Source organism: Streptomyces sp. RLA123 (genome assembly GCF_056270165.1).
On the sequence record NZ_JBWDOR010000003.1, the window covers coordinates 7,833,403 to 7,890,794 of the forward strand.

49 protein-coding genes, 2 tRNA genes and 2 pseudogenes (2 of these 53 only partly in view) are annotated in these 57,392 nt (G+C 70.3%); 27 read left to right on the forward strand and 26 right to left on the reverse strand.

Going from position 1 to position 57,392, the window contains the following annotated elements; genetic code table 11:
• A protein-coding gene (locus RV983_RS35835; protein WP_475989881.1) for an alpha/beta fold hydrolase crosses the window boundary here: on the forward strand, positions 1-765 show its 3' portion. Its footprint begins 123 nt before the window's first position; 765 of the gene's 888 nt are visible here — the last part of the coding sequence; its start codon lies beyond the left edge, outside the window; it ends in the stop codon at positions 763-765.
• 324 nt (positions 766-1,089) lie between these two features.
• Here the strand turns inward: RV983_RS35835 and RV983_RS35840 are convergent, their stop codons facing one another.
• The 7 genes from RV983_RS35840 to RV983_RS35870 form a co-directional block, all read right to left on the reverse strand.
• Positions 1,090-1,524 (reverse strand): YdeI/OmpD-associated family protein, encoded by a 435-nt coding sequence (locus tag RV983_RS35840; RefSeq protein ID WP_475989882.1) that lies wholly within the window; start codon positions 1,522-1,524, stop codon positions 1,090-1,092.
• Between the two features lie 128 nt (positions 1,525-1,652).
• Entirely contained in the window at positions 1,653-2,066 is a 414-nt protein-coding gene (locus RV983_RS35845; RefSeq protein ID WP_475989883.1) for a VOC family protein, read from the reverse strand.
• Positions 2,067-2,197: 131 nt separating this feature from the next.
• Positions 2,198-2,863, reverse strand: coding sequence for a glyoxalase (locus RV983_RS35850; RefSeq protein WP_475989884.1), 666 nt, complete (start codon positions 2,861-2,863; stop codon positions 2,198-2,200).
• Positions 2,863-3,384: a helix-turn-helix transcriptional regulator gene (locus RV983_RS35855; RefSeq protein ID WP_475989885.1), complete on the reverse strand. Its 522-nt coding sequence runs from the start codon at positions 3,382-3,384 to the stop codon at positions 2,863-2,865. Before RV983_RS35855 ends, RV983_RS35850 begins: the two co-directional genes overlap by 1 nt.
• A 310-nt stretch (positions 3,385-3,694) precedes the next feature.
• Positions 3,695-4,105 (reverse strand): VOC family protein, encoded by a 411-nt coding sequence (locus RV983_RS35860; RefSeq protein WP_475989886.1) that lies wholly within the window; start codon positions 4,103-4,105, stop codon positions 3,695-3,697.
• Positions 4,106-4,456: 351 nt separating this feature from the next.
• Complete coding sequence (locus tag RV983_RS35865) at positions 4,457-6,745, reverse strand: hypothetical protein (RefSeq protein ID WP_475989887.1); 2,289 nt, start codon at positions 6,743-6,745, stop codon at positions 4,457-4,459.
• A gap of 3 nt (positions 6,746-6,748) precedes the next feature.
• Positions 6,749-6,820, reverse strand: a tRNA-Pro gene (locus tag RV983_RS35870).
• Positions 6,821-7,062: 242 nt separating this feature from the next.
• Here RV983_RS35870 and RV983_RS35875 point away from each other — a divergent pair.
• A complete protein-coding gene (locus RV983_RS35875) occupies positions 7,063-9,273 on the forward strand; it encodes a HelD family protein (protein WP_475989888.1) in 2,211 nt (736 codons plus the stop codon).
• 13 nt (positions 9,274-9,286) lie between these two features.
• On the opposite strand, the gene RV983_RS35880 is transcribed toward RV983_RS35875, so the two are convergent.
• The 4 genes from RV983_RS35880 to ribB form a co-directional block, all read right to left on the reverse strand.
• Complete coding sequence (locus RV983_RS35880; protein ID WP_475989889.1) at positions 9,287-9,607, reverse strand: hypothetical protein; 321 nt, start codon at positions 9,605-9,607, stop codon at positions 9,287-9,289.
• 107 nt (positions 9,608-9,714) lie between these two features.
• Positions 9,715-9,789: transfer RNA gene (locus RV983_RS35885), tRNA-Met, on the reverse strand.
• Positions 9,790-9,801: 12 nt separating this feature from the next.
• Positions 9,802-10,170, reverse strand: coding sequence for an HAD family hydrolase (locus RV983_RS35890; RefSeq protein ID WP_475989890.1), 369 nt, complete (start codon positions 10,168-10,170; stop codon positions 9,802-9,804).
• 364 nt (positions 10,171-10,534) lie between these two features.
• Positions 10,535-11,191 carry a 3,4-dihydroxy-2-butanone-4-phosphate synthase gene (gene ribB, locus RV983_RS35895; RefSeq protein WP_475990554.1) on the reverse strand — a complete coding sequence of 219 codons (657 nt, stop codon included), beginning with the start codon at positions 11,189-11,191 and terminating at the stop codon, positions 10,535-10,537.
• 166 nt (positions 11,192-11,357) lie between these two features.
• Between ribB and RV983_RS35900 the strand changes: the two genes are divergently transcribed.
• The gene (locus RV983_RS35900) at positions 11,358-11,735 is read left to right on the forward strand and encodes a nuclear transport factor 2 family protein (protein WP_475989891.1); all 378 of its coding nucleotides are present in this window, start codon (positions 11,358-11,360) and stop codon (positions 11,733-11,735) included.
• Between the two features lie 199 nt (positions 11,736-11,934).
• On the opposite strand, the gene RV983_RS35905 is transcribed toward RV983_RS35900, so the two are convergent.
• On the reverse strand, positions 11,935-12,444 hold the full coding sequence (locus tag RV983_RS35905) for an SMI1/KNR4 family protein (protein WP_475989892.1): 510 nt from the start codon (positions 12,442-12,444) through the stop codon (positions 11,935-11,937).
• 342 nt (positions 12,445-12,786) lie between these two features.
• On the opposite strand from RV983_RS35905, the gene RV983_RS35910 reads away from it, so the two are divergent.
• Positions 12,787-13,317 carry a GNAT family N-acetyltransferase gene (locus RV983_RS35910; protein ID WP_475989893.1) on the forward strand — a complete coding sequence of 177 codons (531 nt, stop codon included), beginning with the start codon at positions 12,787-12,789 and terminating at the stop codon, positions 13,315-13,317.
• Positions 13,318-13,339: 22 nt separating this feature from the next.
• On the opposite strand, the gene RV983_RS35915 is transcribed toward RV983_RS35910, so the two are convergent.
• The gene (locus RV983_RS35915) at positions 13,340-13,774 is read right to left on the reverse strand and encodes a MerR family transcriptional regulator (protein ID WP_475990555.1); all 435 of its coding nucleotides are present in this window, start codon (positions 13,772-13,774) and stop codon (positions 13,340-13,342) included.
• Positions 13,775-14,170: 396 nt separating this feature from the next.
• Between RV983_RS35915 and RV983_RS35920 the strand changes: the two genes are divergently transcribed.
• From RV983_RS35920 to RV983_RS35930, 3 genes are all read left to right on the forward strand, one after another.
• The gene (locus RV983_RS35920) at positions 14,171-15,679 is read left to right on the forward strand and encodes a SulP family inorganic anion transporter (protein ID WP_475989894.1); all 1,509 of its coding nucleotides are present in this window, start codon (positions 14,171-14,173) and stop codon (positions 15,677-15,679) included.
• A gap of 705 nt (positions 15,680-16,384) precedes the next feature.
• Positions 16,385-17,869 (forward strand): MFS transporter, encoded by a 1,485-nt coding sequence (locus RV983_RS35925; RefSeq protein ID WP_475989895.1) that lies wholly within the window; start codon positions 16,385-16,387, stop codon positions 17,867-17,869.
• Positions 17,866-18,429, forward strand: a complete 564-nt coding sequence (locus RV983_RS35930) for a TetR/AcrR family transcriptional regulator (RefSeq protein WP_475989896.1) — start codon at positions 17,866-17,868, stop codon at positions 18,427-18,429. The genes RV983_RS35925 and RV983_RS35930 overlap by 4 nt, the downstream gene beginning before the upstream one ends.
• 43 nt (positions 18,430-18,472) lie before the next feature.
• Here the strand turns inward: RV983_RS35930 and RV983_RS35935 are convergent, their stop codons facing one another.
• Complete coding sequence (locus RV983_RS35935) at positions 18,473-18,979, reverse strand: signal peptidase II (protein ID WP_475989897.1); 507 nt, start codon at positions 18,977-18,979, stop codon at positions 18,473-18,475.
• 96 nt (positions 18,980-19,075) lie between these two features.
• Positions 19,076-19,564 carry a PIN domain-containing protein gene (locus RV983_RS35940; RefSeq protein WP_475989898.1) on the reverse strand — a complete coding sequence of 163 codons (489 nt, stop codon included), beginning with the start codon at positions 19,562-19,564 and terminating at the stop codon, positions 19,076-19,078.
• A 599-nt stretch (positions 19,565-20,163) separates the two neighbouring features.
• Between RV983_RS35940 and RV983_RS35945 the strand changes: the two genes are divergently transcribed.
• Positions 20,164-21,228, forward strand: a complete 1,065-nt coding sequence (locus tag RV983_RS35945) for a PP2C family protein-serine/threonine phosphatase (protein WP_475989899.1) — start codon at positions 20,164-20,166, stop codon at positions 21,226-21,228.
• A gap of 156 nt (positions 21,229-21,384) precedes the next feature.
• Positions 21,385-21,576, forward strand: a complete 192-nt coding sequence (locus RV983_RS35950) for a hypothetical protein (RefSeq protein ID WP_475989900.1) — start codon at positions 21,385-21,387, stop codon at positions 21,574-21,576.
• A 160-nt stretch (positions 21,577-21,736) separates the two neighbouring features.
• Here the strand turns inward: RV983_RS35950 and RV983_RS35955 are convergent, their stop codons facing one another.
• Positions 21,737-24,901, reverse strand: coding sequence for a carbohydrate-binding protein (locus tag RV983_RS35955; protein WP_475989901.1), 3,165 nt, complete (start codon positions 24,899-24,901; stop codon positions 21,737-21,739).
• A 307-nt stretch (positions 24,902-25,208) separates the two neighbouring features.
• Here RV983_RS35955 and RV983_RS35960 point away from each other — a divergent pair, with 307 nt between their 5' ends.
• A complete protein-coding gene (locus RV983_RS35960) occupies positions 25,209-25,910 on the forward strand; it encodes a DUF6082 family protein (protein WP_475989902.1) in 702 nt (233 codons plus the stop codon).
• 33 nt (positions 25,911-25,943) lie between these two features.
• Here RV983_RS35960 and RV983_RS35965 read toward each other — a convergent pair whose 3' ends face one another.
• Together RV983_RS35965 and RV983_RS35970 are read right to left on the reverse strand one after the other, a co-directional pair.
• Entirely contained in the window at positions 25,944-26,279 is a 336-nt protein-coding gene (locus RV983_RS35965; RefSeq protein WP_475989903.1) for a nuclear transport factor 2 family protein, read from the reverse strand.
• Between the two features lie 181 nt (positions 26,280-26,460).
• On the reverse strand, positions 26,461-28,551 hold the full coding sequence (locus RV983_RS35970) for an outer membrane protein assembly factor BamB family protein (RefSeq protein ID WP_475989904.1): 2,091 nt from the start codon (positions 28,549-28,551) through the stop codon (positions 26,461-26,463).
• A 360-nt stretch (positions 28,552-28,911) separates the two neighbouring features.
• Here RV983_RS35970 and RV983_RS35975 point away from each other — a divergent pair, with 360 nt between their 5' ends.
• Entirely contained in the window at positions 28,912-29,115 is a 204-nt protein-coding gene (locus RV983_RS35975) for a cold-shock protein (protein WP_475989905.1), read from the forward strand.
• A 180-nt stretch (positions 29,116-29,295) separates the two neighbouring features.
• On the opposite strand, the gene RV983_RS35980 is transcribed toward RV983_RS35975, so the two are convergent.
• The 5 genes from RV983_RS35980 to RV983_RS36000 all read right to left on the reverse strand — a co-directional run bounded on the left by RV983_RS35980 (position 29,296) and on the right by RV983_RS36000 (position 32,651).
• The gene (locus RV983_RS35980) at positions 29,296-30,330 is read right to left on the reverse strand and encodes an iron-containing redox enzyme family protein (RefSeq protein ID WP_475989906.1); all 1,035 of its coding nucleotides are present in this window, start codon (positions 30,328-30,330) and stop codon (positions 29,296-29,298) included.
• Positions 30,327-30,575: a CDGSH iron-sulfur domain-containing protein gene (locus RV983_RS35985; RefSeq protein WP_475989907.1), complete on the reverse strand. Its 249-nt coding sequence runs from the start codon at positions 30,573-30,575 to the stop codon at positions 30,327-30,329. Before RV983_RS35985 ends, RV983_RS35980 begins: the two co-directional genes overlap by 4 nt.
• Entirely contained in the window at positions 30,559-31,236 is a 678-nt protein-coding gene (locus RV983_RS35990) for a HemK2/MTQ2 family protein methyltransferase (RefSeq protein ID WP_475989908.1), read from the reverse strand. The genes RV983_RS35985 and RV983_RS35990 overlap by 17 nt, the downstream gene beginning before the upstream one ends.
• A 554-nt stretch (positions 31,237-31,790) precedes the next feature.
• Entirely contained in the window at positions 31,791-32,351 is a 561-nt protein-coding gene (locus RV983_RS35995; RefSeq protein ID WP_475989909.1) for a hemerythrin domain-containing protein, read from the reverse strand.
• Positions 32,352-32,426: 75 nt separating this feature from the next.
• Positions 32,427-32,651 (reverse strand): hypothetical protein, encoded by a 225-nt coding sequence (locus tag RV983_RS36000; protein WP_475989910.1) that lies wholly within the window; start codon positions 32,649-32,651, stop codon positions 32,427-32,429.
• 512 nt (positions 32,652-33,163) lie between these two features.
• Here RV983_RS36000 and RV983_RS36005 point away from each other — a divergent pair.
• Entirely contained in the window at positions 33,164-33,820 is a 657-nt protein-coding gene (locus RV983_RS36005; RefSeq protein ID WP_475989911.1) for an MSMEG_1061 family FMN-dependent PPOX-type flavoprotein, read from the forward strand.
• Between the two features lie 81 nt (positions 33,821-33,901).
• Here the strand turns inward: RV983_RS36005 and RV983_RS36010 are convergent.
• A pseudogene (locus RV983_RS36010) lies at positions 33,902-34,505 on the reverse strand (endonuclease).
• Positions 34,506-35,300: 795 nt separating this feature from the next.
• Between RV983_RS36010 and RV983_RS36015 the strand changes: the two are divergent.
• The 3 genes from RV983_RS36015 (at position 35,301) to RV983_RS36025 (ending at position 38,872) form a co-directional block, all read left to right on the forward strand.
• A complete protein-coding gene (locus tag RV983_RS36015; RefSeq protein WP_475990556.1) occupies positions 35,301-36,050 on the forward strand; it encodes a polyprenol monophosphomannose synthase in 750 nt (249 codons plus the stop codon).
• Between the two features lie 86 nt (positions 36,051-36,136).
• Entirely contained in the window at positions 36,137-37,600 is a 1,464-nt protein-coding gene (locus RV983_RS36020; RefSeq protein WP_475989912.1) for a hypothetical protein, read from the forward strand.
• Positions 37,601-37,975: 375 nt separating this feature from the next.
• Complete coding sequence (locus RV983_RS36025) at positions 37,976-38,872, forward strand: aminoglycoside phosphotransferase family protein (RefSeq protein ID WP_475989913.1); 897 nt, start codon at positions 37,976-37,978, stop codon at positions 38,870-38,872.
• A gap of 947 nt (positions 38,873-39,819) precedes the next feature.
• Here RV983_RS36025 and RV983_RS36030 read toward each other — a convergent pair.
• Positions 39,820-41,385 carry a YncE family protein gene (locus tag RV983_RS36030; RefSeq protein ID WP_475989914.1) on the reverse strand — a complete coding sequence of 522 codons (1,566 nt, stop codon included), beginning with the start codon at positions 41,383-41,385 and terminating at the stop codon, positions 39,820-39,822.
• A gap of 881 nt (positions 41,386-42,266) precedes the next feature.
• On the opposite strand from RV983_RS36030, the gene RV983_RS36035 reads away from it, so the two are divergent.
• Positions 42,267-43,364 carry a MerR family transcriptional regulator gene (locus RV983_RS36035; protein WP_475990557.1) on the forward strand — a complete coding sequence of 366 codons (1,098 nt, stop codon included), beginning with the start codon at positions 42,267-42,269 and terminating at the stop codon, positions 43,362-43,364.
• A gap of 132 nt (positions 43,365-43,496) precedes the next feature.
• Here RV983_RS36035 and RV983_RS36040 read toward each other — a convergent pair whose 3' ends face one another.
• Positions 43,497-45,056, reverse strand: coding sequence for a PucR family transcriptional regulator (locus RV983_RS36040; RefSeq protein WP_475989915.1), 1,560 nt, complete (start codon positions 45,054-45,056; stop codon positions 43,497-43,499).
• 571 nt (positions 45,057-45,627) lie between these two features.
• Between RV983_RS36040 and RV983_RS36045 the strand changes: the two are divergent.
• The 11 genes and pseudogenes from RV983_RS36045 to RV983_RS36095 form a co-directional block, all read left to right on the forward strand.
• Positions 45,628-45,792 (forward strand): annotated as a pseudogene (locus RV983_RS36045) (hypothetical protein); the annotation flags it as partial.
• A gap of 109 nt (positions 45,793-45,901) precedes the next feature.
• Complete coding sequence (dnaK, locus tag RV983_RS36050; protein WP_475989916.1) at positions 45,902-47,794, forward strand: molecular chaperone DnaK; 1,893 nt, start codon at positions 45,902-45,904, stop codon at positions 47,792-47,794.
• Between the two features lie 8 nt (positions 47,795-47,802).
• A complete protein-coding gene (locus RV983_RS36055; RefSeq protein ID WP_475989917.1) occupies positions 47,803-48,414 on the forward strand; it encodes a nucleotide exchange factor GrpE in 612 nt (203 codons plus the stop codon).
• Positions 48,415-48,420: 6 nt separating this feature from the next.
• Entirely contained in the window at positions 48,421-49,374 is a 954-nt protein-coding gene (locus RV983_RS36060; protein ID WP_475989918.1) for a DnaJ C-terminal domain-containing protein, read from the forward strand.
• The gene (locus tag RV983_RS36065) at positions 49,371-49,778 is read left to right on the forward strand and encodes a chaperone modulator CbpM (protein ID WP_475989919.1); all 408 of its coding nucleotides are present in this window, start codon (positions 49,371-49,373) and stop codon (positions 49,776-49,778) included. The genes RV983_RS36060 and RV983_RS36065 overlap by 4 nt, the downstream gene beginning before the upstream one ends.
• Positions 49,769-52,408, forward strand: coding sequence for an ATP-dependent chaperone ClpB (gene clpB / locus RV983_RS36070; protein ID WP_475989920.1), 2,640 nt, complete (start codon positions 49,769-49,771; stop codon positions 52,406-52,408). The genes RV983_RS36065 and clpB overlap by 10 nt, the downstream gene beginning before the upstream one ends.
• Positions 52,405-52,863 (forward strand): thioredoxin, encoded by a 459-nt coding sequence (gene trxA / locus RV983_RS36075; protein ID WP_475989921.1) that lies wholly within the window; start codon positions 52,405-52,407, stop codon positions 52,861-52,863. Before clpB ends, trxA begins: the two co-directional genes overlap by 4 nt.
• Before the next feature lie 384 nt (positions 52,864-53,247).
• The gene (locus tag RV983_RS36080) at positions 53,248-53,661 is read left to right on the forward strand and encodes a DUF1931 family protein (RefSeq protein WP_475989922.1); all 414 of its coding nucleotides are present in this window, start codon (positions 53,248-53,250) and stop codon (positions 53,659-53,661) included.
• A gap of 512 nt (positions 53,662-54,173) precedes the next feature.
• Positions 54,174-54,437, forward strand: coding sequence for a UBP-type zinc finger domain-containing protein (locus RV983_RS36085; RefSeq protein WP_475989923.1), 264 nt, complete (start codon positions 54,174-54,176; stop codon positions 54,435-54,437).
• Positions 54,437-56,149: an FAD-dependent oxidoreductase gene (locus tag RV983_RS36090; RefSeq protein ID WP_475989924.1), complete on the forward strand. Its 1,713-nt coding sequence runs from the start codon at positions 54,437-54,439 to the stop codon at positions 56,147-56,149. Before RV983_RS36085 ends, RV983_RS36090 begins: the two co-directional genes overlap by 1 nt.
• A gap of 431 nt (positions 56,150-56,580) precedes the next feature.
• Positions 56,581-57,392: the 5' portion of a hypothetical protein gene (locus RV983_RS36095; protein ID WP_475989925.1), read on the forward strand. It continues 310 nt past the right edge of the window; 812 of the gene's 1,122 nt are visible here — the first part of the coding sequence; the start codon lies at positions 56,581-56,583; the stop codon falls past the right edge of the window.

Below are 57,392 nucleotides of genomic sequence, written 5' to 3' on the forward strand. Positions count from 1 at the left end.
ACCTGGGTACACGTCCGGGAGCCGCTGGCCGCCACCCGCCGGCTGGTGATCGTCGACGGCCCGGCCCACGGCAGAAGTGCCGCTCCGGAGAACCCGTTCACGCTCGACGACTGCGCCGGAGCCGCGCTCGACGTACTCGAACACCTCGGCATCGACGAGCCGGTGGACTGGGTCGGCAACGCATGGGGCGGACACGTCGGCATCACCTTCGCCGCCACAAGCCCTGGCCGCGTTCGCAGCCTGGCCACCATCGGCACGCCCGTCCACGCGCTGACCGCCCCTGAGCGACGGCAGATCAACCTGCTCGTCCCGGTCTACCGTGCCGTCGGCCCGATCGGCCCCGTGCTCGGCCCCCTCACCACAGCGCTGCTGGGCGAGGGCGCCGATCCCGAGGCGATCGCCCTCGTCGCCGAGGCCTTCTCCGGGCCCGAGAGGCGGGGGATGGCCCGTGCCATCCGGTCGGCGAGCCTCGACCGGCAGGATCTGACCTCGACCCTGACCTCCGTCCCCGCACCGGCGCTGTTCGCCGCCGGCGCGGACGACGCGACCTGGACGCCCGACGACGCGGCGGCCGCCGCCGACCGACTGCCCTGCGGCGGCTGGGCGGCTGTGCCCGGCGCGGGGCACGTCGCACCGCTGCTCGAAGCCGCACCGGCCGTCGTTGATCTGCTCAAGGCCTTCTGGCACGACCCGGGCGCGGTGCGCGCCCTCCACCGGGAGACCGGCGCCCGATCCGGCCCGCACCAGTCCCGGTCCACGGCCTGAGCCGGCCGTGCGGGCCACGATGAGCGTCCGGTTCGCGGGGGCCGGAGCGCACGCTGATGGGGATGGTGGCCCGCACCGCGTACGGGGTGGAGCGGTGGCGACGCTTCGGTCCGCCCTCGGACAACGGCCCGAAGCTGAAGGACCCGTTCGGCCGGACGTGCTCGTGCTGACCACGTTCGTCCAGGGTAAGAACACGGCCCGTACGAGGCGGCGGACGGAGCACATCCCCGGGGTGTCCGGGCATGAGGTGTCGTGCGTGGCCGACCGGCGCTTCTCCATCGCGCCGCTGATGAGGCGTGCCGCCGGAGTCCTTGCTTTCGGGGGTCAGCCCCGCAGGGTGGCGATGGCCTTCTCGATACGCCGTCGGCGCGTCTCGGGCCTCTTCGCGCTCTCGATGGCGCGCACATGCTCGTGCTTGCGGCCATGGGCAAGGTTGTCGTACGCGGCGCGCGCGACGGGGTCGTCGTCCAGGGCTCGGGCGAAGTCCGGGGGCTCGATGACGACGCGCGGCTCGGTGTCGAGCTCGACCTCGACCTCGACCTCCTCGCCGATCGCGACACCCGCGGCCTGCCGGTTGGCGTTGCTGAGGCCGAGCAGGTGGCGGCCTCGCATGATGGCGACCCGGCTCTTCCAGGAATGCCCGTTGACCGTGATCGTCACCGGCGGCCGCGCGCCCCCGCCGAGCGCTGCTACCGCCTCGGGCGGAACTTCCAGGCCCCGCATGGGCTCGGGTGGCTCGACGAGGGTGCGAAACTTCATGATCGTTCTCCTGTTGTTGTTCTGCCGGCTCGCCGCGGATCCGGCCCGCCCGGCTCCGACAGCCGCTGCCACTTCCCGCACCGGGACCATCGCCGTGTCCTGGACGGCTGTGGGGCAAGCGATCGCGGCTACTCGGCGTAGGGCTGGTCGGCTCCCGGGGCGCTGTAGCCGAGACTCCAGATATAGCCGTCCGGGTCGGCGAAGGTGCCGCCGTACCCGCCCCACGGGAGAGCACCGGCGGGCTTGAGGATCGTGGCACCGGCCTTCTGGGCCTCTGCCATGATCTCCTCGACCCGTGCCTCACTGCGGACGACGTAGGTCAGAACCAGCCCGCTGAAGCCGCTGCCTTCCGAGGCCGTGCCCACCTGGTCGGCCAGACCCTCGCGACCGTAGAAACCGACCGGCGAGGCGCCGTCCGAGTCGAAGAACACCGAGATGCCGTAGTCGTTCTTGATCTTCCAACCGAGCCCCTCGGTGTAGAACTGCTTGGCCCGGTCCATGTCCTGGACACCGAGGAGGATCGAGCTGACGTGGGCTTTCATGTCTTACTCCTTGCACTGTGGAGGTATGCGGTGCCGGACATCCGGGCCAGGGCCGGATGTCACATCGGCGCATGTTCGCCGGTCGATCGGCATGACAGGAGCGTCAAGCGGGGCGGAAATGGGGCCGCGAGTCAGGACGGCGTGGGGGCGAGCGACGCGGCGGCCTCCCAGGCGAACCCGTCCGCGTCGGTGAAGGCGTCGGCGGTGCTGCCGAGGACGATGCGGTGCGAGCCGGTGCCGTCGACGGGGACGCCGAGGTCCTTGGCGAGGGCACGGCGCTTGTACAGCGCCAGCTTGATGGGGCTGGACTGACCGGGGGCGAACTCGGCGTACTTGCCGCCGACGCTCTTGGCCACGGTCATGCCCCGGCCGGCGTAGAACTGCTTGGTGGCCTTCACGTCCTCGACGCCGATCAGCAGGACGACCTCGTCGATCTCGCGGGTGGCGGGGCCGGTGTCCTTCTTCGCCGAGGTCGCGATCTTCCAGATCGTCCCGTCCGGGGCCTGGACGACGCCGCTGTAGCCCCACAGCGATTTCGCGGCGGGCTTGAGGACCGTGGCGCCGGCGTCCACGGCGGCGCCTACGAAGCCGTCGACGGTGGCCGGCCCGGACACCGTGAGCGCCAGGGTGAAGCCGCGGAATCCGGTGGAGTGCGCCTCGGACGCCCGCAGGCGTACGTGCGTGTCCACGCCGAAGGCGCTGTAGAAGCGGCGGGCGGCCTCGGGGTCGGCCACCTCAAGGGTGACGGACGCGAGGGACGTGCTGGCCGAGGTGGAAGCGGTGGTTGCCATGACCATCACGCTAGGGGCTGCGCGGCGGCGGTGGCTTCTCGATTCCTGACCGGTCTTGAGACTTGCTTCGCCACGCACGCCGGCATCCCCTCCACCGCGATCGCCGACCCCTCATCGCGGGCCGTACCCGCAGCATCGGCATGGTCGGCCGCCGCATCCGCCGCCTGGCGCCGGAAGGCCCCGGGCGGCATGCCGACCAGCTCGGTGAAGCGGGTGGTGAACGTTCCCAGCGACGCGCAGCCGACCGCGAAGCAGACCTCGGTGACGCTGAGGTCGCCCCGCCGCAGCAGCGCCGTCGCCCGCTCGATGCGACGCGTCATCAGGTACGCGTACGGCGACTCACCGTAGGCGGCCCGGAACTGCCGACTCAGGTGTCCGGCGGACATGTTCGCATCACGGGCGAGCGCCTCCACGTTCAGCGGCTGCGCGTATTCCCTGTCGATCCGGTCGCGGACGCGGCGCAGCCGCGCGAGATCAGCCAGACGCTGCGCCTGCACGCGTGCACGCCGCCATTCGGGGTCACACACGAGAACCCTCCCCTTCGTCTTTCATCTTCCTTTTCCCTTGACGTGTTCGAGCGCCCGGGGGTGCCCGCCTCGGCAGGCACCCCGGACGCTCGGTGGTGTCGACCGGCCCGCCGGACTCGACCGGCCGCCGGTCGGGCAACTGCCGGACAGCAGTGGGACGGAGCCCGGGCTCATGGCCGACTCAACGAGGACCCGGACGCGGCCCCGGCGGGCGCCCGGCAGGGCAGGCACTTGCGCACCGGTGCGCCGCCGTGTTGCTCATGAGTGGCCGCGACTCCGGCCCGCACGGACGCATCGATACCGGCACGGCTCAGCGCAGTTCCTGGATGCGGACCAGGTTGCCCGCGGGGTCGCGGAACGCGCAGTCGCGGACGCCGTACGGCTGCTCGGTCGGCTCCTGGACGACCTCGGTATCACCTGCCTGCACCTTCTCGAACGTGGCGTTGAGGTCCGGGGTGGCCAGCAGGATCCAGCCGTAGGTGCCCTTGGCCATCATCTCGGTGATCGTGCGGCGCTCGTCCCCGGTGATGCCGGGATCGGCGGCAGGCGGCGTCAGAAGGATCGAGGTGCCCGGCTGACCGGCCGGGCCGACCGTGATCCAGCGCATCCTGCCCTGCCCGACATCGCTGCGGACCTCGAAGCCGAGGACGTCGCGGTAGAAGGCGAGCGACGCGTCCGGGTCGTCGTGTGGAAGAGAAGTCGTGTGAATGGTGATGTCCATGGCGAGCAGGCTAGAGGCGGCTCCATGATCCGCGCTTCTCTATTCCTGATCGATCCGGACACGTGCGGACGTTCCCGGGCATGTCGTGCGGAGCGCACTCGCTTCCCGCGACGGTGAACCCGTCGCCCTCCAGGGGTCGCACGTCGGCAGCGCCGGCCCGGGTGGCGGCAACTCGCCTCCGGAGGACGGCAGTTACGTCCTCGTGGAGTGCCACCTCGACGTCCTGATCCGCGATGACCTCACCCGCGGCGCCGCGGTCATCCCCCTGCATCCGCCGACTGACGAGGTGCACCACGATCCCGCCGGCGCCGGAGTACGACGCGTGGTCGAGGCGGGTGCCGCGCTCCCGACTCATCGCATCCAGTGGTCGGCGGTGGTCCAGCCCAGGAGGCGCCGCCCGGTGCCGCTGCCCGCGGTGCCGCCGGCGGCGACCTGCCGCAGGCCGGTCAGGGCGGGGGCGAGGCGGGCGGCGACGTGGGCGGGGTGACGGGCCGCCTCTTCGTCCAGCTGGGCGATGACGCGGGACTGCGCGGCGGGGCGGCACAGCGACAGGTGGAACAGCATCTGCCGCCATGCGTACGCGGCGTCCTTGATGGCGGCAAGTGGCCGCGGATTGTTGTGGACCCGGGCGGTGGTCCGGCACACGGTGGTGAAGCAGCGGCGGGCCAGGTCGTCCCAGCCGGGTTCGGGCGTGATGCCGACGCGGGCGACCAGGGTGGCCAGATTGTGCGTGGTGAGGATCTGGGCCTGCTCGATGACCGTGCCGTTGCCCGCCACCGACCAGCCCTCCGTGCCGGCCCGGCCCGCCCGCTGGGCGCAGAGCTCGGCGAATGCGGCCGACCCGGTGGCCCGCCGGGTACCGGTACGGGTCAGGGCCTTGCCCGTCTCCGCGATCGCGAGGTTGCGGACGGCCGCGTAGTCGATGGCGTAGTACCGCTCGTACAGTGTGCCGCCGAGGAGTTCCGCGGCGACCCGCGCCGCCGCGAGGAACTTCGGGGTGAAGGTGCCCTCGAAGATGTCCGCGGCGAGCTCCTCGACGAACGGCGCGCCGGACTCGGCCTGCCGGGCCAGCACGCTCAGCTCGCGGACCAGGGGGTTGGGCAGGAGCGTGCCGGGAAACGCCTGTACGGCCAGTTCGCCCAGCTCACGCAGGACGATGTGGGCCGGCTCCCGGCCCTCCTCCGCGACGCGGTACCCGGCCACCGCCCCCACCCAGGGCAGTTCCTCGGCCCGCACCTGATGGGCGAGGTCGCGCAGGAGCAACGACCGGCGGTTCCGGAATGCCCGGTAGTTCGCGGCGGCGAGGGTGCGCAGCGCCGGGTCGGCGTAGGCCTGCGCGCCTGCCGCGGCGACGAGTTGCGGCACCAGTTCGGCCAGGACCTCGGCGGAGGGCACCACTTTGCGTGCCACGAGTGTGCCGACCGGCGCGCTCGACGCCGCCTCCACGACGCGCCGGATCGCCGGCGGAATCGCCGTGCCCGCGGGCAGGCCGGTTTCGTGTGCCTCGTGCTGCGTGACCTCCGCGATCAGCCGTGCCGTGTCGGCCGCGCCGGTGTCCTGGGGGAGCAGGGAGAGCCTGCGTGCCGCGAGTTGGGCCAGGGCGTGGTGGGACGGCAGGGCCGCCTGAACCGCCTGCCGGGTGCGCAGTCGCGTGTGGTGCTCGGAGCCGGGCCGGCCGCGCCGGCGCACCATGGACTCCACCGCGTGCCGCAGCAGGCCGAGTCGGCGCGGGTCCAGTGACCGTCCTGCGACGGTTTCCTCCAGTGCGCCGCGCAGGATCCCCAGATTCTCCGTGGGATCACGGTGCTTGGTGCAGCGGGTGTGGACCACGGCGAGATCCTGGTAGCGGCGCAGGAGCACCGCGCCGCGTTCCCGCCAGGTGTCGTCGGGGACGTGGTCCAGTACGCGGCCGGCGCCGGCGGTCTCCAGCCAGTGGGTGAGGAGTTCGTCGCCGAACGGCTGCCAGATCGTGAGCGCCTCGCGCTGGGTCTCGACGGCGGCGTGGGGCCGGCGCCGTGCCAGGTCCGCGCCGGCGTCGCCGACCGTGCGCCGGTGCACCGCGCGGGGGTCCGGCGGGAGCAGGGGCGACGGCCGCGGTGTGAAGCGCAGCTGTCCGGCGAACGGTTCGAGGACGCGGACCAGGTCGACCGCGGCGGTCACGTCGCCGGCCCGCACCAGCCAGGCCACCGTGAGCAAGGCGGCCTCCTCGGGCACGGCGACTTCGTAGCGGCCGCTGTCGAGGAGCGCGGACAACTGGTCCAGTCCCCGGTCGGTGAGCCAGTGCGCGAACAGCGCCGACCGGTCGGCGGGCACCCCGGCCGAGCGGGCGGCCTCACGTTCGTACGGCAGCAGCGGGCCCCCCGCGCTCGCGTCCGGTGTGGCGAACCCACCGCGCAGGACCTGGGGGGTCACCCAGGCGGGCAGTCCGGCGACGGGGGTGCGCGAGCCGATGGTCAGGCGCCCGTCGGCCATCCCGTCGAGCACCGCCCGCCAGCGCTGGACGCGGGTTCCGGCACGGCGCCGGGTCTCGGGGTCATGGTGGGTCAGCGCGGTCAGGAAAGCCTGGGCCAGTCTGCCCTGCGGGTAGTTCGCGGATGCGCCTGATCCGGCGGGAAGCTGCTGCTCAGCGTCATTGTCCATACGCCGACGTGGCAGGTTCCGCCCCTGCGCCCTCCGGGTCCCGAGCCCGGTGCTCTGCTGCTGAGCTACACGCCGATGCAGGCGAGGCTAGAGCCCGCCCGGGACCCGGGCCAAGCGATTTCCGCGCGCGGAGTCCATCGGGGGAGGGGCGTACGGCCCACGAGTACGGCACATCCCCGGCACGCAATTGCCGACCGGGGATTTCGTCACGTATATTGGGGAGTTCTGTGCATCAACAGAAAAAGCCCCTCAATGGGGGCTACATGGAACACTGTATCGGGCAGGGAGCCGCTTTGTCAACTCGCGGGGACGCTGAATTGCAGAGGGAACAGGAATTCATCGACCGGGTCTACGACCGTGTCGACACGCTGCGCGGCGTCGCGGCGCACGGTGTCGAGGACGCGTTGACGCCGGTGGGGAACGGTCTGCAGGCGCGCCTCGAACGCGATGTGCGGGTCGCGGAGCGTTCGGGTCTGCTGGCGGCCCTCAACGCCGTGGACGGTTCGCTGTGTTTCGGCCGCATCGATCTGCGCGACGGTGCCGTGCACCATATCGGCCGTATCGGAATGCGTGAGGACGACTCCGAACACACGCCTTTGCTGATCGACTGGCGGGCACCGGTCGCCCGGCCGTTCTATCTCGCCACCGGGCACACGCCGATGGATCTGCGCCGGCGCAGGCACATCACCACCGAGGGCCGCACGGTGACCGAGCTGCACGACGAGATCCTGGATCTCCGCGACGCCGAACGCAGCGGCTTCGAGGACCCCAGCGGTGACGCCGTGCTGCTGGCCGCGCTCGGTTCCGCCCGCACCGGCCGCATGGGCGACATCGTGCGGACCATCCAGGCCGAACAGGACCGCATCATCCGCGCACCGCACCGCGGTGTCCTCGTCGTCGAGGGCGGCCCCGGTACGGGCAAGACGGCGGTCGCGCTGCACCGTGCGGCCTACCTGCTGTACGAGCACCGTGAGCTCCTTGCCAAGCGCGCGGTGCTGGTCGTGGGCCCCAACGCGGCCTTCCTCGGCTACATCGGCGAAGTGCTGCCCGCGCTCGGCGAGACCGGGGTCATGCTGGCCACGCAGGCCGAGCTCTTCCCCGGTGTCCACGCCCGCGGCACCGACACCCCCCGTGCGGCCACGGTCAAGGGCGGGGCGGGGATGGCCGAGGTCCTCGCGCTGGCCGTACGCGACCGGCAGCAACTGCCCGAGCCCGGCGCGCCGGTGGTCGTCGCGCACGACGACGGGGAGCTCGTCCTGGACTGGGAGATCGCCTACCAGGCCAGAGAAGCGGCCCGCGAGACCCTGCTGCCCCACAACCTCGCCCGTCCGTACTTCGCGTTCCACGTGATCGACGCCCTGACCGCGCAGCTCGCCGAACGTATCGGCGCGGACCCTCACGGCGGTCCGAACTTCCTGGGCGCCGACGACATCGCGCAGCTCGGCAAGGGCGTCGCCGCGAGCCGTCAGGTGCGCGCCGCCATCGCGGAGCTGTGGCCGGTGTTCACGCCCGAGGAGTTCCTCGCCGGCTATCTCGCCGAGCCGGTGTACCTGCCGCAGGAGGACGCCGAGGCCATCCGGCGCGGTCCGGAAGAGGGGGAGTGGACGCCGGCCGATGTGCCCCTCCTGGACGAGGCGGCCGAACTGCTCGGGGCGGACGACAGTGCCGCCCGTGCCGCGGCCGAAGCCGAGCGCCAGGAGCGGGTCGCCTACGCGCAGGGCGTCCTGGAACTGTCCCGGGGCTCGGAGACGTACGAGTTCGAGGACGAGGAGTCCGAGCGTCTGGCCGCCCACGACATCATCGACGCCGAGCGGATGGCCGACCGGCAGGAGGAGGCCGATCACCGGAGCGCGGCCGAGCGGGCCGCCGCCGACCGGACCTGGGCGTTCGGGCACATCATCGTCGACGAGGCTCAGGAACTCTCGCCGATGGCCTGGCGGTTGCTGATGCGCCGCTCACCGACCCGCTCGCTGACCCTGGTCGGTGACCCGGCGCAGACCTCGGAGGAGGCAGGTGTCGGCTCGTGGGAGAAGATCCTGGAGCCGTACGTCGGCGACCGCTTCGAGCACGTCAGGCTGGGGGTCAACTACCGTACGCCCGCGGAGATCATGGAGCTCGCCGCCAGGGTCGTGCAGGCGAAGGACCCCTCGTTCGAGCCGCCCGGGTCGGTGCGCTCCACCGGTGAGAAGCCGTGGACGCGGGATGCCGGTGCGGACCTGGCGGGCGCCGTGGCACAGGCCGTCGCGGAACTGACACCCGAGCAGGGGCGCCTCGCGGTGATCGCACCGCGGGCGTTGCACGAGGAGATCGCGGCCCCGCTCGACGGCGTGACGGCCGGCGCCGAACCCGACCTGACCCGTCCGGTGGTGCTGCTGGGCCCGCGCGAGGCCAAGGGTCTGGAGTTCGACCATGTCCTGGTCGTGGAGCCGGGGCGGTTCGGAACCAGTGACCTCTACGTGGCACTGACCCGCGCGACGCAGCGCCTGGGCATCGTCCACCGGGAGGAACTGCCCGAGTCGCTCCGCTGATTGCCGCGCTCCGTCAGCCCTCGCCGTCCGCGGCGGGGGAGAGGGCGGGTGCCTGCGGTCCGTGTCCGGGCAGGAAGAGCCTCAGGGCGCAGTGGTCCTCGGCCTCGACGCGGACCTCGCAGCCCCAATGGGCGCTCAGACGCTGGGCGACGGCGACCAGCCGTCGCCGCTCCTCGCGCGAGTAAGCGGGGAAGCGCACCCAGCCGCGATCGGCGATCACGCGGCCGAGGTCGTGGAACAGCGTGGAGCGCGCACGCTGCTCCTCCTCGTCCGTCAGCGGTGTGGGCTCACCCTCCGCCGGCACCGGACGGACGTTGTACAGCTCGCGGGTCACGGATGCCTCACCGTTCTTCTCGATCGCACGGTCGCCGGTTCACCGAAGCACGGTGACGTACGTCGACGGCCCCCTCCGACATCACGTCGGAGGGGGCCGGATATTCGTAGCGGGGGCGGGATTTGAACCACGCGACCTCTGGGTTATGAGCCCAGCGAGCTACCGAGCTGCTCCACCCCGCGTCGGTAACTCGACTATACCGCACGGAAGGAGGAGTCGCGGGGATATACCGCAGGGGCGCCGTGTTCACGGGGCCAGGGGCCGGCTTCGTGGATCAGGGAACCGGGGCGGGGTGTGAGAAGCCGGGTCAGGAGGGGCAGTGCCGCCGCCGCGTTGGGGGCCTGTGCCGCGGGCAGGTGGGCGACGGCGGCCGGCAGTGCGGCGCCGCCGCGAGGGATGGCGAGGACGGGCATGCCGGCCGCGGTTGCCGGCCGGATGCCGTTGGGGGAGTCCTCGACGGCCAGGCAGTCGGACGGTGGGACGCCGATCTCGGCAGCGGCGAGCAGATACGCGTCCGGTGCGGGCTTGCCCCCGGGCCACCTCCTCGCCGCACACGGCGGCACGCAACCGTCCCGCCAGGCCCAGCTTGTCGAGGACCGCCACGACGTAGCGGCGCGGGCTGGCGGTGGCCAGCCCGACGGGCCCGTGACGTTCGGCATCGAGGACCAGGTCCACCGCCCCGGGCAGTGCCTGGACACGGCCGGCCGCGAGTTCGCCGGTCATCGCGGTGGTGCAGGTCTCGACGACCTCCGCGGGGCTTACCGCTCCGCCGCACAGGCCCGCGACGAACGTCGCCCAGCCGCCGTTGCCGTGCAGGGCCGCGTCGTCCCCCGGCCGCCAGCGAACGCGGCGCACACACGTGCCCAGGCGTCCCCGCTGTCGATCAGCGTGTCGTCCAGGTCGAAGATCGTCGCTCGGCGCATCCGGTCACGCCGTCGTGGTACGGGCGAGCCGCAGGTGGCTCGACAACTGCTCGATCGAGACGATCGTCAGGCCGTGCTCGTCGGCGAAGGCACGCAGCCGGTCCGGTGCGGCGACCGAGCCGTCGTCCGCGCATACCTCGCTGATCATTCCGACCGGTGACAACCCGGCCAGACGCAGCAGGTCGACGGTGGCCTCGGTGTGGCCGCGCCGTTCGGCGATGCCCCGGGGCCGGGCGCGCAGCGGGAACACATGCCCGGGCCGGATCAGCTGGTCGGGGTGGGTCGTGGGCGCGGCCAGCGTCCGCGCGGTGAGCGCCCGGTCCGCGGCCGGGATCCCGGACCCGACACCGGCCGCGTCCACGGACACCGTGAAGGCCGGGGTGCCGGCGCCGCTGCCGGATCCGGGCGGGACCATCAGCGGCAGTTTCAGGGCGTCGGCGATCTCCGGCGCCATCGGCGCGCAGATCAGGCCGCCGGTGAATCGGACGAAGAACCCCATGGTCTCCGCGGTCGCGAACTGCGCCGCCATGACCAGATCGCCCTCGTTCTCGCGGTCCGCGTCATCGACCACGATGACGGGCCGGCCCGCCTGCAGGATGACGTCAAAGGAACCAACCTTCCTCGAATCCCCCCTTGCTACGGGCTGTATCGGTAACCGAATAGGAAAGCTTGAGACCTCTGTACGTCGAACGTGTTTTCACCCCGTCCGTTGCCCTGTATGCCGGGAAATCGCCTGGTCCGGGCCGTACCCGGCGGGAGCAGCGCACCCCGAGGTCGTGTCGGTGACGGACCGGCGCCTGTCAGTGAGGGCTGCGAGGATGAGGCCCATGGACGCTTCGAAGATCGTGCATGCGCTCTGGGAGCGCATGCAGGCCCGGGACTGGGCCGGGCTGGGTGAGCTGCTGGCCGAGGACCTGATGGTGGAGTGGCCGGTCAGCGGCGAGCGGATCGTCGGGCGGGCGCGGTATGTGCGCATCAACGCGGAGTATCCGGAGGGGTGGTCGATCCGGGTGCTGCGGGTCGTCGCCGACGGTGACCAGGTGGTCTCCGAGGTGGAGGTTCCGCACGAAACGATGGGCGTGCACCGGGTGGCGTCGTTCTGGACGGTCCGGGACGGAAGGATCGTGGCCGGCCGCGAGTACTGGAGCGAATTGGGCTCGGATCCGTCGCCGGAGTGGCGGGCCGGCCTGGTGGAGCCGTTGTGACGGGGCCGGCGGGCCGGCCATCCGCCCACGGCTCCCGACCAGTGGGGTCGGCGTCCGGCGGACCTGGTCACCCCTGACCGGTCACCATTCGTGGTGCGGGAATCGCGGTCGTGGGGATCGGTGCGACTGCCGACGAGGCCGCGGTGGCTGGAGTCGGTGCGGCCGACAAGACCGGAGACGACGCCCAGTGGGCGGCGCGTCAGTCCTCCTCGGCAAACTCGGCGGCATCAGGAAAGACGCTGGTGCTGATGTGTCCCGACAGCCAACCGGCCAGGAACTCGACCGCACCCGCACGATGCGCGTCGTAGTACCAGCCCCGCGGATTCCAGCAGACGACCGTCCACTCGTCCGGTTTCCCGTCGGTGAGCCGGCACACGCGGTCCCCATTGTCGGTTCCTGCCCAGGGCAGGAGCCCGCCCGGCTCCGGGTAGAAGGGGTAAGGGCAGTCCTCGGGATGACTGTCCCGGAAGTCGCGTTCCTGGTCCAGCAACCGCTTCGCGGGGCCGACCAGCAGGTCCCGCCCGCCGAAGGGCGTCAGGGGCGTCAAGAACTCGGCGAAGTGGTGGGCCCCGTAGGCTCCGACCAACTGCTTGAAGTCCGAGGGGAGTTCCACGCCGAGTGCTCCCTCCGCCTCGTTCCATTCTCCGTTCGCCCACAGTGGTCGCGACGGTGGAGGGACGAGGCGAACAAGGTCGTCGAACGCTGTCATGGGGTGACCCTACGGGTGGCCGTCGTGACGGAAGCTGCTTCGCCCAGGTGCCGGGGCATGCACGCGGCGGCGACCGGCTCCGACACCGTTGCGCACCACCGGCGGAACTCGCTGTTCGCAGGTGCGGCAGTACCGTTCGGTGTCCCCGGCCACCTTGCCGGCCGTGCCCCACCTGCAGCGCGTTCCCGTCGCACGGATGGTGTCTGCGCCCATCGAGGCGGTCAATGCGAACGCCCGACGACCACGACGGCGCCGCCGATGCCCATCTGCGGGCAGTCGTGGGTCCGAACCGGCCCGGGACAGACGCGATCAGGCGGGACGGACGAGTGCTAGCGTCCGCGTATGCCTGAACTGATCACCCCCACAAGCACGTTGCAGTCCTCATGGCTCGACGCGCGCGACGAGTGGTCTCCCGGTGCCCACCAGGACGGGTCCGGTCTGCGTCTCGCGCCTGAGGGCGACCTCGGCAGCCCCGGGGTCTTCTCGGTGTGGGTCGAACGGCTGCGGCAGCAGGCGGACACATCGGTTCCCGTCGGGGAAGAGCGCGTCCATGCCACCCATTGGTGGATCGTCGAGGGCGACACCTACCTGGGCGCCGTTGATCTGCGGCACTACCTGAACGACTTCCTGCTCGACGTCGGCGGGCACATCGGCTACAGCATCCGGCCCTCCGCCCGGCGGCGCGGCCTGGCGACGTGGGCTCTCGGGGCGGTTCTCCCCGAGGCCCGTGCGCTCGGCCTGGACCGGGTCCTCGTCACCTGCGACGACGACAACATCGGGTCGGCGCGCAGCATCGAGCGCAATGGCGGGGTCCTGGAGGATGTCCGCACCACCGGCGCGGGCCTCAAGCGCCGCTACTGGATCGCCCTGTAGGCACCGCTCGGCGGATGCCCTCCTATCGGGAGCGGTCCTCGCTTCCCGGCTCCGCTGACGCCGGCGCGGCAGGTCGCTGCCCTGCGCTGTCCAGACGCGCGCGCAGGGTGGCGGCGAAGTCCTCGGCGCGGGCCAGTTGGACGCGCAGGTCCTCGATCTTCTCGGCGGCAGCCTGTTCGTAGGCACGCATGCGCTCGATGAGCGCTTCGCGCTCGCCGTCGTCAAGGTCCGCGGCGTCCAAGCGGTCGGCGGCCTCCAGCAGGTCACGCATCTGCTCGAGGGTGAAGCCGAGCGGCTTCATGCGGCGGATGACCATGAGACGGGCGACGTCGGCCTCGGTGTAGAGCCGGAAACCACCTTGCGAGCGGGCGGACGGCGTGACCAGGCCGGTCTCCTCGTAGTGCCGGATGGTGCGCAGGGACAGTTCGGTTCGCGCAGCGACCTCGCCGATCTGCATGTGCTGGTCCACGCCTGCGGCCCCGGCCCTTCTTCCGTGGGTGTCATCGCGCCGTCCCGTCGGCCCCACCCATCCCTACTCTAACGTTAGGGTAGAGTTGCCGCGGTACGGGCTGTGCGGCCCGCCGCCGTGTCGGGGCCGATGGCGCCCCCGGCGAAGATCCGAATCCGCGGGAGATATGCGTGCGCGTGTCCACGGAGCCAGGCTCCGCCGCCTGCCCGCCCTGATGCCTCGCCACTGACGCGAACGCGGCCGCTGGTGCGTGCCGCCCGCTGTCCTCAGATCTCCGGCCCGCCGCGCGGGTCGACCACGGGGTGCCGGCCCGGCCTCCCGCGTTCTTCCCGCACTCCGGCCCGCCGCCGGGACTGTGCCCGAGCACGACAGGTTCTCCCCCTCTTGTCTTCTTCCGCCGCCTCCCTGTCCCCTGCCGCGCGACTGCGCGGCCTGCGTCCCGACTGGCTGTCCGATCCGAAGGTGTGGCGGACCGAGGTGCTGGCCGGCCTGGTGGTCGCGCTCGCGCTCATTCCCGAGGCGATCTCGTTCTCGATCATCGCCGGGGTCGATCCGGTGATCGGCCTGTGCGCTTCGTTCACCATGGCCGTCACCATCTCCGTGGTCGGCGGGCGCCGGGCGATGATCTCGGCGGCCACCGGCGCCGTCGCGCTGGTCATCGGCCCTCTCAACCGGGAGCACGGACTGCCCTACCTGATCGCCGCCGTCATCCTGGCCGGGTGCATCCAGATCGTTCTCGGCGCGCTCGGGGTGGCGAAGCTGATGCGGTTCGTACCGCGCTCCGTGATGGTGGGCTTCGTCAACGCCCTCGCCATCCTGATCTTCATCGCCCAGGTGCCCGAGATGCACGACGTGCCTTGGCCGGTCTACCCGCTCATCGCGGCCGGCCTGGCGTTGATGGTGTTCTTCCCGAAGGTCACCACGGTGGTCCCGGCACCCCTGGTCTCCATCGTGATCCTCACCGTGATCACCGTCGCCGCCGGGATCGCGGTGCCGACGGTCGGGGACAAGGGCGCGCTGCCGTCCTCGCTGCCCGTCCCCGGACTGCCGGACGTGCCGTTCACGCTGGACACCCTGACCGTCATCGGCCCCTACGCGCTCGCGATGGCGCTGGTCGGCCTGATGGAGTCGCTGATGACCGCCACGCTGGTCGACGACATCACCGACACCCGTTCCTCCAAGACGCGCGAGTCCATCGGCCAGGGCATCGCCAACATCGTCACCGGCTTCTTCGGGGGCATGGGCGGCTGCGCCATGATCGGCCAGACGATGATCAACGTGAAGGTCTCGGGCGCCCGCACCCGCCTGTCCACCTTCCTCGCGGGCGCGTTCCTGATGCTGCTGTGCATCCTCTTCGGCCCCGTCGTCTCCGACATCCCCATGGCCGCCCTGGTCGCGGTGATGGTGATGGTCTCCTTCGCCACGTTCGACTGGCACTCCATCGCGCCGAGGACGCTCCGGCGGATGCCCGTCGGGGAGATCGCCGTCATGGCCGTCACCGTCGCGGTCGTGGTCGCCACCTCCAACCTGGCCATAGGCGTCGTGGTCGGCTCCGTCACCGCGATGGTGATCTTCGCGCGGCGCGTCGCCCACGTCGCCGACGTCACTGCCGTCGTCGATCCGGACGGCACCGGCGTCGTCTACTCGGTGACCGGAGAGCTGTTCTTCGCCTCCTCCAACGATCTGGCCACCCGGTTCCAGTACGCCACCGACCCCGACAAGGTCGTCATCGACCTGTCCGCGGCCCACATCTGGGACGCCTCGTCCGTCGCCGCGCTGGACGCCGTCGAGGCCAAGTACGCGCAGCGCGGCAAGACCGTCGAGATCACCGGCCTCGACCGGGACAGCGCCGCACTCCACGGCAGGCTCAGCGGCGAACTCACCAGCCACTGACCCGACGTCTCCTGACCGGGCCGGGGCGGACGCCTCTGGCCGCCCTGCGCGTCTCGGGATCCGGCTCAGTGGTGCGCGTGCCGCTCCGCGGGCGCGTCCGTGCCGCGTGCGGCGCCCGCCGGCGGTACGCCAGGGCTGCAACGGCCTCCGGGTTCACAGCACGCCCCCACGGGGGCACCCACCGTTGGTGGAGACCGCCCGCGCGGTGTCCACCCCGGTTGCTCACTCATGTGCCGCCGAGTGTGCTCCTCTACGTGATGTGGCCGGCATTCGCCAAGCTCCGTGGCTCGGCCTGCCGATCGCTGGTGCCGCCACGATGCTCTTCACGATCGTGTCGGCCGACGCGGGCGAACGTGCGAAGCGGGCGGCGACATGCCCGACGTGCCCGCTCGGATTCGACCACGAAGCAGCCTCGTCGATCCACCTCGCACTGGGCCACGCCCGAAGCGCCAAGGCTGTACCCCCGGGCCCAGTCTCCGTACGCCAAGGGGCGGGAAGGCCATGTGGCGCGCCCGGCCGTCGTGGATCAGCGCCACCTCGGACGGCAGCGGCACCACCGGATACGACGCCACGACGCCTTCCCGCGCGACCGGTTCGCCAGCAGCCCTTCGAGCCGGTGTGCAGCGGTTGTGAGGGGGCAGGGAATAAATGTCATCATGCGATGACTTCAGTTGATGACTTCGACTGATGACATCGAGGAGAGTCGTGGACAGTCCCGCAATAGCGGAGGCGCGGACCGGGCGGCAGCGAGCGCTGGTGCCGGTCCTGGTCTCGCTCGGCATGCTGGTGGCCGTGGTGAGCAGCCTCGGCGCCCCGCTGGTGCCGACGATCGCCGCCGAGGAGCACGTCTCCCTCAACGACGCGCAGTGGTCGCTGACCGTCACGCTGCTCGTCGGAGCGGTCTTCACACCCGTGATGGGCCGGCTGGGCGACGGTCCGCGCCGCCGGCCGGTGATCCTCGGTGCCCTGATCGCGGTGCTGACCGGCTGCGTGCTCGCGGCACTGCCGCTGGGCATCAGCTGCCTGGTGACCGGGCGAGCGCTCCAGGGACTCGGGCTGGGCCTCATCCCGCTGGCCATCGCCACCGCCCGGGACGCCCTGCCCCCGGAGCGGTCGCGGCCCGCGGTGGCCCTGCTGTCGATCACCACCGTGGCCGGGGTCGGGCTGGGCTACCCGGTCACCGGATTGATCGCGCAGTCCTTCGGGCTGTACGCCGGCTTCTGGTTCGGGGCGGCGGTGAGCGTCGCCGCGCTGGTGGCCGCCGTCGTGGTCCTGCCGCCGTCGCCGCCGCGTGAGGCGCCACCGCTGGACGTTCCCGGTGCGGTGCTGCTCGGTGCCGCACTCGCCGGGCTGCTGCTCGCCCTGAGCGAGGCCGAGTTCTGGGGCTGGAACTCGGTGCGGCTGCTCGGCCTGGTCGGGATCTGCGTGCTGCTGCTCGGGGTCTGGGTCGTGCACGAGTTGCGGACCCCGCAGCCGCTGGTCGACCTGCGGCTGACCAAGGACCGCACCGTGCTGACCGCCAATGTGACCGCGCTGGTGGCCGGTCTCGGGATGTACCTGCTGGTGTCGCTGGTCACCCGGTTCGTGCAGACGCCGCGCGTAGCCGGCTACGGATTCGGGGCCTCGGTGGCCCTCACCGGGCTGGTGCTGCTGCCGTTCTCCCTCGCCAGCATGGCCGCCGGCCGGGTGGTGCCGCTGGTGGCCCGGCGCGCGGGCACCGCCCTGGTGCTGCCGGTCGGGTGCGCGGTCTCCCTGACCGCCGTACTGGCCTTCGTCCTCGTTCGCGGACAGCTGTGGGAGCTGTTCGCCATCATGGCGGTGGCCGGCTTCGGGATCGGCTGGATGTTCGCCGTGATGCCGGGAATGATCGTGGGTTCCGTGCCCGCGCACGAGACCGGCAGCGCGATGAGCTTCAACCAGGTGCTGCGCTACGTCGGCTACTCCACCGGAAGCGTGCTGAGCGCCACCGTCCTGCAGGCCCACACCACTGCCGGCCACACGCTGCCCACGGGCGACGGCTACGGAGTGGCCGCGCTGCTGGCCTGCGGGGTGTGGGCGGCCATGATCCTGGTGACCGCCGTCCTGCCGCCGCGGCTCCGGCATGGTGCGGTCGCCGCTGCCGCGCCCGGGGCGGCTTCCGTGCCCCGCACGGCGGGCGAGGACGCGACCCGGCAGGAGGCGTCGCGATGACCGAAAGTACGGCGTCGCGCCGGCGGGACTCCGCGCGCAGCCGCGAACTGCTGCTCCACGCGGCGAGCGAGCTCTTCAGCGAGCGGGGCTTCGACCGCACCACGATCCGCGACATCGGGGAGCGCGCGGGTGTCGACCCGGCACTGATCGCCCGGTACTTCAACAACAAGAGCGGCCTGTACACCGCGGTGCTGAGCGCGGAGCTGGGCGACGCGGCCCCGCCGGACCTGCTCGGTTCCGATCGGCTCCGCGTCCTGCTCGAGCGCGCGGACCGGCGCGGCGCCGGCCCTGTCTTCCGTTCGGCCGTCCACGCCGAGGGCGCCCCCGTCGTACAGGACGCCGCCCGCGCCCAGCTGTATCTGCGCCTGGTCGACCCGCTGCGGGAGCGGTTCGCCGCCAGTGGGCTGGACCGGCCGCGCCTGCGGGCCGAGGTGGCGGTCGCCGCGTTCCTGGGGGTGCTGCTGGCCCGGGGCACGGGGACGCTCGACGAGCTCGCGACGGCAGATCTGGAGGACCTGCTGCCCCTGGTCCGTGCGACCATCGAGGGCCTCGACACCTGACCGGAGGCGGGGGCCGCCTGGGCGGCAGAGCTGTGCCGCGTGCTCATTGCTCCAGCGGACGACTCCCCGGGGAACGCGTCGCGACGGTACGCAGGGGAACGCCGCGGAACGTCTGGATGAGGACGATCGCCGCACCGGCGGTCACGCACTGGTCGGCGAGGTTGAAGATCCCTGATGAGCCGAACTGGATGAAGTCCAGCACGGCGCCACGACCGAATCCGGGCGTGCGGAACAAGCGGTCGGCCAGGTTGCCGCCGGCGCCCGCGAAGATCAGCCCCAGACCGACCGCCCAGCCCGCGGACCGGACGGAGGAGGCGACCCGGGCGATGAGGACGAGTACGACGATCGCCAGAAGCGTGAACACCAGGGTTGCGCGAGGTGCGAAGGAGCCGGCCGCTCCGGGGTTCCGGAAAGCGGTGAAGGTCATCGCGCCGCCCAGGGCGTGACGCGGTTCATGGCCCTCCACGACAACCGCGGCGATCGCCTTCGTGACCTGGTCCACGGCGAATCCGGCCGCCGCAATCACCCACAGCAGATACGTCCGCCGCACCGCCCACCTCCTGATCGCCGACAGCCGTCCACCGAGCGTACGCGCAGCTCGCGACGATGAGGGAGGCGCCCGGAAAGAGGCGCGGGGCAGGACGCCTCACCACGTCAGGGTGAGCGAACCCCCGACCGGCAGCGCGTGCCAGCGACCGGCGTATTCATCGAACCGGGACACGATCCGCTCGACCTCCGCGGGGATGTCGCCCGCCGGCATATATGCGGGCAGCTTCTGCGCATGGCCGTGCCGGACCTCCCACACGGGTACGGCGATGGCCGCCAACTGCTCGGACCGGGCCATGTCCGCCTGTGCCCGGGCGGACGGCTTCACCGGTGTTGACTTGCGGCGCCGTGCGGCTTTGGCGCGCTCCGCGGGGTCGGCGGGCCAGAACAGGCCGTTGTCGCCGGCGGCCAGCCGCCCGTAGACCCCGAGACCGATGCCTGCCTCCGCCTCTACGAGGAAGTGCACCAGGTCGTGCGGCAGATACCGGTGCCCGCCGGGCCCGTTGCGCGGGGCGAGTTCGGCCCCGTTCTCACGGTGCACCGCGATGTCGTAGCTCGTTCCTGGGCCTTTGGTGAAAACGACGCGCATACCGGGAACGGTAGGAGACGGCCGCAGCCGGATGCACCTGGTTTTCCCGCGCCCGGGGTCGCCGTTCCGGGCGACGCGTCAAGTTCCGTGCGCCAAAGGCCCGTTGACATGGGCAAGGACCGGGCTCACCCCTGCGGCAGGCCAGAGCGCTCCGTGCCCTCCAGCATGACGCCGAGTCGCCGTACGACCGTGATCGACAGTGCCGCGGCGGTGACGAAGAGGTCGTCGACCTGCGGCGTCGGCGATTCTCCTTCGCCTGGAAGCGCACACCGGGGGCGGGGGAGGCGGCAGGAGATGCGCTCCTCGCCGGGGAGCCGGAGGCGCTCTGCGTCGCGGGCGGTGTGCCCGCGGAGCCCGGGGATGCGGCGGAGCCGCTGCAGGCGGCGAGAGCGGCGGTGAACAGGAGCGTTCGATGACGTGGCTGCCGGGGACTGCGCAGGCGGGCAATGGACCGTGCGCAACGGGGCAAGGAGCCCATGCCTGCTCAGACCTACGGTCGAGGTGTCCCACCACGAATGGGACCCGATGCGCAGGGCCGTGACCGCTCGCGGATCCCCCGGCTCTTGTAGCTGCGCAGCAACTGTGAGGGAGTGAGTTCGATGGCGGATATCCAACAGTTCGAGGAGGCGCGGGAGGAGGGGCAGTCGCTTCATCGCCTGGCCGTCGCGGGTCTTCTGGCGTGTGTCCTCGTGGCCTGCGTGGCGTGCGCGGTGTGCGCCATCCTGCCGCTGGGCCATACGAGCCTCGCATGCGGCATCGCGCCGCTGGTCACCGCAGGAGCCGTGGCCCTCGTGCTCGGCCGGCTGAAGGACCGTTATCGCCACAGGGCGGCGCGGGCGTACGCCGTGTCCGACACAGTGCAGCGGGTCTTGTTGCGGCCGCTTCCGAGGCGTATCGGTGCTCTGGGCATCGCGTCCGTCTACCGTGCGTGCGGTGGCCGCGGACAGGTCGGTGGCGACCTGTACGCGGTCGCCCGGACGGCCGGTGCGACTCGGCTGATCATCGGTGACGTGTGCGGCAAGGGCCTGCCCACGTTCGAGGACGTCGCCGCCGTGCTCGGGGCGTTCCGCGAATGGGCCCCGCGCGCCGGTACGTTGACCGAGCTGTCAGGGCGCCTGGAGGAGAGCTTCCTGCGCCATTTGGCGGAGACCGACGACGGCCCCCGCGAGAAGGACGAGCGCTTTGTGACGGCGCTGCTCCTGGAGGTCCCGGACGGTGAACGGCTCGCCCGCATGGTCAATCACGGTCATCCGCCGCCCGTACGGGCCAGCCGGGGTCACGTCGACCTCGTGCCGGGCCTCCCGTCACCGCCACTGGGCCTGCACGGTCTGCGCGGTTTGGGCGCGATCGAGGAGTGCTTCGAACTGGCCTCAGGGGACACGCTGTTGCTCTACACGGACGGCCTGATCGAGGCCCGCGACGCCGCCGGGCACTGCTATCCGCTGCTGGAGCGCGCAGGGGACTGGGGGTGGATCCAGCAGGGCCAGGCCGGCCACGAATGTCTGCCCGACGTGCTCGGGGAGATCCTCACCGACCTCGTGGCGCACGCCGGCAGGCTTCCGGAGGACGACCTCGCGATGGTCGCGCTGACCCGTGTGGAAGGGACCGGTGCCGCCGTGCAGCTCCAGCCCGCCGGCGAGGCTTCACGCGGGGCCACGGGGTAGTGCGCAGGGCTCGCGTCAGCCCAGCGGTGCGCGGTGGGTGCGCGGTGGCTTGGCGGAGCCGCCGCAGCACGCGGACTTCCCCCTTGCAGGTCGGTTGCAGGTCGGTGCCGGTGCCCGCGCCACCGGTCGCGCGGGCACCGGCCGGGGCCGGGTCAGATGACGATGAGGGTCCTGCCGGGCAGGGTGCCCCGGTCGGCCCGGGCGTGGACGGCGGGCAGTTCCGCCAGGGGCGACCAGCAGCTCCGTGCCGACGGCGATCTCAGCTACGTGCAGTTCCAGCTCCTGGCCCGGCTGTCCGAGGCCGAGGGCAGCCTCACGATGACCGAGCTCGCCGACGGCGTCGTCTGAGCTTGTTCCGCTTTGACGGACACCATCGGTGTGGTGGTCAGGCTGCGAGCGCGCCCCTGCCCCCGGACGCGTGAGGCGTCCGGGGGCAGGAGGGGGCCGGCCGGGGGTCCCGCGGAACGATCAGGTAGTCCAGATCAGGTGGTCGGTTCAGGTGGTCGGTTCAGGTGGTCCAGATCTGGAACTCCGAGAGCTGACCGGCCGGCCAGCCGGTGTTCGCGCCGATGTTCAGGCGGAAGTAGCGCTGGGTGGTGGCGGGGAAGGTGATCGTGACGGTGTTGTCGGCCGCCGGGTCGAAGGTGTAGGACGCCGAGGACTTGACGGTGGTCAGGCTGGAGGCATCGGTACTGGTACCGCCCAGCACGGACAGGGTCTGGGTCCGCGCGCCCCAGCCTGCGGGCAGTTGCAGCACGATCCTGGACGCGCTGCGCGCCGACCCGAGGTCGACCTGGACCCACTGCGGGAACGCGTTGTTGGCGCTCTCCCAGTAGGTGGACCGGGAGCCGTCGGTCACGTTCGACGAGGGATAGACATCGGTGTGGCTCGACTCGCTCGTCGGGCGTCCCGCGGCGAGGTTGCCGCCCGTGCTGCCGGTTCCCGTGCCCGACAGAGGGATGGCGTTCGGGCTGTTGGCGGCGCTGCCGGTGACGGTGACCGTACCGGTGCGGGTGCCGGAGGCCGTCGGGGTGAAGGTGACGCTGATCGTGCAGGAGGCTCCGGCGGCGATCGACGAGCCGCAGGAGTTGGCCTGTGCGAAGTCACCGCCGGCGGTGACCGAGGTGACCGAGGCCGCGGCGCCGCCGGAGTTGGTGACGGTGACGGACTGCGCGGCGCTGGTGGTGTTCAGCGCCTGGCTGCCGAAGGTGAGGGACGTGGGGGACACCGAGAGCCGGGCCGGCTGGGAGCCGCCCGCCGCCGTGAAGGTGAGGGAGTTGGCGTTCCAGCCGCCGTTGTCCTGGTTGAGCGTGAGGACCTGGCGGCCCGCCGGCAGCGTGACCCTGGTGGTGACGGTGGCCCAGGTCTGCCAGTCGCCGGTGGCGGGTACGTCGACGGCACCGCTGAGGTTGGCGCCGGACGCGTTGGACAGGTGCAGCGCACCGGACACTGCCGCGGGGGCCGCAAGACGCAGGCCGACCGTGTACGTTCCCGCGGTGGCGACGTCGACGGTGTAGCGGAACCACTGCCCGCTCCCGGTCCAGCCGAGGTTGTAGCCGCCGCCGGTGTCCGAGGTGGCCTCGAGGTCGACGCCGTCGGCGCGGTAGCCGTTGGCGTTGCCGTTGACGGTGGTGACGTTGTAGGCCACGCCCTGGCCGCCGGTGTCGTAGTTCTCCGCCTGGACGGTTCCGGGGACTGCCGCGGGGGTGCCGCCGTAGGGGCCTTCGGGTCCGGAGGGCTCCCAGTTGTTGCCGGTGAGCGTGGCGGTGAAGCCGCCGGAGTTGTTGACGAAGGCCGTCGCTCCGGGGTGCAGGCCCGTGACGGTGTTGCCGGTGATGGCGGCGGAACCGGTCGGCGCGGGGTAGAACGGGGGTGAGATCGCGATGCCGTTGCGGCCGGGGGCGGTGACGGTGTTGTCCTGGAGCAGCGTGTTGGCCGAGGTGGAGAAGCCGATCCCGTCGTAGAGCGAGTCCGCGACCGTGTTGGCGGTGGCGGTGACGTGGTCGACGACGCCGCTGTTCTGCCCGTCGCCGCCGTTCCCGATGTGGAGTGCCGGCTGTCCCTGGCTGTAGGCGTTGCCGCCGGAACGGACGACGGTGTTGCCGGAGACCGTCGCGGACAGCAGGTCGCTGCCGTTGACACCGAACCGCCCCGCGCCCAGGCCGATGTAGCGCGCGGTGTCGCTGATGTAGTTGCCGGTGACATGGTGGCCACTGCCGCCGTAGATCCCGATGCCCTTGCCGCCCCACGGTGCGATCGAGGTGTTGTCGCTGACGGTGACGTTCGTCATCGGCTGGTAGAACGTCTGCGAGCCGTCCCCGTTGGTGTTGTAGTGGACCGAGTTGACGGCGATGGCGTCGTCCCCGGTGCCGCGGACGAAGTTGTTCGTGACGGTCAGGTCGTTGCCGGTGTCGGCGCCGAGCGACACGTTGTTGACGTTGATGCCGTCCGCCCAGATCGACGTCAGCCTGCTGTTGCGGACCGTGCCGCCGGTTCCCGAGGCCCAGAAGCCGGACATGGTGTGCTGGGTCCAGATGCCGTCGGCGACCCAATTGGCGCCGGTGGTGTCCATCGCGCCGCCGTCGCCGCCGATGGTGCTGCGGCTGACCGCGTTGGCGTCGATGTGGAAGTTCTGCACCGTGCAGGAGGTCACGTCGAACAGCGCCGCCAGCGGCGTGCTGTTGGGGACCGGCACATCGCGGTAGACGGTGCTGTACCACAGGCCCGCGCCCGCGATGGTGATGCCCTGCGCGGTCAGGCCCGCGGTTCCCTTCACATAGAAGGTGCCCTGCGGGATCCAGAGCGTCCTGCCCTGCGACTGGGCCTGGTTGATGCAGTTCTGGATCGCGGCCCGGCTGTCCAGCGCCTGGCTGTCGGCGGCGCCGTTGGTCGGGTTGTTGTCCGGCACCGCGCCGCAACTGGTGATCGAGATCGAGTTCGCCGGCTGGGCGAGCGGCGCCGGCGGGTTCTCCACGTCGACGGAGTCCACGTCGTAGAAGGACGCGCCGTTCGCGGCGTCCTTCCGGAGCGAGAAGGTGGCCCCGGCCTGGATCGGCGCGCCGGTGACGAAGGCGTGCGACTCGTCCCAGAAGACCCGGGGACTGCCGTCGACCGGGTTCTGGTTGTCGCTGGTGTTGTAGTTGCTGTTGCCCTCGTAGACCCAGGACTGCTTGGAGTTGAGGCTGAGGGCCTGCCGGAAGACGCCGTCGACGTACAGATTCAGCGTCGCGGTCGTGCCGCCACCGGAGGCGGAGTCGGGGATGCTCGCACGGACGTTGAGGAAGCTGATGGGCGCTCCGGTGGTGTTCGTCCACTGGACGGAGCTCCCGGTGCCGGTCATGTGCACGTACGCGTGGCCGGACGCTTCGAGCGCGGCGCTGGAGTACTGCGTCGCGGGCGGCGCCGTCAGCGATGTGACGGTGGCGCCGCCTCCCGTCGTGCCGGCCTCGGCCTCGTAGACCCTGAACGGAGTTGTCGCGCCCGCGCCCGCGGCGGCTGCGCTCGACGCCTGGCCCGCCCGGAGCGTGTCGGGTGCCGGGGCTCGATGGGGCGGCGCGGCTGCGCCCGCCGGTAAGGCGGAAAGGCACAGGGCGCCGGCCGCTGCGAGGGCGATCGCCGCCAACCTGCGCCCGGCGCGGCCGATGCCACGCGAAGGTCTGGGGATCGCCCGCATCTGAAGCTCCTTCAGGAACGTGGAGAACCGGCGCCCCGAACGTACAGATCCCGACCGGGAGTCGCAAGGTTCTGAACGCTGACAGCAAAATCCGTGCAGACCCTTGGAAGATTTACACCGCGCGTCACGGGTCTGGAGAGGGAGGCTCGCGCAGGCCACCCTTGCCATCACGCAGTGGTGCCAGGCGCGGAGGCGGGAAGTAGGCTGCCCCGGCTCGGTCGTGCCACAGGGGCAGGCCCGCCAGGGGGTGGTCGAACTGATGAGTCGTCAACGTCCGGGGGTCCGCCAAGTCAGTAGAGTTCTGGGCGTGGTCGCGGCTGCGGCGGTCGCGCTGACGGTGGTGCTGTTGTCGCCTGTCGCGCTGGAGGAGATCTCCGGCTCCAAGGACGTGGACTGGAACCGGCTCAGCCAAATCGGAGCGGCGTACGGCTTCACATCGGCGATCGTTTCTGCGCTGGCTCTGGCCGGAGTCGCTGCGTCACTGATCGTTCAGAATCGGCAGGCCAGGGCGGAGCAGATCCAGAGCATTCGCACCTACTACCTCGAGCTGGTCCGCTTGGAGCTTGACGACATGGCGCTCTTCCGGCCCGTCTGGGGTGACACGGACATCGCCGATCCGCACGAGCGAAAGCGGCAGGTGTACGCCGATCTCATGCTGAACTACGCCTGGATGGGCTTTGAGACAGGCACTCTTGGCGAACCCCTGCTGCGGGACATGCTCGCAGGGATGTTCAGCGGCGAGGCCGGACGCGACTACTGGGGCAGGTCCCATCCCTCGTGGATCGCGCGCACGTCGGGGAGCCGGGCCGGACGTCGTTTCGCGGCCGTAGTGGGCGATGAGCACGCACGGGCGACCGCTGCCGGACCGCCCACTCGCTCGCCCCTTGCCTCCGACCCGTCTCCCGCGTCCGTGACCGGCATATCGCCCGTATGGCGAACGGCGGTGGGTGCCCTGATCGGCCTGGGTACCGGGCTGGCCGTCGGATCGTGCATACGCGGCAGACGCTGAGGCGCGGGCGACGGCGTCCGGCCCGGCACGCCGTCAAAGGCCGGGCATCGACTCCACCCACTGGGCTCGCCAGGCGGGCCGCGTGAACGGGTCCGCGAAGTACTGGGTCTCGTGGGCGACCTTGCCGTCACGGAATTCCATGACGCTGACCGTGGATGTCGGCTTCCCGTCGTACTCAATCACGTACTCGGTGACCCAGAGATCCCCACTGCCGAGAATCCTGCGGATGGTGAAATCGAGCTTGGCCGGATGATGCGAGCGCAGCGCTTGCAGATTGCCTCGGCCGTGGATGCGCTCACCGGACTGGGGATAGTCGGTGATCACGTCGTCGTGATAGATCTCGTGCACGGCCCGGCCGGTACGTGACACGACGGCGCCGGGGCATACGACGGACTCCCGCCAAGGAGCGCATGGTCGTCAGCGACGCGCCCCAGATCGACGAACGGGTCCGGGACTGGGCACACCGGCCGGTCGCCGTGGCCAGGGGCGTCTGAACCGCCGTGGCCGCAGCGGGGTTGGACTGCCACGCATACCGCGTGCGGAGGCGGGGTCAGTCCTCAGCGGTCAGGGCGTACATCTTCTCGTCGTCGCCGGCGACGTAGACGATGCCGTCGGCGACGGCAGGTGCCGAAGTGACCTGGCCGCCGACAGCGTAGGACCAGCGGACCTTGCCCGAGGTCGCGTTGACCGCGTACAGCTTTCCGTCGCCGGTGTACACGGTGTCGCCGTCCGCAGCGGAGCCTGTTGCGAAGTTGTCGTCCGTGAGCCGGGCGAGCCACCGCTTCTTGCCGTCGGCGGCGTCGACCGCGGCGAACTTACCGGCGGCCGCCGTCTCTTCAGCCGGCCCGGCCGCCCAGCCGAACAACATGCCGTGGAGGCCCACTTGTAGGTCGACGCCGTCGTTCGACCACTTGAGTTCCCCGCTACCGGCCCGGAGCGCGTATGTGGTGTGCCGGTAATCGCTGTAGACGTACACGGTGCCGTCCGCGACGGTGGGAGTGGTGTCGAGGTAACTCCGGGTGTCGTACGACCACTTCTTCCGGCCCGTGGCCGCTTCCAGCGCGTACAGACGGTAGTCGTAGCTGCCGATGTAGACGTACCCGTCCGCCACCGCGGGGGAGGACGTGATCTTCGCGCCGGTGCGACAGGTCCACTTCTGCTTGCCGGTGACGGCGTCGACCGCGTGGACCTCGCCGTTCTCGGTGGCGAAGTACACGACATCGTCGGCCACCACCGGCGTGGAATAGACCCCGAAGGCCGTGAAGAACTTCCACTTCACCTGGCCGGTCGCGGCGTCCAACGCGTAGAGGCTGCCGTCCTTGCCGCCGGCGTACACCGTGCCGTCGTCCACCGCGGGGGACGCGTCTTTCCAGGTGCCGGCATCGTAGGACCACTTCGTCCGGCCCGAGGCCGCGTCCAACGCGTACACCTGGCCGTCCTCGCTGTTGGCGTACACGGTCCCGCCGGTCACCACAGGCCTGGCCGACACCTTCCCCTCAAGGCTGACGGCCCACAGCGTCTTCACGTGCGGCTTCTTCACGGTGTCCGCTGCCTTGGGCTGATCGCTGCTTCCGTGATCGCCGCCCGCGACCCAGGCGGCGATGCCCGCACCCGCACTCACCGTCAAGAGAAGCGCGACACAAGCCGTGACGAGACGACGTGAGTGACGCCGGGGGGAACGATCCCGCGACTGCTCCGCCTTGGACGAGAGCGCGTCGGCGTCCGGATCCACCTCGGTGAGCGGCGCCGTCCGCGCGGGCACCTTCTCCGGCTCCGATTTCGGCTTCGGCTCCGACCTTGACTCCGGCTCCGACGTCGACGCCCCGCCCTCCGAGGACGCCACAGCCCGGAGCCGGTCACGCACCTCCGCGGCGGTAGCGGGCCTGTCCTCGGGCTTCTTCGCCAGCAGCTGCGCCACCAGCTCGTCAAGAGCCGGGGGGACCTCCGGCCGCCGGGCACTCGGCGCATCCGGCTCGCGGTGCACATGGGCGAACATCAGCGCGCTCGTCGACAGATCCCCGAACGGGCTGCTGCCCGTGAGAAGCTCATGCAGAACACACCCGAGCGAGTACAGGTCCCCCCGGGCGTCCTGACGGCCCTTGTCGAACCGCTCCGGCGGCATGTAGGCCAAGGTGCCCATGATCCGGGTGTTGGACAGTGTGCCCGTCTCCATGTGGCGGGCGATGCCGAAGTCGAGGACCTTCACGCCCCCCGACCCGGTCAGCATCACATTCGCGGGCTTCAGATCCCGGTGGACGATGCCGGCCGCATGCGCGGCCGCCAAAGCGTCGGCGATCCGTGCCGCCCACTCGATCGCCTCGGCGATCGAAGGAGTCCCGGTCTCCTGGAGCACCTGCCGGAGGTTGCGACCCTCGACGAGCTCCATCACCAGGAGCAACGTCCCGTCGGCGTCCTGGCCGAGATCGTGGACCGTCACAACGCCGGGATGGTTGAGCGCACCGGCGGTCCGGGCCTCGCGGAAGAACAACTGTGCTGCGTCGTCACCGGTCAGATGCGACTGCAACAGCTTGACCGCGACCTCACGGCCGATCACCCGGTCATGGGCGGACCACACCTCGCCCATGCCGCCACGGCCCAGCTCGGCCCGCAACTCGTACCGGCCCGCCAGAACACGCCCCACGCCTACCCCCACCGGTCGCCCCCGCCCGGCCCCACGGGACTCGGAGGCCGGACCAGGGCATGCTATCGGCCAAGCTGTCCAGAAGAAGAACCTCGGGGACGGACAGCCCAGGCCGCGGCCTTCACGCCGCCGGCGAAGACCGGACACGGACATCCGTTCGAGTGTGACCGCTTTTGCACCGGATTCGCGGGTTGACGACCACCCGTTCGCCGATTTCTCGGCGTGTATGGAGTGCGACGCGGCGTATTTGGTGGCGGAGGAACTGGATCATCGGGTAAGTAGATACCGGCACCCCAGCAAGGGGTCCGCCGACGCACCCTGCCGGTGCGTCGCAGCAGCATGATGTGAGGGACGAACACAGTGGCATCAGGCGTCGTGAAGTGGTTCAACTCGGAGAAGGGCTTCGGCTTCATCGCACAGGATGGAGGTGGGCCGGACGTCTTCGCCCACTACTCCAGCATTTCCGGTAACGGCTATCGCGAGCTCGTCGAGGGTGAGCAGGTCACCTTCGACGTGACGCAGGGACAGAAGGGCCCGCAGGCGGAGAACATCATCCGCGGCTGACTCCTGCCCCCTCCGGGCGAGGACTGCGCAGAACGAACGGCCGCCCCCGACGAGGGGCGGCCGTTCGTGGATGCAGTGTTCCAGTGCCAGTCCTGCCTGCTCTTCGACCATAAGGGCCCCGTCCGGTTCCCGCACGGCGTGTCACCTTGTCATACGCCCGACGGGTGACGGTGCGGCACCTTACGGTCCGCCACCGCAGGACGGCAGCGCGGTGCGCAGCGCGGTGCGCCCGTCGCGCCAGGCGCTCAGGATCAGGTCGCCGAGGCGGCCCTCCAGCAGGCCGGTGGCCTCGACACCGAAGGCGACGTCGGCCGCCAGGTGCGGTTCCGCGGCCAGCAGCGGGGCGATGACCTCATGGCGGACGACTTGTTCGTGAACGGCGTCCGCTTCCACATGCTCGTCGTAGAACCGCTCCGCGGCGCGCCCGGCGCCCAGGCGTCGCATGGCGTGGGCGAGGCGCCGCGAGCCGGGCGAGGAGGTCACCTCGAGTGTCGCGAAGTGACCGATCGCCGCGCCGCGCAGCGCGCGGTGCAATCCCAGGAGGGACATCAGGTTGACCGTGGCAAGGGCCTCTGCGGGAGCGGCGTCGAGGTAGCGGCCGTATGCGGTGTCCAGGCGCAGGTCCAGCATCAGATCGGCGAACAGGCGGGCGTGGATGTCCGCGCAGTGACCCGCGCCGAATTCGTCGAACTCCACGGCCACCAAGGCCGCCTTGGCCCGACCGTGCAGACGGGGGATGAGCCATGCGTGCGGGTCGGCTTCTTTGAGGTGGTAGAGGGAACGAAGGGCCGCGTATTCCCGTAGCTGTGTCAGCGACCCGTGATCCCGCAGGTAGTGGCTGACGCTGTTGCCTCCGTCGGATTCGGCCGGTTCGACGAGGATCCCGGCGAGCGCCTCGTCCGCACTGTCCACGCCGGGTGCCTGTGTGCGCAGTTCTGAAAGGAATTGCTCCTCAAGGCCCTGCCGTACGTCCAGCAGGGCGGGGTCCCACTCCCGGTCCTCGTCCACGCCGTCGAACCCTTGGTAGTGCAGCTCGTAGAGCACGTACAGGGCGAGTTGCAGGTCGTCACCGAAAGGCCCGGCGCTCGTGATCCGGTGACGCGCCGGCAGGTCGTGGCGGTGACCGCGCAGGGAGCCGATGATCGCTGAGGAGATCTCGCCTCTCGCCTGCGGGAGGCCGGGAGCCGCGCTGCGCGGCTCGCAGAAGACGGTCATGGCGTCTCCCCGTCGTCGGCGTCCGCTTGCCGCCCGGGGGTGCAGCGCGCCCGGGAACGGTTGCGGTGACTGGTGTCGCACCATGGGTAGGAGCGGCTTCGGCGGCAGGTGCAGATCGCGACCATGAAACGGTCGGATGTCCGCGTCGTGCCGTCGTCGGCGACGATCGTCACGGGGCCCTCCACCAGCACCGGTCCGTGGGGCTGGACAAGGACGCGCCGGGGGCGTTCAGGAGTGTTCGGCACGGATGACCACCAGTTCTTCCTTGTCCTGCCCGTCCTCGACCAGGCCCTGTTCGCGCAGCCACGGAAGCCGCGATCGCAGTACGGGGCCGAAGGGGATCAGCTCACGATCGGTGACCTGCGCGGACAGACCCCTGCGCCGGAGCAGGTCGACGGTGGCCTGGACGCCGCACAGACCGGAGTGCACGACGAGCAGGACCCCGCGGGGCCGAAGGAGCAAGGGGGCAGCGGCGCAGACACGGTCGACGACCGCCCTTCCGTCGGCACCGGCATTCCAGGCCCTGGCCATCCCCCGGCCGACCGTGGCCCCGTCCTCGGAGGGTACGTAGGGCGGGTTGCTGAGCACCATGTCGTAGCTGCCTCCGGCGGCGATGCCCAGATCGCCGCGACGCACGGTGATCCGCCGGCGGGCCAGGACGGCGTTGATCCTGGCGCACAAGACCGCCCGGCGCGAGATGTCGATCGCTGTCACGCGCGCACCCGACCGGGCAGCACTCACGGCCAGAGCTCCGGTGCCCGTACCGATGTCCAGGACATCCAGTCCCGGGAGGGGACCCTCCCGGCCGATGGCCCGGATCATGATGCAGGTGTCGTGCTGAGGGGTGTAGACGCCCGGCAGCGTCACCAGACGCTCGGATTCGTCGGTCAGCGGGCGTATCGCCATGTGGTTCACCTGTGTCTCTGTGTCGCGCTCGGGTGACAGCCGAGGCCGTTCGTTCCCGTGCGATGAACCCGAGCCACTCGGCGCAGTGGGCGGACACAAGCTCAGCGGTACCGCCCTGCCGCACGAGACCCGCCTGCCCCGCACGCAGGCGTCCATGCGTAGGGGGGACGTACTGGTCGGTGAGAGCGGTCCTCCCTCTTTCGAACGGGGTGGGGGCGATCCCGTCGCCCTGACCTGCGGCGTCATCCCCTGCGCGCGCTGAGCCGGGCCAGGGCAGCGGCGCCGGCGGCCGTCATCGTGGTGGCCCTCGGAGCCACCGCCGCCCATGCCTGACGGGTCCGGAATCCCGGGTGACCCGGCAGCGTGGGAAGCCGCTCACGCCGGCGTGCCGGCGAGGACCGGGAGGCGATGTACCAGGGGCTTGTGGACGACCTGCGGGTTGTGGCCGACAGCTTGTCGTGAGGCGCTCGGCGCCGGCCGCTTTCCCTGTCGCTGTCCGAACGCACGCCGGCGAGGACCGGTAGCCGTCACCCGGTCCCCGCCGTCACGATCGGTCAGGACTTGCCGCGCCCGGTGACGAAGTCACGGGCCCGGTCGACGAGACCCGCGCCAGCAGCGAGGAGCTTGTTGCCCGGGGGCGTGTCCGGTGCGCTCGGGTGCGGCCGGGTGGGAGCGATCTTCTTCGCCCGGCGGACCTGGTCGCCGAGTTTCATCAGCTGGTCGGAGGAGCAGGCCTGCGCCAGGCTGGGGAAGAGCTGCTGCTCCTCCTCACGCATGTGTTCCGTGACGTCGGTGATCAGCTTGATCACGAGGGCGTCGAACCTTGTGTCGTCCACGTCGATGTCCTCCAGGTCCTTCAGGACCCGTTCGACCTCGGCGTGCTCCTCGATCTCCTTGTCGGCCAGCGGCCCCCCGCCGGGGACGTGCTCGCGGACCGCCGGATACAGGTACATCTCCTCGGCGACCGAATGCCGCACGAGCTCGATGGTCAGGTCATCGAGCACCTCTCGGCGTTGCTTGTCGCCGACAGGGAGAGCCCGGAGGCGGCTGAAGTATTCCTCGACCTCGCGGTGGTCCGCCGTGAGTTCTGCGATGACGTTGCCGCCGTGTCCCATCACGTTCTCCTTTTCCGGGCAGAGCGAAGGCTTGCACTCAGGCGGCTTCCCGGTCTCGCCGAGGGCACGCGTGCGTCACCCGGACGGCTGACCGTGCAGGGCCCATGCCCGGTCCGGCAGCCCCGGCGTGAGCAGTACGTCGGCCGCGGTGCACGCGAGAGCCCCGGCGGCCGCGAGCATCACCGCCCGGGCCGGCAGACCGGCCGCGGCGGCGGCGAACTGCGGCGAGTGATCGGAGCCTGCGGGCCCCGAGACGGCCACGAAGGGGTCGATGGCGGGGACGCGAGGGGCTGACGTCACTGATGTCGGAGGAGCCGAGCCGGATCCGGGTGCTGGTTCTCCGAGGCGCGGACCGTGATCGCTCATATGGCCGGCGAAGCGGCCGGACAGGACGGCGTTGTTTCCCGGAAATTCCGGTACCCCGCGTCGACGGTGATCGTTTCCACCGTGGTGCCGGTGGCTTCCGCGACTCTTCCCGCGCACGGTGAGTTGCCGGGCGAGATCGTCGCGGGCAGCCGTGGTCGCGCCCCGCAGCCCGAAAAGTCCTTCCGCGTGGTCCCGAACGATGCCGGTGGCCCGGCGACCCTGCGTGACGATGCCTGGACGTGCGAGCCAAGCGGCAGCCGCCGGGAGATCACGGGCCGGGTGGTGAGGAACTGGACCAGGGCGGCGAGCGCGTCGATGCCCCGGCAAAGCAGAAGGTTCGGCTACCCGAGGCGCGTCCCGCGAAGCACCGGTCGATCGGGGCCGTCTCTGTGGCCCCGCACTCGCCGGCCGGTATCGATCGGAGGAGGACACATAGGGTCGGGGGTATGCCATCCCTTACCGTCAGTGCCTTCGACTCGCTCCGCTCCGACGCCGTGCGCGACCAAGAGGCGCTGCGCCGGGCCTACGCACTCCCCAGTGACGCGGCCGTGCGCAAGCAGATGACCGAACTCACCGAGCAGACCCGGCAGTTGATCGGCTGCTCGTCACTGGTCCTGGTCGCCAGTGCCGACGCCGAGGGAAACTGCGACGTTTCCCCGCGCGGCGGCCCCGCCGGGTTCGTCGCCGTCCTGGACGAGCGGACGGTGGCGATACCCGACGCGACCGGCAACAAGCGCCTGGACACCCTGAAGAATGTCGTCGCCACTGGGCGGGCCGGGTTGCTGTTCGTCATCCCGGGGCGCACCACGACGCTGAGGGTGAACGGCCGGGCCTGTGTCTCCACCCGCCCGGAGCTGCTCTCGCAGCTGACCGCCGTGGGCAAGCCGCCGGCCAGTGCGCTGGTGGTGGGGATCGAGGAGGTCTATCCGCACTGCCCCAAGGCGCTGCTGCGCAGCGCGGCCTGGAAGCCGGATCAGTGGCTGTCGGCGGACGCCCAGCCGACCTCGGCCGAGGTGACGCTGGCCCAGTTGCGGATGCCGGAGCTGACGATTGCGGACATCGAGCAGGTGGAGGCGGACTCTCTTAAGTACCGGTACGAGTAACGGCCCTCCTGCGCCTGCCGAACCATCGGCCCGCCGAACCCGGGCCGGCACGCTCCGGTCACTCGGGGCCGTCCGTGTCGCTCAGTCCCGTTCCTGGGCGACTTCGTCGACGACCTGGTGGTCGAGTGCCGTACGGATCAGGGGCGCAGAGAAGGCCGCGTGTGCCTCCCGCGGCACCAGAGCGGCCAGTGCCTTCGGCTGATCGGGCAGCCCGAGTCGCCGGGCGCCCTCGATCGCCTCGCGGTCGAAGAGGGGACCGGCCTGCGGCCGGACCGCCTGCACCTCACGGAGGAAGATGTCTATATCGACCGGGCCGAGTCCCGGGATGCGGCGCAGGGCCCGGCGCAGTTCGCCGGGGTCCTCACCCGCTTCGTCGCGAAGCCGCCGCAGATCGCCGCCGTAGTGGTCGAGAAGGAGCCGCGCACCGCCCCGAGCTGTGTCGCGGTCCGTTCTTCATAGCGGCGGTAGTGGCCCTTCCCGCGCGCGTCCACGCGCTGTTGCCAGGTCGCGCGGACATCCGGCGCGGGCTCCGCATTCCGGCCGCGAAGAGTTCGTGCGCCGCGCCGGTGGCGACAGACGCCTTGATCCTGGCGCTGAGGAGGCAGGCCGCCACCAGCGCCTGGTAGAGCGGTTGCGGGGTGTTCTTCATTGTGATGCCCACGTCCTCGGAGCCGACCACGGGCATCACAGGGTGAGCAGACCGGCAAAGCTCCGGTGCACCTGCGCACGCACTCCCGCTCGATGGGCTTCCTGGGTCCGACACGCCTCGCCCCGTAGCCGAACGAAGACGACGGTGAACGAAATGAGTTTGTCCTCCCGCGGCGCGTTCAAGACCAGGGACGTGGCCTGGCGGGTCACTGGGCATCGCCAGTTGGTGGAGTTGCGTGGTGGTGGCCGGTGCTGCCCGGCAGGGCCAGGGTTTTTCAGGAAGCGGCAGGTCGGTGAACCCACTTCGAGGGACGTGAAGGTGGCGACGACGGATCCCTTGCGGAGGACAAGAACGGTCAGGGGGATTATGGGCCCCCCGCCGGATTCGGCGATGATTTGGTACTGCACGTTTGGATGGAATCGGCGGGTAGGTGTCGCACCGCGAAGGCACCGGGGGCGACCTCCCTCGACGTGCGATGTCATGTAGCGTTTCCCATCGTGACGGCTTGCGGATGTGCATCGGTCACCTTCATGTAACATTCCCCGGTGGCCCGGCCGTTGAGGTCGGGGTACTCCGTAAGGGCCAAGCACGCAGCACCGGTGGCTCCCCGTGGTGGGCTTCTCTCTTTCTTCCGGACACCGCCCTTTTGGGCGATCCGTGGTGCAGGAAGTGCCGAACGCCTTCAGCCGGACTGTTCGCCGACGTGATCAGTCACGTACTGCCAGTGGTGCGCTGGCCCGCGTGTCGGACTCCGAAGAAAGGCAGGCTGTGGGCAACGAACAAGGGGATCGCTTGGGCACGCTTCCAAGCGTCCTGCCCGGAACCTGGGCAATGACGCCCCTGACCGTGGTGATGCCGACCTACAACGAGGCGGCCAACCTGCCTGGCATGGTCGACCGCCTCATGGAGATCGACCTGCCCGGGTTGCGACTGCTCGTTGTCGACGACTCCAGCCCCGACGGTACGGGTGACCTCGCCGAGAACCTGGCAACGCGCGTCAATGAGGCCGGCCGTCCACGCCGGATGTCTGTCCTGCACCGTTCCGAGAAGAACGGTCTGGGCCGCGCCTACAGCGCCGGGATGACACAGGCGGTGGCTGACGGTGCCCATTTCGTCCTGCAGATGGATGCCGACGGCAGCCATCCCACGTCAAGGATCCCCGACATGCTCGGCGTCGCGTTGTCGACGGGCGCGGGTGTGGTGATCGGCTCCCGGTATGTGCAGGGCGGCAGTCTTTCCGAAGCGTGGGGCCTTCATCGCAAACTGCTGTCCCGCTGGGCGAACGCCTATGCCGGGACCATCCTCGGCAGCCGGCTCCGGGACATCACCGGAGGTTTCAACCTCTGGCAGGCCGATGTATTGCGGGCCATCGACCTGGCCTCCGTGGACTCGGCGGGTTACAGCTTCCAGGTGGAGATGAAGTACCGGGCGTTGCGTCTCGGCGTCGGGGCGATGGAGGTGCCGATCCATTTCGAGGACCGCACCATCGGCGAGTCGAAGATGAATCTGGCCGTGCAGATGGAGTCGATCGTCATGCCGTGGAAGTTGCGGGTGCGTGCGGTGCCTGGCGGCCAGTCGTGATACGCGCCGAGGCAGTCCAGGACCGGGTCCCCGTCCCCACCCGCGGGCACGGACAACCGGCGGCTGCCGCGCGCAGGTCCACCGTGGTGTCGGTTGCCGTTGCCGTGCTGCTGGGCATATTCCTGCTCCTGGTCGTGGTGAAGCTGCCGTGGAACGGCGACCTGGGAGTGCACGCGGCGACCCTGCAGCGGCTTTCGCATGCTCCGGGGAACCCGGGCAATCCGATGGTGGACTCGGACACCACCAGCCCCTATTACTCGCCGTGGATGCTGCTGCTCGGGTTGCTGGCAGAAGTTTCTGGATGGCCGGTGTTCGGGGTTCTCCGGATCGCCGCCGTGATCTCCCTGTGCCTGCTCGTCTCCGGGATCTGGCGATTCGCCCGATCGCTGGCCCGTCCCGGCGGGGCCGCGTTCGCCGGCCCCCTCGCGGTGCTCTGCATCCTGCTGCTCTGGGGCACCACGGAATTCTCCTGGAGCGGCTTCATCGGGCTCAGCTCGCTCGCCCTCACCTGCTCCTACCCGTCCACCTTCGCTCTGGGCTGCGCCTTCCACCTGTGGGCGTGGCTCCGCCGCCGACTGAGGTCCGGACGGGGACCGACCTGGACGACTGCGCTCGCCATGGGACTTCTGTGGGCGGTGACCTTGCTGAACCACCAGTTCACCGGAGTCGTCACGACCCTCGGACTTCTGGCTTTGCTCGGTGGCGCGCGGCCCTGGCCGGCGCGGACGGCTTGGATACGGCTCGGCACCGGGGCGCTGCTCGGGGTGGCGCTGCTCGCCCTGTGGCCCTACTACGACTTCTTCGCGCTCGCCGGGGTGGGTGGTCTGGAGGCGATCCACGAGCCGCTGTACCACCGTCTGGGCATCCGGTTCTGCCTGGTGCTGGTCGGTGTGGGAGCCCTCGTCCTGCGGGCCCGCAGGGACCGGCGGGATCCTTTGGTGCTGTTCTTCCTCGCTGGTGCTGCGGTCTTCGCCGCCGGTGGGATCACCGGACACTACTCGTGGGGACGGGTGCTGCCGGCGGCGCTGATCCCGGCCCAGTTGGCAGCTGCGCTGGAGGCCACCGGGGCCGGACGCAGGAACGTCGCCCGCAGCTTCGCGGTTCTGGTAGCCGCGGCCCTGCTGGTGGGCGTGTGGGCCCAACGTGGGGCGCTCGGGTACGTGGTGCCGCCCCGACTGCTGCCTGGACCGGTCGCCGACGCCTACCGGACGCCGTGGCCCGGCTACGCCTGGGCAACCGACCGCATGCGCTGGGGTGACGTGGTGATGACGCGGCAACGGGCCGGCCGGCAGCTTCCCGCCTACGGTCCCTACACCGTGGCGCCCGGCTATCCCGACTTCTTCCTGCCGGACCAGCGGCAGCGTCTCGCCGATACGGCCCGGTTCTACGCACCGGCGACCGGCGAGCAGCAGCGGGAGAGGATCCTTGCCCGGTGGAGGGTCCGCTGGGTGCTCCAGGACCGCGGTGACGCCGCCCCGCCGCGCGGAGTTCTCTCTCTGGTGGCCGTAGGGCCTGACGGGGAGCGCTTGTACCGTGTGAACCCGGCCTGACCGTGGTCCGGTTTCGGCAGCGATGGGAACCCGGTTCGCTCTTGCCGTTGCCGTTGCCGAAGCCGCAAGGTTCATGGCTTATGGCTCATGGTCGTGACGCCACGGGGGTACCTCGCTACAGGACCTGGTGCTGACCCGCTCGGCATCAAACCCGGTGCGATTCGGGGTGCTTCTGGTGTCCCGTCTCACGTGATCGGGTCCGAAGCGGCGGCGGTGGCCTGGGGCGACCAGAACGGGTGAGGCGCTGGCTACCCGAGAATTCCAGTTGATCGGGACCCTGGCGCATGAATACTGGCTGTCGTCTCCGTTGATCCGGCCTGTTGTCGGCGCCTCGCATGGGACTGTTCACATTGGACCGGGGAAGGGCCTGCGGGAATGACCATGCACGATGACCAAGTGGACGTGACCACGGACGTCGTTGCGGCCCTGATCCAGGCACAGTTCCCTGCGTGGAGCGGCAAGCCGATCCGACTCCAGTCGTCGACGGGGACGGTCAACGCCATCTTCCGCATCGGGGACGACCTCTCCGCGCGTTTCCCGCTGCGTCTGACCGATGCCGCGGAGGCGCTGGCGGTTCTGGAACGGGAAGCCCAGGCGAGCGCGGAGTTGGCACAGGTGTCCCGGTTTCCCGTTCCGGTACCCGTCGCCCTGGGAAAGCCTGGAGCGGGTTGCCCCGTGCCGTGGTCGGTTCAGACATGGCTGCCGGGAACGGTCGCCTTCGATGCCGATCCGAGTGGGTCGGACGCCTTCGCCGAGGACCTTGCGGCCTTCATCGCAGCCCTGCGGGACGCCGACACGCGGGGGCGGCCTTTCAGCGGCGAAGGTCGTGGCGGCGTTCTCGCTCGCCACGACGACTGGATGGCGAAGTGCTTCGAGGAGAGCAAGGGGCTGCTCGACGTGCCCCGGCTGCGCCAAGTGTGGAGCGGGCTCCGGAAGTTGCCACGCACGGGTGCCGATGTGATGAGCCATGGTGACCTGATTCCCGGCAACGTACTGGTCGCGGGGGACCGGCTCTGCGGCGTACTCGACACCGGCGGCTTCGGTCCTGCCGATCCGGCGCTGGATCTGGTCAGCGCCTGGCACCTGTTGCAACCGGGCCCGCGGGAAGTGCTCCGGCGGACGCTGGCCTGCGACGATCTGGAGTGGGAGCGCGGCAAGGCATGGGCCTTCGAACAGGCGATGGGTCTTGTCTGGTACTACGTCGAGAGCAATCCGACGATGAGCAGAATGGGCCGCCGGACCCTCGACCGTGTTCTGGAGTCGACGAAGTGATGTCGCCCTCTTCGTAGGCCGCGCAAGGTGGCTCCGAGCGGCACGAGGCTCCTTCTTGGGTCCCTGTGGAAGGCGGGTCGGTGCTTGCGTCGTCCACTGTTTTGCCCGCGTGCTGCATGGCCGGAGGCCCGGGAACGTGCCCACCGCCGTCGGTAAGCCGGCCGCCTTCTTCACGGAGTACCGGGCCCCGCCGGGCCCGGGCCGGCTTCCGTCAGGGCTTGCTGCCGGGCCGGACCGTGAAGTAGGTCCAGGGACTCCACACATCGGTGGTCTGTGCGCTCTTGGCCGGCGGCATGTAGTGGCCCCGGACGCGGAACCGTCCGCCGTTGGGGAAGAGCTTCAGCGCCCGGGTGTAGTTGTACCATCCGTCGAGAGTCGAGACGGTACAACTCTGCGCGGCGATGCGATGCCAGGCGCCCTTTGTCTGCTGCTCCACGTACATCGTCGCGCAGCCGTTCGACTGGCCGGGAGTGGCCCTCACACTGAAGCCCATGGTGCCTTCGGACTTGTAGAAGACCTGGTACGTAGTCGACCCGATGCGCGTGGTCCCGAGGGGATACTGCATCACCGTCCGGACCGTGGGGGTGACGGTCGCGATCGCGGTCACGGTGCGCGGGGCGTAGCGGTCGTCACCGTTGAAGACCGCCGAGAACACGGTGTTGCGCGAGGCCTTGTAGGAGGCGGCGAGGTTGCCGTGCGCGTCGACTGCGCCGCCCTTGAGCCGGGTGCGGGCCTTGCCCACGGGATGGGCGTACAAGGTCACCGAACGGGAGTTGTAGGTGGTCCCCAGATGCGCGGTGACCTTGGTGGTCGCGCCCGGGTGGTAGGACTTCGCGTCGGTTGCGACACTCAGGCCCGGTGCGGCCCGGGACACCTGCACCTTCGCCGACGCCGTGACCGGAAGGTACGAGGTGCCGCCGTCGTAGGTGAGGGTGTACGTGTTCGTGTCACCGACCTGAGGTGTGTCGTGGACGACGAAGCCGCCGTCCGCGGAGACGAGCACGGTGCCCAGGGACTGCCCCGCCGGGTGGGCCAGGTCGGTCTTGACGACGTGGACGGCACCGGTCACCACGTGCGCGTGCGGCCAGGTGAGCCGCCCGTTCATGGCGATCGGCTTTCCACGGCCGCTGGAAGACGGCGCGGACAGCGTCACGGTGGGCGCGTACTTCACGGATGTCAAAGGTCCGCTCGGCGGGGGCATAGGGGACGGCCCCGGAATAGTCCACGTGGAAGCTCAGCGGCCCGCTGAGTGGGGCGGTGCCCTTGACGTGGTAGGCGCCGAAGAAGTTGGCCACGTTCGCCCGGGTCGTCGTCGCGTCCGCGATGAGCGTGCCGTCCGGGTCGGCGTCGTCGTAGCGGGTGATCCGTACGGTGCCGGGCATCAGGGACACCCCCGGATCGAGGCTGAGCGGCGAGTTGAACCCCACGTCGAAGGAATAGGCCTCGTTGGGCGCGAGCGGCGAGGTCTCGAGCGCGTTGAGCATGACCCACGCGGTTTCCGGAGTGCCGACGATCCGGAGCCTCGGGGATCCCCCGGAGGCGTCCACGGCCACGCCGTAGAGCCGGCTCTCGTCCGGTGCCCAGGCGAGGCCGTGTGCGCTCAGGCGCGTCCCGGCGGCGAACCCATGGTCGGAGTAGTAGCCCTCGCCCGTCTCCGGGAACGCCATGAACTCGAAATCGTTGCAGTTGCATCCTGCCAAGGTGCCGTCGGGAGCCACGGCGACGGCCTTGGCGGCCAGGGTCATCGCGAAGCGTCCGTCGACCGAGAGGTCCGCGGTGCGATACCGGTAGTCGCTCCCGTTCTGCCACGACGAGAGGGCCAGGTGCTGCCCGTCTGCCGTGACCGCGAAGTCGTCCAGAGCGAAAGCGGGCAGCGTCTTCGCGGCCTGCCGGGTGAGCGCACCCCCCTCGGCCCGGTACGTGACGATGTCCGTCGCGTCGCCGGCCTGCACGGCCGCCGCGAGCACGCCGGAGGGTGCCGGGGTCGTCGCCAGGGCGGGACGACCTGCCCAACTGTCCGGGTCACGCCCCAACTCGACGGTACCCGCCGCGTCAACGGAGCCGATGCCGCCCGCGTCCGCCGTGCCGTACCCGAACCAGAGCGTGCCACCGGCGACGGCCAGTGAGTCCGGGCGGGTGCCCGCGCCGGTGGCGTAACGCGCCGATTCGGTCAGGCTCTTCGTGTCGATCGCCGCGATCGCGTCCTGGTCCGGCAGCGCCGCGTACAGCACGGCCCCGTTCTCGGACAGGGCCAGACCCGTTGCCCCGGGTTCACCACTGATCATCGCCGGGTTCTGCCCGTCGAGGTCGGTGACGACGATGCCGTCGGTGCCGGCCCCGCCACTGATGAACAGGTGCCCGTGCGGGGCGTCCACCGCAATGCGCGAGAAGTGCGCGATCGGCAGAGGTATGTCCGTTTCCGCGTACGCCTGGACCGCGCCGGGACCGATGACGGTGGTCGTCCCGAGGAGGAGTGCCGTGGTGGTCGACAGCGAGTATCGCGCAAGCTTCACGAAAGGCCCCCCAGGTCCCCGCAAGATCAATGCGCGCACCCTAACGCAGGGCCGTGCGCGCCCTCATAGGGGGTGGGTGCTCTTCGAACCGGCGCCCCGTACGCTGTCGAACTTCTGCCGGCGGAAGCCGCACGCATTTCTCGAAGGCCGCAGGCATGACCTCCCCTTGCCGACCATCGCGCACAGCGCTGCGGCGACGCCGCCCTGGGCGACGTCGCCGGCACCTTCCGCGGGACGGCCTCTCATTCGGACGAGCACAACTACGCGTGCCACTGGGGCAGCGTGGAGGAAGCCGCCCTCCTGACGACCCCTTATGGGACACCGTCAGCGTCGAACGCGCGCCAGGGGCGTCGGTCGCACAGCGGCCCTGCCCCACGGGCTCGCCGTGTCCCCGCACACCAGGCGCCGGCACGAGAGCGGAGCGGCGCCGTAGCCGTCATCGGATGACGCAGATGTACGGCATGGGCGCTCGCGCGGATTGTGTGCGCCCACAGGGGGGCCGTGCCTTCAATCAGGCTCATGCGGGGCGTCGGTGTGCCCGTGTGGGGCGGTGTTGGGGCTTGAGGCTGCCTGGGTCTCGCGGTGGTTTTGCTGGTCCCGGCTTTGCCAAGGGTATTTGCTGCCGCAGGGTCAGGCGGAGCCTGTGGCGCTGCTTTGTAGGCTGTGGCGCTCGGCGCAGGGTCTGCTGCAGGTTTGGGTGACAGGTTGACCTGTCACCCGATCGTGCGGCAGACCCCTTGTCTGAACCAGACCACCGCTCTGGCCTGCAGGAGTCGCCTCGGACCGCTGCTTCGCGTTCGGCTTTTGCTGCCGTGAGTGAGGCTCTTGACCCTCACGTGGCGTCAGGCTGCATAGTCGGTGCCGTGGAGGATCACTGGACCGTGGGACGGGTGGCCGAGCTGGCCGGCGTGAGCGTCCGCACGCTGCATCACTATGACGAGATCAGGCTCGTTCGGCCGTCGGCGCGGACCGCGGCTGGGTACCGGGCCTATTCGGCGGGCGACGTCGAGCGGCTGCGGGAGGTACTGGCCTATCGGCGGTTGGGCTTCGGGCTGCGGGAGGTTGCGGAACTGGTCGGCGACCCGTCCACCGACGCGGTCGCGCACCTGCGCCGACTGCGCGCCCTGCTGCTGGAGCGGCGTGATCGCGCTGACGCCATGGTGGCGGCCATCGGCAGGGAACTTGAGGCACGGGGGAAGGGACTGATGGTGACACCGGAGGAGCAACTGGAGATGCTCGGTGCACGGCTGTACGACGCGATCGGCGGCGCTTACACCGCGACACGACGTACCGAGCCGCGGATCGCCGCGCAGATCTGGGATGCGCTCGGGGACGCGCAGACGGTGCTGAACGTCGGGGCTGGCACCGGCTCCTACGAGCCTGCTGATCGCGACGTGACCGCGGTGGAGCCATCTGCGGTCATGCGTGGGCAGCGGCCTGCTGGCTCGGCGCCGTGCGTGGCCGCCGGGGCGCAGAGCCTGCCGTTCGAGGACCAGTCCTTCGACGTCGCGATGGCCGTCTCCACCGTTCACCACTGGGGGGATCCGATAGCGGGGCTGCGCGAGATGCGGCGCGTGGCCCGCCGCGTGGTGGTGCTCACGTTTGACACCGACGAGCCCGGATGGCAGGACCGGTTCTGGCTTACCCGCGACTACTTGCCCGAGTTCGCCGCCGTCCTCGCAGAGTTTCCCTCGCTTGCGGGGATGGCCGACGCGATCGGCGCCCGCGCTGAGCCGGTGCCCATCCCGTGGGACTGCGCTGACGGCCTGTTCGAGGCGTACTGGCGCCGACCAGGGGCGTACTTGGAGGATCACGTGCGCCGTGCGATGTCGGTCTGGACGAGGGTCGGACCGGAGGCCGAGCAGCGGGCGGTGCGAAGTCTGAGCAACGACCTCGTCTCCGGCCGGTGGGCCGAGCGCAACAGCGACCTCGCCGACCTCGACGCAGTAGATCTCGGCCTCCGCCTGCTCATCGCTTGACCCGCGTCGCAGGTTCAGCGGCACGGCGGCTGCTGGACGGCCCGCTCGTTCGGCTGATTGTCAGGCGGTCGGCCAGGGCGTGTTTGGAGTCGTGATCAGTTTTGCCTGGTTTCACGTTGCGTATCAGTCGAGTCAGCCCAGCACGATCTTCCACACTCGGGTCGCTACCTGAAGGTTGAGCCGGTCCTCGACGTTCGCGAGGTTGATGCCGCTGATGTCGCGGATGCGCTGGAGCCGATAGCGCAACGTGCTGCGGTGAATCGCGAGGGATTCGGCGGTCTCGTCGTAATTGCCGCCGTAGTCGAAGTACCGGGTCAGGGTCTCCACCATGGCTGCGTGGTGCCGGGAGTCGTAGTCGATGAGCCGTCCGAGCCACTCGTGGACGAACGTCTCTAGTTCCAGGTAATCGTTGCCGGGTCCCAGGATGCGGTAGAGGCCAAGCTCGTCGAAGAACGTCGTCCCGTAGCGCTCGCGGGAGTGGCGGCGTACTTCCAGAGCGCGTTGCGCCTCCTGGTACCGGTGGGGGATGTCGTCCGGGGAGTTGCACGGGGCGCTCACCCCGATCGTCCCGGAGCCTGTGCCGGTCTCCCGGGCGAGCGCCTCGTGCAAAGCGCGGGCGTGCGGTCTGCCGTCGGTGACCAGGACCACGTGGTCGGAACGTCGGGTCAGCAGTGAGCGCATGCCTATGGCAGAGGCCGCCCGGCCCACTGTCTGCTCGAAGGAATCGTCCGCGGTCCGGTTCGACCAGTGCACGACGACGACGTAGTGGCTGCGGTGCAGGTCGTGTCCGACTGCCTCAGACCGGGCGTAGGCGCTCGCCGCGTCCGTCCCCGCCAGGAGGTCGTCGACCAGTTCGCGGTGCAGCCGCAGCTCCAATTCGGCCAGACGACGCAGGTTCGCCAGCTCCAGGGTGAGCGACGTGGCGGCGTGTTCCAGCGCGAGCACGGTGTGTGAGTCGGCCTCGTCCCGGGCATCGACCAGGGCCAGCACGCCCAGGATCTCTCCGTGTGGGCGGACCAGGGTGATCAGCCGGTCCTTGATCCGCACCGGCCCGACCTCCCGGGCGACGGCGTGCAGCATCTCGTCCTGGCGCACGGGGTCCGGTTCCGGATAGGGGTCTGGGCGGCTGGGGCCGGACCAGGACCTCAGCCGACCGAAGCGGTCCTCGATCAGTGCGGGGAGTCCAGTGAGCTCGTGCAGTGCGCGGGTGATGGCTTTCTCGCCGCCGCCCGAGGCAGCGACGTCGGCCGTGAACGCGTGAACGGTCTGCTGCCACCCCAGCTCAGCCATGACGGAGGTCAGCTGTCGCTGAAGGGCTGTCTGCTCCTCCCTCAGCCGGTGAAGCTCCAGTGCGTCCTCGCGGCGGCAGCGGTGTGCGAAGGCGACTGACAGGGCGGCGGCGGTGTGCCGGACGAGCGTGGCGAGCAGGGATCGCTCGGCCTCGGTGGGCCGGGATGGGGACGTCACCACGAGGTAGCCGTGGAGTCCCTGAAGTCCGCGCAGCCCCAGGGCCTGGCCCCAGGGGCGGTCGGGTACGTTCACAGGGCCGTCTTGCCCGGCCAGCTCCCGCACCCGCTGGTCCACGGCCAAGGCATGGGCCTGCCCGTCCTCCGGGCTGGGGACCAGGTCGCCGTCCACCCTGAGGTATCCGGCCTCGGCGCTGTATGGCCCTGCGGCTGCTATGTGGTCCATGGCCAGGCGTAGGATCTCGCCTTCGTCCCGAGTGTCGAATTGCGCGCGGGAGAGCGCGGCGAGTTCGTGGGGGGCGTGGTCGGCTGGGGTTGGAGCGGGCGAGCGGGGCCGTCTCCGGGCGGCCGTGGGGTGTCGCCCGGCGTTACACCGCGGAAGGCTGCTCTCCCGGTTGGGGCAGCGGCGGTAGAGATGGTGCGCCCGGCTGCCGGTCAAGGGATCACTCCGTTCTCCCGAGTGGGCGGTATTCCGGGCCCAGCAGCTGGCCATGGGATTTTTCGCACGCGCCGAGCCTGCCGAGAGGTCATGGCGACCCCTTCCGTATGCCCCCGACCCAACTTACCCGGAATGTCCGGAGCCTTCGTCTTGTGCTCGCGGGGTGACGGGCTCTGCTGTTCTTTGACTTGCCGGGTGCAGGCGTAGAGCCGCTCGGTTTGCGAGTCTGGGGGCGTCGGGGGCTGCCGTACGCCCCGGCAGGAAGGATTGGGCGTAGACCGAGCACCCTCGCAGGCCCGTTGTCACGTACGAGACGTACCAGGAAGCCGAACGCGCCGTCGATCACGTCTCGGACCAGGGGTTTTCGTGCAGAGGGTGGGTGGCCATCATCGGTCAGGCCGTCCGCCTCGTCGAGCATGTCATCGGCCGTATGGACTACGGCAGGCCCGCCTGGCACGGAGCGGCGCGCGGGGCCCTTCCCGGTGCGCTGGTCGGCTGGCTCTGCGGCCCCCGGACCGGGTGAACCCCCGTGCTCGCCGCCCTCTACGCCCTTTTCCGGGGCGGTCGTGACCGTACCTGAACGATCAGATCCGCAGTGCCGGCGCATGCCGCCGCACCGGGAGGAGTTCCCCATGGCCAAGGCAGTGGGCATCGACCTAGGCACCACGAACTCGGTGATCGCCGTGTGGGAGGGCGGTGAACCTTCCGTCGTGCCCAACACCGAGGGCAGCCGTACGACACCGTCCGTGGTCGCCTTCACCGACACCGGGGAACGCCTCGTGGGACAGCTGGCCCGGCGCCAGGCGATCCTCAACCCCAAAGGCACCATCTACTCGGCCAAGCGGTTCATCGGCCGACATTTCGACGAGATCTCCGACGAGGCCAAGGCAGTGGCTTACGACGTCGTCGAGGGCGACGGCGGAGCGGCCCGCTTCAAGGTGCGCGACAAGCTTTACGCGCCTGAGGAGATCAGCGCACAGGTGCTGCGCAAACTCGCCGACGACGCCTCCAAGCAACTCGGGGAGCGGGTCACGGAGGCGGTCATCACGGTGCCCGCCTACTTCAACGACGCTCAGCGCACCGCCACCAAAGACGCCGGACGGATCGCGGGACTGGAGGTGCTGCGGATCATCAACGAGCCGACGGCGGCTGCCCTCGCGTACGGCATGGACAAGAAGCAGCACGAGACCATCCTCGTTTTCGACCTGGGCGGCGGCACCTTCGATGTGAGCATCCTCGACGTCGGCGACGGCGTGGTGGAGGTGCGCTCCACCGCCGGCGACAGCCACCTGGGCGGCGACGACTTCGACCGCCGCCTGGTGGACTACCTCGCGGACGACTTCCAGAAGGAGAACGGCATCGACCTGCGCAAGGACCCGCAGGCCCTGCAACGACTGTTCGAGGCGGCGGAAAAGGCCAAGACCGAGCTCAGTTCGGTAACGCAGACGCAGGTCAGCCTGCCGTTCGTCACAGCGGACGCCTCGGGCCCCAAGCACCTCACCGACTCGATCATGCGGTCCACGTTCGAGCAGATCACCGGCGACCTGGTGGAGCGTTGCCTGGGGCCGGTCCAGCAGGCAATGGCCGACGCCAAGGTCGGCGAGAGCGACCTCGACGAGGTCATCCTCGTCGGCGGCTCCACGCGTATCCCGGCGGTCCAGGCCCTGGTCCGCCGGCTGACCGGCGGCAAGGAACCCAACATGAGCGTCAACCCCGATGAGGTCGTGGCCCTGGGCGCCGCGATCCAGGCCGGGGTGCTCAAGGGCGAGGTCAAGGACGTCCTGCTGCTTGACGTCACGCCCTTGTCGCTGGGCGTGGAGACGCGCGGCGGCGTGATGACGAAGATCATCGAGCGGAACACCACCATCCCGGTACGCCGCAGCGAGACCTTCTCCACTGCGGAGGACAACCAGCCGGCAGTCGATGTGGTGGTCCTCCAGGGCGAGCGCGAGTCTGCGGCCGACAACCGGGTGCTCGGCCGGTTCCAGCTCACCGACATCCGGCCGGCGCCGCGGGGCGAACCGCAGGTCGAGGTCACCTTCGACGTCGACGCCAACGGCATTTTGAACGTCACCGCCCGCGACAAGGACACCGGCAAGGAACAGGGCATCACCATCAGCGAGAGCTCCAACCTGGACCGCAGTGAGGTCGAACGCATGGTGCAGGAGGCCGAGAGTAACCGGGGCCAGGACCAGGCACTGCGCGAGGCAGTCGACGCCCGCAACGAACTCGACGCCGTCGCGTACCAGGTCGAGAGGCGCCTCGCCGAACTGGGCGACGCGGCGCCCGCGCACGAGAAGGCACGCGCCGAGATGCTCGTGTCCGACGCCCGGGCGGCGGTCAAGGACGAGGCGGGCGTGGAGCGTGTGCGGCCTCTGACCTCCGAACTCCAGCAAGTGCTCGCCGGGCTGGCGGCCCATCAAGGCGCCGCTCCCACGGGCAGTCCCGGCCAGGACGCCGCCACCGGTGGTGCCACGAGTGGCAGTGGCGACGATGTCATCGACGCCGAGTTCGAGAAAGGCTGAGGCCCGCCATGCCCAGCCGCCCCCAGGAACCCGACCAGGCCCCGTCGGATCCGGTCGAACCGGTCCCGGAAGACGTCGTACGCCCTCCGCGCGGGGATCTGCCGCAACCGGGTCCGCCGCCCCGGCAGGAAGCCGCGAACGGCGAACCGGGACCCGACGCCGCCGGCCACGCACGTGCCGAGGACGAGTACACGACCGCGATCCGGGAACTGGAGGACCGCTGGCGGCGCGCACTCGCCGACCTCGACAACCTTCGCAAGCGTCACGCCAGGGAACTGGAGCGGGAGCGGGCGGTCGAGCGGTCCCGCACGGCGGCCGCCTTCCTGCCCGTCGTCGACAACCTCGAACTCGCCCTGACCCACGCCGGCGCCGATTCGGGCGCGATCGTGGAGGGCATCCGGGCGGTACGGGATCAGGCGGTGAACGTCCTCGAACTGCTCGGCTACCCGCGGCATGCGGAGACCGGCGTCGCCTTCGACCCGGCACGGCACGAGGTGGTCGGCGTTGTCCAGGACCCCGACGTTGAACCGGGCACTGTCGTCGAGGTGCTGCGCCCCGGCTACGGGGACGGCGAGAGGCAGCTCAGGCCGGCCGCGGTGACCGTCGCGAAGCGGGAGTGACCGGTCATGGCACGGGACTACTACGAGGTGCTGGGCGTTTCGCGCAGCGCGAGCCAGGACGAGATCCAGCAGGCGTACCGCAAACTCGCCCGCAGGTACCACCCTGACGTCAACAAGGACCCCGGGGCGGAGGAACGTTTCAAGGACCTCAACGAGGCACACAGCGTCCTGTCCGATCCCAAGACCCGGGCCCGCTACGACCGCTTCGGCGACGACTTCCGAAAGGTCCCCGAGGACTTCGACGAACGGGTCGCGGCCGGAGTGGGCGGCGGATTCCGCAGTCGGAGGACCGCAGGCGGGGGCGGTCCTCGCGTCCGGTACACCACTGGCTTCGGCGACGACCTCGGCGCGGAGGGCATCGACATCGAGGATCTGCTCGGCTCCATGTTCGGAGCCGGCGCCGCTCCAGGCGGCGTCCCCGGAGCGGATCAGGAGGCCGAGCTGCCGCTCACCGTCGAGGAGGCGTACCGAGGCGGCCGTCGCACCGTCACGCTCGCCGGTCCCACCGGGCAACCGCGGCGGTACGAGGTGGACGTACCGCCCGGCGTCGTCGACGGGCAGCGCATACGGCTGGCGGGCGAGGGCGGCCGCGGCAGCGGCGACGGCTCCGCGGGGGACCTGTATCTGCAGGTGCGGATCCAGCCGCACCCCCAGTTCCGCCTCGACGGCCGGGACGTGTACGTGCAGCTTCCGGTCACCCCCTGGGAGGCCGCGCTGGGCGCGACGGTTCCGGTGCCCACCCCCGGCGGCGGCACGGCCAAGGTCACGGTGCCCGCGGGCTCGCCCAGCGGCCGGCGGCTGCGGCTGCGCGGCGAGGGCATGCCGAACCCGCGCGGCGCGAACGGCGACCTGTACGCCGAGCTCGGGATCATGGTGCCGGCCAAGCTCAGCGACCGGGAGCGCGAACTGTTCGAGGAGCTTGCCGCCACCTCCTCGTTCGACCCCAGGAGGATGCGATGAACGACCGACCCGCGGGAGCGGCAGGCATCGGCCGGGCCGGCGTGGGCGCCCGTCCGGTACGAACGGGCGCCGACATCACCGCCTCGACGGCTGTCCGGTACGGGCTCGTGCCCGCACCCAGGCTCTCCCTGGACGCCGTGGCCCGTCGCTCGGGCCTCCACCCCGATCTGATCCGCCGGTTCGTCGCCCTCGGCCTTGTCGACGCCGAACGCGACGCCGCGGGGCACCTGGTGTTCGACCCCAGAGCCCCCGCGGTTCTCGCCCGCGTCCAGCGGCTGCGCACCGGACTCTGCCTCAACTACGCATCCATCGGTCTGGTGCTCGACCTGCTGGACCGCATCAGCCTGCTCGAAGCCGCCCTGCGCGGCCGCGGCACGAGGAGTGAAACGCCCCCATGGACATGAACCGTCTCACCCAGAAGTCCCAGGAAGCCCTCCAGGAGGCCCAGACTGCGGCCGTCGGCATGGGGCACACCGAGGTCGACGGGGAACACCTGCTGCTCGCACTTCTCGATCAGGAGGACGGTCTGATCCCGCGGTTGCTGCAGCAGGCCGGCACCGAGCCGAAGGAACTGCGCGCGGCCGTGCGTGAGGAACTCTCCCGCCGCCCGAAGGTCACCGGCCCCGGCGCGGCACCCGGCCAGGTCTTCGTCACCCAGCGCCTCGGACGCCTGCTGGACGCCGCCGAACGGGAGGCCAAACGCCTCAAGGACGAGTACGTGTCCGTGGAGCACCTGCTGCTCGCCCTGGCTGAAGAGAGCTCTTCGACGGCCGCTGGGCGACTGCTCAAACAGGCCGGCATTACCAGGGACTCGTTCCTGAGCGCGCTGACCCAGGTCCGCGGCAACCAGCGCGTCACCTCCGCCAACCCCGAAGTGGCCTACGAGGCTCTGGAGAAGTACGGCCGCGACCTGGTCCTCGAGGCTCGGTCCGGGCGGCTGGACCCGGTCATCGGCCGTGACGCGGAGATCCGCCGCGTCACCCAGATCCTCAGCCGCAAGACCAAGAACAACCCCGTCCTCATCGGCGACCCCGGCGTCGGCAAGACCGCCATCGTCGAGGGCCTGGCCCAGCGCATCGTTCGCGGCGACGTCCCCGAGGGCCTGCGCGACAAGACGGTGTTCGCCCTCGACATGGGCTCCCTGGTCGCCGGGGCCAAGTACCGCGGCGAGTTCGAGGAACGCCTCAAGGCCGTGCTGTCCGAGGTGAAGGCCGCCCAGGGGGGCATCTTGCTCTTCGTCGACGAACTCCACACCGTCGTAGGAGCGGGCGCCGCCGAAGGGGCCATGGACGCGGGCAACATGCTCAAGCCGATGCTCGCCCGCGGCGAACTCCACATGATCGGCGCTACCACCCTCGACGAGTACCGCAAGCACATCGAGAAGGACGCCGCCCTCGAACGCCGCTTCCAGCAGGTCCTGGTCGACGAGCCGAGCGTGGAGGACACCATCTCGATCCTGCGCGGACTGCGCGAACGCCTCGAGGTGTTCCACGGCGTGAAGATCCAGGACACCGCGCTGGTCTCGGCGGCCACCCTCAGCCACCGCTACATCTCCGATCGATTCCTGCCCGACAAGGCCATCGACCTTGTCGACGAGGCGTGCGCCCGGCTGCGTACCGAGATCGATTCGATGCCCGCCGAGCTCGACGAGATCACCCGCCGCGTCACACGCCTGGAGATCGAGGAGGCGGCCCTGTCCAAGGAGACCGACCCCGCCAGCAAAGCCCGCCTGGAGGAGCTCCGAAGGGAACTGGTCGGCCTGCGCGGCGAGGCCGACGCCAAACACGCCCAGTGGGAGGCCGAACGGCAGGCGATCCGCCGCGTGCAGGAACTGCGCAAGGAACTCGAGCAGGTCCGCCATGATGCAGAGGAGGCCGAACGCGCCTACGACCTCAACCGCGCCGCCGAACTCCGCTACGGTCGCCTCCAGGACCTGGAGCGGCGACTCGCCGCAGAGGAGGAGCAACTGGCCGCCAAGCAAGGGCAGGACCGGCTGCTGCGCGAGGTCGTCACCGAGGAGGAGATCGCCGAGATCGTCGCCGCCTGGACCGGCATCCCCGTCGCCCGCCTCCAAGAGGGCGAACGCGAGAAACTGCTCCGCCTCGACGAGATCCTGCGTGAGCGCGTCATCGGTCAGGATGAGGCCGTCAAGCTCGTCACCGACGCCATCATCCGAGCCCGCTCCGGCATCCGCGACCCTCGCCGCCCCATCGGATCGTTCATCTTCCTCGGCCCCACCGGCGTCGGGAAGACCGAGCTGGCCAAGACCCTCGCCCGGACTCTGTTCGACTCCGAGGAGAACATGGTCCGCCTCGACATGAGTGAGTACCAGGAGCGGCACACCGTCAGCCGGCTCATGGGCGCACCGCCCGGATACATCGGCTACGAGGAAGGCGGTCAGCTCACCGAGGCTGTACGCCGCAAGCCGTACTCGGTTGTGCTCTTCGACGAGATCGAGAAGGCGCACACCGATGTCTTCAACACCCTGCTGCAAATCCTCGATGACGGCCGCATCACCGATGCTCAGGGCCGCACCGTCGACTTCCGCAACACCGTGATCATCATGACGTCCAACATCGGCTCCGAGCACCTCCTCGACGGGGCCACCGCCGAGGGTGAGCTCAAGCCGAACGCCCGCGCCCTGGTGATGGGCGAGCTGCGCGGGCACTTCCGCCCCGAGTTCCTCAACCGTGTCGATGACATCGTGCTGTTCAAGCCGCTCGGTGAGCGGCAGATCGAGCGGATCGTCGAGCTGCAGTTCGACGAACTGCGGCAGCGGCTCGCCGATCGCCGCATCACGGTCGAACTCACTGACGCGGCCCGTGAGGTGATCGCCCACCAGGGCTACGACCCGGTGTACGGGGCCCGGCCGCTTCGCCGGTACATCTCCCACGAGGTCGAGACGCTGGTCGGGCGCGCCCTGCTGCGCGGCGACGTCCAGGACGGCGCGACGGTGCGCGTCGACGCCGAGCACGGAGAGCTGGTCGTCACTTACGACCAGCCCGGGGACGTGAAGGGAGCGCGGGCGGCATGAGCACGATGCAGGCTGCGACCGTCAGTTGTCCGAACTGCGGGCGCACCAACCGGGTGCCCGCAGCCGCGGAGGGACGCCCCCGATGCGGCCACTGCAAGCAGCCCCTACCGTGGATGGTGGACGCGGGCGACGACGACTTCACCGAGGTCGCCGAGCGGGCCGACGTCCCCGTCGTGGTCGACCTGTGGGCTACCTGGTGCGGCCCCTGCCGCATGGTCAGCCCCGCCCTCGAACAGGTCGCCCGCGACCTCGCCGGCCGAATCAAACTCGTCAAGGTCGACGTCGACAAGAACCCACAGCTGTCGCAGCGTTCCGAGGTCCAGTCGGTACCGACACTGCTCGTCCTCGACCACGGAGAGACGGTCGCCCGGCAGGCCGGCGCGGCACCCGCGCCCGTCCTGCGTTCGTGGGTCGAGCAGGCGACGACGGGCCGGCAAACCACTGCAGGAGGGTGAACACGATGGGCCGGCCACCGCGGAAAGCGACGGGACCCATTCCCGAGACCCGGACGAGTCGTGCACCGTGCTGGAGGCTCTGGAACGCCCCGTCGGCGAAGGCGAGTGGGACCACCTCACATCCAATAGGCCGAACTCGCTGGCCCCCGTGCTGCCAACCCAACAGAGATTGCCACATTGGGTCCGCCCGCAGGTATGTCCGGATCGACGGATCGCACGCTCGTCCGCCTACCCGGGGAGTCGGACGCCTGGGCCTGGCAGGGCAACTCAGGGAGGCTGATTGGTCCCGACATGCGTATGCGTTCACGTGCCCCGTCGGCGAGGCTGGCGGGGAAGCCCAGGGGCCGGGAGCCACCCCGGCGCCCGCAGTCGGAGGTTGCCGTCATGACCGTGATGTCCATCGCCAGATTCGAAAGGTTCTTCCGCGCAGCCGCGGGGCTGGACGTCGACAAGAACGATCTCAAGCGCTACAGCGATTTCGTCGACGCCAAGCTCTACGATCTGTTGATCGTCGCCCAGGCCACTGCCAAGGCCAACGGGCGCGACATCATCCGGACCTGTGACCTGCCGATCACGAAAGGCCTGCAGGAGAGCATTCACCACTTCCAGAAGATCGACCAGGAAGTAGAAATCAAGCCGATTCTAGAACAGCTCGCCACCCACCCCGCGCTGGACCGGACGCCCGACGAGGAGACCGAGGCGGCTTTTCCGGACCTCATCGGCGGACTCAGCTTGGCCCTTGCCCAGAGCTTCAAGATCCTCCACCCCGACCTGAAGAACCCCCAGACCCAGCACTGAGACGAGGCTCGAGCAGTCTTCGACCTCCTGCTGTGAGTGGCGGTCGCCTCATCCACGTCCAGGGTGCCGCCAAGAGCGGTCTGAGACCCCCCGCCAGAAGCGCAGTCGGTCCTGAGCCCGGGACTCCGCCAAGCGTTCCCCGTTGCTTCGGCGAATTCCACAACAAGGCCGGGGCTGACGGCTTCTAGATCGTCCCCGACGGGCACGGCAACGTGCGCTTCAAGGTCTGCGACAAGCTGCGCGCGCTGGTGCTGCGAAACCTCGCCGACGACGCCGACAACGAGTGACGGCGGCTGTTCACCGCGCCCGCCCCTTTCAACGTCAGCCCCCACCCGTCGGACCACCCCGCCGACACCTTCCAGCAGGAGCATCGACCCGCCCCTGGTCCTGCTCGACACGGGAGGTGCGATGTCCCGCCGGACTGGCGCCGCCGCTTCGGAGCTGCGCCGCTGGGTGAAGGAGGGCATCGCGGGCCGCGGCTGAGCAGCCCCACCCACGGAAGGAGAACCCTGATGGCCACGATTGCTGACCCGCACCTGGCGATGGTACGCCCGGTGACGCCGCTTACCCCGGAGGGCTGCGAGGAGTGCCTCAAGGTGCATTCCCCGTGGGTCCACCTGCGGCTCTGCCTCACGTGCGGGCACGTCGGCTGCTGCGACTCCTCGCCCCTCAAGCACGCCAGGCGGCACGCGGGCAGCGCCGGTCACCCCATCGTGCAGTCCTTCCAGCCGGGAGAGGACTGGCGCTGGTGCTACGTCCACGAGGCCCTGGTCTGATGAGCGCGGCCGAGCACAAGCAGAGTGCGGTCCACGAGACACCGGACCGATACGGGGCGTTCCCGCGCCTGACACCGGAGCAGTTCGAGGAACTCGCCGCGCACGGTGAGCGCCGAAGGACCGCCGAGGGCCAGGTGCTGTACCGCGAGGGCGAGCCGTTCCGGGAGTTCCTCGCGATCCTCAGCGGGACCGTCGAGATACTCGACGACCTCGGCGGCCCCGACGAGCGCACGGTGGCCGTGCACGGACCTGGCAGATTCCTGGGTGAACTCGGTTTGCTCGAGGGCCAGACGGCGTTCGACACCGCCGTGGTGCGCGAGGCGGGCGAGGTCCTGGCCGTGCCGGTGGAGCGGCAACGCTCCCTGGTCGGCCGCGACCCCGTCCTCGGCGACCTGATCCTCCGCGCTTACCTGGGCCGCCGATATCTGCTCATCGGCCTCGGCGCCGGCTTCCGGATCCTGGGGTCGTGTTATTCACCGGACACGCTGCGGCTGCGTGAGTTCGCCGCCCGCAACCGGCTGCCCCACCGCTGGGTGGATCTGGAGAAGGACAAGGAGGCGGAGGCGCTGCTGCGCCGGTTCTCCATCCGCCCCGAGGAGACTCCGGTGGTCCTCTGGAAGGACGAGCGAGTGCTGCGCAATCCCAGCAACGCCGAACTCGCCCGGCTCATCGGGCTGTCCGCCCCCTCCCCGGAGGCCGGGCGGTGTGACGTGATGGTGGTCGGCGCGGGCCCCGCGGGACTCGCCGCCGCCGTGTACGGTGCCTCCGACGGTCTCACTACGGTCACTGTCGATGCCGTGGCCACCGGAGGCCAGGCCGGTACCACGTCTCGCATCGAGAACTACCTTGGCTTCCCGTCGGGCATCTCCGGGGGCGAGCTCATCGAACGCGCGGTGCTCCAGGCCCACAAGTTCGGTGCCCGCGTCATGGTGCCTGCCCAGGTCAGCGGGCTCACCCCGCAGGACGACGAGTACGTCGTCACCTTCACAGACGGGTCCCGGGCCCGGGCAGGCGCCGTGGTGCTCGCCTCGGGCGTCTGGTACCGCCGGCTCGAGGTGCCCGGCATCGACCCTCTGGAGGGCACCAGCGTCTTCTACGCTGCGACGGTCCACGAGGCCAGTCTCTGCCAGGCGGATCCTGTCGCCGTGGTCGGCGGCGGGAACTCCGCCGGGCAGGCGGCGCTGTTCCTCGCGAACCACGCGTCCAGGGTCCACCTCCTCGTCCGGGGCGGTGACCTCAACGCGGACATGTCGCGCTACCTGGTGGACCGGGTGGAACGGCACCCGAAGATCGAGGTGCTGCTCCACACCGAAGTCCGGGGCGCCTCCGGGGAGAAGAAGCTGGAGTCGCTGATGGTGGAGGACAACGCAAGCGGTGAGCGCCGGGAGCTGCGGGTCGCGGCGCTGTTCGTGTTCATCGGGGCCCGGCCGCACACGGAATGGCTCAGGGGCGTGCTGGCCTTGGACGAGAAGGGCTTCGTCCTCACCGGCGCCGACGCCCAGGCGGCGGCCGACCCGACCCGGTGGGACGCGCTCGCCCGGGGGCCGTTGCTGCTGGAGACCACCCTTCCCGGGGTCTTCGCCGCCGGCGACGTCAGGAGCGGCTCGGTCAAGCGGGTGGCCTCGGCAACCGGTGAGGGTGCCATGGCGATCCGCCTCGTGCACGAGCACCGGGGAAAGACGGGAAGCCTGGTCCGCTCCGCTGGCCCCTAGTCCAGGGGCGTCGGCCGGCCGGTGGCGGGCCGGTCCGTGTCCTGGCGCCGGCTCTCTCCCGGACGACCCGTAGAGGCGGCCCGGCCACCCCTGGTCGTCCTCCCAGCCGGCGGCCGGCGCAACGCCCGACGGTTCCCTGACGGGATGAACCGGGCGCGGGAGAGGGTAGTTGCCCGGCATCGGACTGGTGCCCCGAGAGTGGGCGGAACGACTCCGGCGTGAGCAGGAACACCGCAGTGACGGTGACTCAACGAGCGCGAACAGCACCGCGGAAAGGCAGGTGATGCCGATGGGCAAGGCGGAGGAGGCTCGGCCAGTACCCTCCTGCACCTGCTGGCGGGGGCCAGCGTGTCACGCGGCGTCGGCGTTACCTCCGGGGGCATCCTGTGGGCACTTGCGATCACGGGGGAGCCGAAGAGAAGGGCCCAGTCATGCCGGTGTCGCCTCAGGGCGTTACGGTCGTAGCTCTCCTGGCAGATCCGGATGCGCCGACAGCGATCGCTCAGCGCATGGCCCAAATACTTCCCACTCGGCTCGCCGACAAGTCGGGCCAGGGCCTACGTTTCGACGTTGAGGTGGTCAGTGAGCCCTTCACCGCAGGAACCGAGGACCCGCCCACCTTGATGCGCCGGCTCATGGACCGCGGAAAAGCGGAGAGTTGGGACATCGTCGTGGCCCTCACCGACCTTCCGCTGCACTCACACGGGTGCAAGGTCGTTGTGGACCTGAGTCACGAACACGGCTTGGCGCTGCTGTCTCTTCCTCCGCTGGGGGGTTTGCGTCTGCAGACGAGGGCCCGGCGGGCCGTGGAAGAAGCCGTGCTCAGCTTGGCGGGCCCCCGGGCCCCCGGGGCTGAGGGTCCTCCGCAGGCTCAGCCGCTCTTGGGGCCCTTCGTCAGTCGTCTCGCGCCTGTTCACCCGGGTCAGGTCGGTGAGGAGGAGACCGCTGATCTTCGGTACGTCGTCAGCGGGGTGCGCGGTTACCTGAGGGTGCTCGTCGGTATGGTCCGCGCCAACCGGCCGTGGCGGTTGGTGCCGGGATTGTCGAAAGCCCTGGCGGCCGCACTCGCCACGGGAGCAGTCGCCACTGTGAACTCCACCATCTGGAGCCTGGCCGAGTCCTTGAGCGCGCCACGCCTCGTGATCGCCACGGTCGGGTCCGTCGCGCTCATGATCGGCTGGCTGATCGTCGACGCGCAGCTGTGGCATCGATCAGCAGAGGTCTCGCGGGAGGCGAGGCAGAG

What these genes read in the sequence shown, in the direction of transcription:
- RV983_RS35860 (WP_475989886.1), bottom strand. Translation starts at nt 4,105, where the DNA reads ATGGACATCACCATTCACACGACTTCTCTTCCACACGACGACCCGGAC.
- RV983_RS36060 (WP_475989918.1), top strand. Translation starts at nt 48,421, where the DNA reads ATGGCACGGGACTACTACGAGGTGCTGGGCGTTTCGCGCAGCGCGAGC.
- RV983_RS35915 (WP_475990555.1), bottom strand. Translation starts at nt 13,774, where the DNA reads ATGCAGATCGGCGAGGTCGCTGCGCGAACCGAACTGTCCCTGCGCACC.
- RV983_RS35990 (WP_475989908.1), bottom strand. Translation starts at nt 31,236, where the DNA reads ATGGCGATACGCCCGCTGACCGACGAATCCGAGCGTCTGGTGACGCTG.
- RV983_RS36080 (WP_475989922.1), top strand. Translation starts at nt 53,248, where the DNA reads ATGACCGTGATGTCCATCGCCAGATTCGAAAGGTTCTTCCGCGCAGCC.
- RV983_RS35865 (WP_475989887.1), bottom strand. Translation starts at nt 6,745, where the DNA reads ATGGACAATGACGCTGAGCAGCAGCTTCCCGCCGGATCAGGCGCATCC.
- RV983_RS35945 (WP_475989899.1), top strand. Translation starts at nt 20,164, where the DNA reads ATGGCGGATATCCAACAGTTCGAGGAGGCGCGGGAGGAGGGGCAGTCG.
- RV983_RS35995 (WP_475989909.1), bottom strand. Translation starts at nt 32,351, where the DNA reads ATGGGACACGGCGGCAACGTCATCGCAGAACTCACGGCGGACCACCGC.
- RV983_RS36025 (WP_475989913.1), top strand. Translation starts at nt 37,976, where the DNA reads ATGACCATGCACGATGACCAAGTGGACGTGACCACGGACGTCGTTGCG.
- RV983_RS36005 (WP_475989911.1), top strand. Translation starts at nt 33,164, where the DNA reads ATGCCATCCCTTACCGTCAGTGCCTTCGACTCGCTCCGCTCCGACGCC.
- RV983_RS36055 (WP_475989917.1), top strand. Translation starts at nt 47,803, where the DNA reads ATGCCCAGCCGCCCCCAGGAACCCGACCAGGCCCCGTCGGATCCGGTC.
- RV983_RS35930 (WP_475989896.1), top strand. Translation starts at nt 17,866, where the DNA reads ATGACCGAAAGTACGGCGTCGCGCCGGCGGGACTCCGCGCGCAGCCGC.
- RV983_RS36090 (WP_475989924.1), top strand. Translation starts at nt 54,437, where the DNA reads ATGAGCGCGGCCGAGCACAAGCAGAGTGCGGTCCACGAGACACCGGAC.
- RV983_RS35840 (WP_475989882.1), bottom strand. Translation starts at nt 1,524, where the DNA reads ATGAAGTTTCGCACCCTCGTCGAGCCACCCGAGCCCATGCGGGGCCTG.
- trxA (WP_475989921.1), top strand. Translation starts at nt 52,405, where the DNA reads ATGAGCACGATGCAGGCTGCGACCGTCAGTTGTCCGAACTGCGGGCGC.
- clpB (WP_475989920.1), top strand. Translation starts at nt 49,769, where the DNA reads ATGGACATGAACCGTCTCACCCAGAAGTCCCAGGAAGCCCTCCAGGAG.
- RV983_RS36085 (WP_475989923.1), top strand. Translation starts at nt 54,174, where the DNA reads ATGGCCACGATTGCTGACCCGCACCTGGCGATGGTACGCCCGGTGACG.
- RV983_RS36065 (WP_475989919.1), top strand. Translation starts at nt 49,371, where the DNA reads ATGAACGACCGACCCGCGGGAGCGGCAGGCATCGGCCGGGCCGGCGTG.
- RV983_RS35905 (WP_475989892.1), bottom strand. Translation starts at nt 12,444, where the DNA reads ATGACAGCGTTCGACGACCTTGTTCGCCTCGTCCCTCCACCGTCGCGA.
- RV983_RS35980 (WP_475989906.1), bottom strand. Translation starts at nt 30,330, where the DNA reads ATGACCGTCTTCTGCGAGCCGCGCAGCGCGGCTCCCGGCCTCCCGCAG.
- RV983_RS35850 (WP_475989884.1), bottom strand. Translation starts at nt 2,863, where the DNA reads ATGGTCATGGCAACCACCGCTTCCACCTCGGCCAGCACGTCCCTCGCG.
- RV983_RS35845 (WP_475989883.1), bottom strand. Translation starts at nt 2,066, where the DNA reads ATGAAAGCCCACGTCAGCTCGATCCTCCTCGGTGTCCAGGACATGGAC.
- RV983_RS36015 (WP_475990556.1), top strand. Translation starts at nt 35,301, where the DNA reads ATGACGCCCCTGACCGTGGTGATGCCGACCTACAACGAGGCGGCCAAC.
- RV983_RS36040 (WP_475989915.1), bottom strand. Translation starts at nt 45,056, where the DNA reads ATGGACCACATAGCAGCCGCAGGGCCATACAGCGCCGAGGCCGGATAC.
- RV983_RS35900 (WP_475989891.1), top strand. Translation starts at nt 11,358, where the DNA reads ATGGACGCTTCGAAGATCGTGCATGCGCTCTGGGAGCGCATGCAGGCC.
- RV983_RS35955 (WP_475989901.1), bottom strand. Translation starts at nt 24,901, where the DNA reads ATGCGGGCGATCCCCAGACCTTCGCGTGGCATCGGCCGCGCCGGGCGC.
- dnaK (WP_475989916.1), top strand. Translation starts at nt 45,902, where the DNA reads ATGGCCAAGGCAGTGGGCATCGACCTAGGCACCACGAACTCGGTGATC.
- RV983_RS35940 (WP_475989898.1), bottom strand. Translation starts at nt 19,564, where the DNA reads ATGCGCGTCGTTTTCACCAAAGGCCCAGGAACGAGCTACGACATCGCG.
- RV983_RS35950 (WP_475989900.1), top strand. Translation starts at nt 21,385, where the DNA reads ATGACGATGAGGGTCCTGCCGGGCAGGGTGCCCCGGTCGGCCCGGGCG.
- RV983_RS35910 (WP_475989893.1), top strand. Translation starts at nt 12,787, where the DNA reads ATGCCTGAACTGATCACCCCCACAAGCACGTTGCAGTCCTCATGGCTC.